The sequence below is a fragment of the Moraxella cuniculi DSM 21768 genome (genome assembly GCF_900156515.1).
Lineage (GTDB): Bacteria > Pseudomonadota > Gammaproteobacteria > Pseudomonadales > Moraxellaceae > Moraxella > Moraxella cuniculi.
In genome coordinates, this window is the sequence record NZ_FTNU01000018.1 from 1 (window position 1) to 46,778 (window position 46,778).

37 protein-coding genes and 4 tRNA genes are annotated in these 46,778 nt (G+C 42.3%); 25 read left to right on the forward strand and 16 right to left on the reverse strand.

The window, feature by feature from the left end; all coding sequences use genetic code 11:
- Positions 1 to 562 precede the first annotated feature (562 nt).
- From BW928_RS11330 to BW928_RS11685, 6 genes are all read left to right on the forward strand, one after another.
- On the forward strand, positions 563 to 1,159 hold the full coding sequence (locus BW928_RS11330) for a hypothetical protein (RefSeq protein ID WP_143821529.1): 597 nt from the start codon (positions 563 to 565) through the stop codon (positions 1,157 to 1,159).
- Complete coding sequence (locus BW928_RS09215; protein WP_076555941.1) at positions 1,152 to 3,065, forward strand: AMP-binding protein; 1,914 nt, start codon at positions 1,152 to 1,154, stop codon at positions 3,063 to 3,065. The genes BW928_RS11330 and BW928_RS09215 overlap by 8 nt, the downstream gene beginning before the upstream one ends.
- Positions 3,032 to 4,081: a condensation domain-containing protein gene (locus tag BW928_RS09220; protein WP_158078456.1), complete on the forward strand. Its 1,050-nt coding sequence runs from the start codon at positions 3,032 to 3,034 to the stop codon at positions 4,079 to 4,081. Before BW928_RS09215 ends, BW928_RS09220 begins: the two co-directional genes overlap by 34 nt.
- Positions 4,082 to 4,374: 293 nt before the next feature.
- Positions 4,375 to 5,220 (forward strand): ATP-grasp domain-containing protein, encoded by an 846-nt coding sequence (locus tag BW928_RS09225; protein ID WP_158078455.1) that lies wholly within the window; start codon positions 4,375 to 4,377, stop codon positions 5,218 to 5,220.
- A gap of 6 nt (positions 5,221 to 5,226) precedes the next feature.
- Positions 5,227 to 6,477 carry an ATP-grasp domain-containing protein gene (locus BW928_RS09230; protein WP_143821528.1) on the forward strand — a complete coding sequence of 417 codons (1,251 nt, stop codon included), beginning with the start codon at positions 5,227 to 5,229 and terminating at the stop codon, positions 6,475 to 6,477.
- Between the two features lie 517 nt (positions 6,478 to 6,994).
- Positions 6,995 to 7,156 carry a hypothetical protein gene (locus BW928_RS11685; RefSeq protein WP_158078454.1) on the forward strand — a complete coding sequence of 54 codons (162 nt, stop codon included), beginning with the start codon at positions 6,995 to 6,997 and terminating at the stop codon, positions 7,154 to 7,156.
- A gap of 157 nt (positions 7,157 to 7,313) precedes the next feature.
- Here BW928_RS11685 and BW928_RS09240 read toward each other — a convergent pair.
- Positions 7,314 to 7,398 (reverse strand) — tRNA-Leu (locus tag BW928_RS09240).
- Between the two features lie 314 nt (positions 7,399 to 7,712).
- Entirely contained in the window at positions 7,713 to 8,765 is a 1,053-nt protein-coding gene (locus tag BW928_RS09245; protein ID WP_076555946.1) for an Lnb N-terminal periplasmic domain-containing protein, read from the reverse strand.
- A gap of 142 nt (positions 8,766 to 8,907) precedes the next feature.
- Here BW928_RS09245 and BW928_RS09250 point away from each other — a divergent pair, with 142 nt between their 5' ends.
- From BW928_RS09250 to BW928_RS09275, 6 genes are all read left to right on the forward strand, one after another.
- Positions 8,908 to 9,243: a rhodanese-like domain-containing protein gene (locus BW928_RS09250; RefSeq protein WP_076555947.1), complete on the forward strand. Its 336-nt coding sequence runs from the start codon at positions 8,908 to 8,910 to the stop codon at positions 9,241 to 9,243.
- Positions 9,244 to 9,378: 135 nt separating this feature from the next.
- Positions 9,379 to 9,455: transfer RNA gene (locus BW928_RS09255), tRNA-Pro, on the forward strand.
- Positions 9,456 to 9,502: 47 nt separating this feature from the next.
- Positions 9,503 to 9,579, forward strand: a tRNA-Arg gene (locus tag BW928_RS09260).
- A 19-nt stretch (positions 9,580 to 9,598) separates the two neighbouring features.
- Positions 9,599 to 9,674 (forward strand) — tRNA-His (locus BW928_RS09265).
- A 685-nt stretch (positions 9,675 to 10,359) separates the two neighbouring features.
- A complete protein-coding gene (locus BW928_RS09270) occupies positions 10,360 to 11,145 on the forward strand; it encodes a thiazole synthase (protein ID WP_076555948.1) in 786 nt (261 codons plus the stop codon).
- A gap of 121 nt (positions 11,146 to 11,266) precedes the next feature.
- Positions 11,267 to 12,655: a wax ester/triacylglycerol synthase family O-acyltransferase gene (locus tag BW928_RS09275; RefSeq protein ID WP_227516589.1), complete on the forward strand. Its 1,389-nt coding sequence runs from the start codon at positions 11,267 to 11,269 to the stop codon at positions 12,653 to 12,655.
- A gap of 67 nt (positions 12,656 to 12,722) precedes the next feature.
- Here BW928_RS09275 and BW928_RS09280 read toward each other — a convergent pair whose 3' ends face one another.
- The 7 genes from BW928_RS09280 to ampD all read right to left on the reverse strand — a co-directional run bounded on the left by BW928_RS09280 (position 12,723) and on the right by ampD (position 19,449).
- On the reverse strand, positions 12,723 to 13,865 hold the full coding sequence (locus BW928_RS09280) for a 5-methyltetrahydropteroyltriglutamate--homocysteine S-methyltransferase (RefSeq protein WP_076555950.1): 1,143 nt from the start codon (positions 13,863 to 13,865) through the stop codon (positions 12,723 to 12,725).
- A 58-nt stretch (positions 13,866 to 13,923) separates the two neighbouring features.
- A complete protein-coding gene (locus BW928_RS09285; RefSeq protein WP_076555951.1) occupies positions 13,924 to 15,249 on the reverse strand; it encodes an MFS transporter in 1,326 nt (441 codons plus the stop codon).
- A gap of 199 nt (positions 15,250 to 15,448) precedes the next feature.
- On the reverse strand, positions 15,449 to 15,817 hold the full coding sequence (locus BW928_RS09290; RefSeq protein ID WP_076555952.1) for a DUF1304 domain-containing protein: 369 nt from the start codon (positions 15,815 to 15,817) through the stop codon (positions 15,449 to 15,451).
- A 31-nt stretch (positions 15,818 to 15,848) separates the two neighbouring features.
- Positions 15,849 to 16,172: a ferredoxin FdxA gene (fdxA, locus tag BW928_RS09295; RefSeq protein ID WP_076555953.1), complete on the reverse strand. Its 324-nt coding sequence runs from the start codon at positions 16,170 to 16,172 to the stop codon at positions 15,849 to 15,851.
- Between the two features lie 287 nt (positions 16,173 to 16,459).
- On the reverse strand, positions 16,460 to 16,966 hold the full coding sequence (locus tag BW928_RS09300) for a hypothetical protein (protein WP_076555954.1): 507 nt from the start codon (positions 16,964 to 16,966) through the stop codon (positions 16,460 to 16,462).
- 140 nt (positions 16,967 to 17,106) lie between these two features.
- Entirely contained in the window at positions 17,107 to 18,657 is a 1,551-nt protein-coding gene (gene murJ, locus BW928_RS09305) for a murein biosynthesis integral membrane protein MurJ (protein WP_076555955.1), read from the reverse strand.
- Between the two features lie 192 nt (positions 18,658 to 18,849).
- Complete coding sequence (ampD, locus tag BW928_RS09315) at positions 18,850 to 19,449, reverse strand: 1,6-anhydro-N-acetylmuramyl-L-alanine amidase AmpD (RefSeq protein ID WP_076555972.1); 600 nt, start codon at positions 19,447 to 19,449, stop codon at positions 18,850 to 18,852.
- A gap of 164 nt (positions 19,450 to 19,613) precedes the next feature.
- Here ampD and BW928_RS09320 point away from each other — a divergent pair, with 164 nt between their 5' ends.
- From BW928_RS09320 to BW928_RS09330, 3 genes are all read left to right on the forward strand, one after another.
- Positions 19,614 to 21,398 (forward strand): Lnb N-terminal periplasmic domain-containing protein, encoded by a 1,785-nt coding sequence (locus BW928_RS09320; RefSeq protein WP_158078453.1) that lies wholly within the window; start codon positions 19,614 to 19,616, stop codon positions 21,396 to 21,398.
- Between the two features lie 16 nt (positions 21,399 to 21,414).
- Positions 21,415 to 22,281 carry an NAD-dependent epimerase/dehydratase family protein gene (locus tag BW928_RS09325; protein ID WP_076555973.1) on the forward strand — a complete coding sequence of 289 codons (867 nt, stop codon included), beginning with the start codon at positions 21,415 to 21,417 and terminating at the stop codon, positions 22,279 to 22,281.
- Positions 22,282 to 22,656: 375 nt separating this feature from the next.
- Positions 22,657 to 25,497, forward strand: coding sequence for a valine--tRNA ligase (locus BW928_RS09330; RefSeq protein WP_076555958.1), 2,841 nt, complete (start codon positions 22,657 to 22,659; stop codon positions 25,495 to 25,497).
- Between the two features lie 233 nt (positions 25,498 to 25,730).
- On the opposite strand, the gene dinB is transcribed toward BW928_RS09330, so the two are convergent.
- Entirely contained in the window at positions 25,731 to 26,795 is a 1,065-nt protein-coding gene (dinB, locus tag BW928_RS09335; protein WP_076555959.1) for a DNA polymerase IV, read from the reverse strand.
- Between the two features lie 146 nt (positions 26,796 to 26,941).
- Between dinB and BW928_RS09340 the strand changes: the two genes are divergently transcribed.
- Positions 26,942 to 27,340, forward strand: coding sequence for an MmcQ/YjbR family DNA-binding protein (locus tag BW928_RS09340; RefSeq protein WP_076555960.1), 399 nt, complete (start codon positions 26,942 to 26,944; stop codon positions 27,338 to 27,340).
- Between the two features lie 200 nt (positions 27,341 to 27,540).
- Here the strand turns inward: BW928_RS09340 and metG are convergent, their stop codons facing one another.
- Positions 27,541 to 29,589 (reverse strand): methionine--tRNA ligase, encoded by a 2,049-nt coding sequence (gene metG, locus BW928_RS09345; RefSeq protein ID WP_076555961.1) that lies wholly within the window; start codon positions 29,587 to 29,589, stop codon positions 27,541 to 27,543.
- 255 nt (positions 29,590 to 29,844) lie between these two features.
- Here metG and cysS point away from each other — a divergent pair, with 255 nt between their 5' ends.
- The gene (gene cysS, locus BW928_RS09350) at positions 29,845 to 31,251 is read left to right on the forward strand and encodes a cysteine--tRNA ligase (protein WP_446030802.1); all 1,407 of its coding nucleotides are present in this window, start codon (positions 29,845 to 29,847) and stop codon (positions 31,249 to 31,251) included.
- Positions 31,252 to 31,460: 209 nt separating this feature from the next.
- Here the strand turns inward: cysS and BW928_RS09355 are convergent, their stop codons facing one another.
- The 3 genes from BW928_RS09355 to BW928_RS09365 all read right to left on the reverse strand — a co-directional run bounded on the left by BW928_RS09355 (position 31,461) and on the right by BW928_RS09365 (position 34,612).
- Positions 31,461 to 32,762, reverse strand: coding sequence for a homoserine dehydrogenase (locus BW928_RS09355; RefSeq protein WP_076555963.1), 1,302 nt, complete (start codon positions 32,760 to 32,762; stop codon positions 31,461 to 31,463).
- A 401-nt stretch (positions 32,763 to 33,163) separates the two neighbouring features.
- On the reverse strand, positions 33,164 to 33,955 hold the full coding sequence (locus BW928_RS09360) for a DsbC family protein (protein WP_076555974.1): 792 nt from the start codon (positions 33,953 to 33,955) through the stop codon (positions 33,164 to 33,166).
- 87 nt (positions 33,956 to 34,042) lie between these two features.
- Complete coding sequence (locus tag BW928_RS09365) at positions 34,043 to 34,612, reverse strand: hypothetical protein (protein WP_076555964.1); 570 nt, start codon at positions 34,610 to 34,612, stop codon at positions 34,043 to 34,045.
- A gap of 252 nt (positions 34,613 to 34,864) precedes the next feature.
- On the opposite strand from BW928_RS09365, the gene guaB reads away from it, so the two are divergent.
- Positions 34,865 to 36,337, forward strand: coding sequence for an IMP dehydrogenase (guaB, locus tag BW928_RS09370; RefSeq protein WP_076555975.1), 1,473 nt, complete (start codon positions 34,865 to 34,867; stop codon positions 36,335 to 36,337).
- A 362-nt stretch (positions 36,338 to 36,699) separates the two neighbouring features.
- Complete coding sequence (locus tag BW928_RS09375; protein ID WP_076555965.1) at positions 36,700 to 38,790, forward strand: TonB-dependent receptor domain-containing protein; 2,091 nt, start codon at positions 36,700 to 36,702, stop codon at positions 38,788 to 38,790.
- Between the two features lie 572 nt (positions 38,791 to 39,362).
- Here BW928_RS09375 and lspA read toward each other — a convergent pair.
- Together lspA and ileS are read right to left on the reverse strand one after the other, a co-directional pair.
- Positions 39,363 to 39,884, reverse strand: a complete 522-nt coding sequence (gene lspA, locus BW928_RS09385; RefSeq protein WP_076555967.1) for a signal peptidase II — start codon at positions 39,882 to 39,884, stop codon at positions 39,363 to 39,365.
- Positions 39,877 to 43,191 carry an isoleucine--tRNA ligase, N-acetyltransferase domain-containing gene (gene ileS, locus BW928_RS09390; protein WP_076555968.1) on the reverse strand — a complete coding sequence of 1,105 codons (3,315 nt, stop codon included), beginning with the start codon at positions 43,189 to 43,191 and terminating at the stop codon, positions 39,877 to 39,879. The genes lspA and ileS overlap by 8 nt, the downstream gene beginning before the upstream one ends.
- 123 nt (positions 43,192 to 43,314) lie before the next feature.
- On the opposite strand from ileS, the gene BW928_RS11975 reads away from it, so the two are divergent.
- From BW928_RS11975 to BW928_RS09415, 6 genes are all read left to right on the forward strand, one after another.
- Positions 43,315 to 44,148 (forward strand): VENN motif pre-toxin domain-containing protein, encoded by an 834-nt coding sequence (locus BW928_RS11975; RefSeq protein WP_227516587.1) that lies wholly within the window; start codon positions 43,315 to 43,317, stop codon positions 44,146 to 44,148.
- Between the two features lie 118 nt (positions 44,149 to 44,266).
- A complete protein-coding gene (locus BW928_RS09400) occupies positions 44,267 to 44,602 on the forward strand; it encodes a hypothetical protein (RefSeq protein WP_227516588.1) in 336 nt (111 codons plus the stop codon).
- Between the two features lie 155 nt (positions 44,603 to 44,757).
- Positions 44,758 to 44,916, forward strand: coding sequence for a hypothetical protein (locus BW928_RS11690; RefSeq protein ID WP_158078452.1), 159 nt, complete (start codon positions 44,758 to 44,760; stop codon positions 44,914 to 44,916).
- Between the two features lie 249 nt (positions 44,917 to 45,165).
- Entirely contained in the window at positions 45,166 to 45,687 is a 522-nt protein-coding gene (locus tag BW928_RS09405) for an ankyrin repeat domain-containing protein (protein ID WP_076555969.1), read from the forward strand.
- 176 nt (positions 45,688 to 45,863) lie between these two features.
- Complete coding sequence (locus BW928_RS09410) at positions 45,864 to 46,175, forward strand: hypothetical protein (RefSeq protein WP_076555970.1); 312 nt, start codon at positions 45,864 to 45,866, stop codon at positions 46,173 to 46,175.
- Complete coding sequence (locus tag BW928_RS09415; protein WP_076555971.1) at positions 46,172 to 46,669, forward strand: hypothetical protein; 498 nt, start codon at positions 46,172 to 46,174, stop codon at positions 46,667 to 46,669. Before BW928_RS09410 ends, BW928_RS09415 begins: the two co-directional genes overlap by 4 nt.
- Positions 46,670 to 46,778: the final 109 nt, after the last annotated feature.

Below are 46,778 nucleotides of genomic sequence, written 5' to 3' on the forward strand. Positions count from 1 at the left end.
GCCGATGGTAGTGTGGTTCGCCCATGTGAGAGTAGGTCATCGTCAGCATCCCTTTTAAGCCCCCTTCATCGAGTGATGGAGGGGGTTTGTTGTTATTTGTATTGGTTAGAGATTATTTAGTTGCGCTTATTCGTATGAAATGCTAGAATGGTTAGATATTTTTAGGAAAAACCATGATTAAGTATCGAGTGGCTCTGGATGAAAGTTTGGAATTGCAAACGATATTGTTAAATCTTCATAATCCTTATTATGACTATAAAGCTTTTAAAAATTGCATTAGCAAGTTAATTGAAGGCAATAGAGTTCCATGAGGCTTGTATGAATTTATTTTAGAAACAACCAACATAGACCAAGCAAGAGAGCCGTTTATTTTCATTGAGGGTCTTCCTGTGGATCCTGTGCTACCAGTATTTGATAATCAAAATCCAGTGGAACAAAAAAGAATTAATAAGAAAACTTTTGTGGTGGAAGGAGTTTTGGAAATTTTTGCTCAGCTCAGGAATGAAAATCCGATCGGATATTTAAATGTCAATCAAGGTGATGTTTTCAAGACATTTTTCCAGTGGAAGAATTATTTAATAGTCAATCTCAAAAAGCATTACATGATATTTATTTTCATAAAGATTTGGCTAATCACTTTGTAAGGCCAGATTGGGTAAATATTTTTTGTATTAGAAATGATATTGAAAACATGATCACCACTTGTTTTGTAAAAAATTGTGATATTCTACAACATTTTAGTTTAAAAGAAAAGCAAGAGTTGGCAAAAGCACAGTTCTATACACCGTATGATGATTTGAGTACATATAAAAGCCTAGTAAGATTGGGTGAGGCAAATTTACATCCAATATTAAGTGATATTGATGGTGTGGATTTGCGTTTTTTTGAAAATCGTACAAAAGCAACCACAGATGTTGGTCTAGCGTTGATTGAAAAACTAATCGCTTTATTGCATAAAAATAAAATTTGTGTTCATTTAAGAACGGGTGATTTAATTGCTTCACAAAATAATTATTCCATACATTGTAAGAAAATTATGGCAATGAATCATATTGAATCTGCCAAACAAAGATGGATGATCAAAACTGTCAATGTTAATGATTATGATAGAATAAAAAAATATACTGTTGAAAATAAAGGATATTTGGTAAATGGATAATTTATTTGGCTTATTTGTAAAAGTCGCTCAGAATAATCGCGATGTTGCAATCGAAAGTCCAATGCAACATATTTCTTATGAAAAATTATTGCAATTATCTCATATCTATTATCAATATCTAACTACAATTCCCACTCAAAGAATCGCCATACATTGTGATGCTCTGCTCACTGTTGAAATGATTGCAATGATGTTTGCCATTTTTGCACATAAAAAAAGCTGTGTACTATTGGATGCAGCGAGAAGTGAAGAGTTTAATCAAAAGATTCTCTCCCAAATAGATTGTAAAAAAGTAGTTAATCAAAAAGATTTATTAGACATTAAGAAAAATCAATCAACTATCTCGTTGTGTGCCAATATTGAGCAACCAATCAATCCAAAGGATGAGGGCTATGTGGTTACAACCTCAGGATCGACAGGTGAGCCAAAGATTATTTTAGGTTCTCACGCGGGGTTGGTGCATTTTATTTGCTGGCAAAAGAAGCGTTATTTTAATGAGGTCAAATATCGTGTTGCACATACGACAAATTGTGCCTTTGATGTGATTTATCGAGAAATTTTTACAACTTTAATCTCGGGATCAACATTGGTTATTCCTAATATTGATTTGAAGTATCAATCGGGTGAGTGTCTAACAAAATGGCTTAAAACCAAACAAATCAATGTGTTGTATGGCGTGCCTTCAGTTTTTGATTTTTGGTTGAACACAATGAGGTTGGGGCAATCTAAACTGCCACTGGCAAAGGTATTTTTTGCAGGAGAAAAATTACAAAAAAGCACTGTGTATCACTTACAACAGTATTTTGTGGTTGATTGCTTGGTTAATTTGTATGGTCCATCAGAAACTACGCTGGCAAAATTTTATTATGACAGCGATTTGGCACAAATAGAAAATTATGATGCCATTCCTGTGGGTAGGGCATTGCCTGATACAGAATTTGTATTAGATGATCAAAATCAGATTCTCATACATACCAAATACCCAAGTTTGGGCTATCTGGGGTATGATAATTTTGTATGGCAAGATGGAAAGCAATGGTATCCAACAGGTGATATCGGTGAGATAAAAGATGGGTTACTGTTTGTGCAAGGGCGTGTTGATGATCAAATAAAAGTCAATGGTGTGCGAGTGCATTTAAGTGATGTTAATACTCATCTTGCGGCCATTGAGGGTGTTACTCAAAGTGTTGTTTTGCAAGATTGCAGGTCCAAAATCATCGGATTTTATACCGGATCTTTACAAAAATCTTTGGTGTATGATCAACTTAAAAACAAGCTATACCAGCCCATTTTGCCAAATCAAATTTATCATTTGGAACAAATGCCACGCACAGCAAGTGGCAAAATTGACCGGCAAGCTTTATTGAGTTATGCCAATCAGCAGACCATTGACGTCCAAGATGATGATATACTGTATCAGATTTGGCGTAAAGTAACAGGTTATCAGGGTGCGATTACCCGAAATGACAGCTTTTTTGAGCTTGGTGGCGATTCTTTGGACATTGCTTATTTTGCAATTGAGCTTGAGCGTGCTACTGGCAAAAAAATTGATTATTGGTCTGTTTATGAGCATCCAGTAATTCAAGATTTTTGTCATTGGCTAAATCAGCAGCCAAAGCATACATCTGAAGATGCCCAGCTCTTTCAGGATGCTCAAAGCTTTGATGTGCCAATTGTTAGCTATCCTTTCACCCCTCAACAAAAACGCTACAAAAATATTTATATGCCAATGTACAATCGTAATTGGTGCAATATGTTGGTGCTATGGGATTTTTCAAGGGTGGATATTCAACAATTACAAGACGCTTTGATTGCTGTGATTGCGCGCCATGATGCATTGCAATCTATTGTCTTGATGAAAAAATGCATTTGGTGCCAGAGGATGTATATCAAAATCATAAAATAACGCAAGTTGTATGTAGTGATGGTGATTTTGAAAATACACTCAATCAAGTCAGATTGATGCAGGCATCAAGAGTAATTGACATACAAACATGGCCATTATTTTCTATGACGCTTGTACAGAGCCCAAGCTATCAAATGGTTGTATGGAATATCCATCACTTAATTTGTGATGGATATTCTCAAGGACTAATTAAACAAGAATTGATAGAGTGCTTAAACGGCAAAACGCCATCTATCAAGCCTTTGCAGTATAGTAGATATTCACTCAATCATTGCGGTACAAGCGATTCTTCTTTGCAATATTGGCAAAATCTGTATCAAAGACCCTATAAAAAAATTAATGTTGCCACCCAATATCCTGATTTTAATGCAAAAGGTTTTCAGAGTATTTTATTGCTTGATGTTGATTTATCCAAAAAACTTAAATTATTTGCTCAAAAAATGCAATGCACGCCATTTACGGTAATTTTAGCAAGTTATTTTTTGTGTTTGCACGAGCAGTATCAAGTGAATGATGTTGTGGTAGGGACACCCGCATTGGGCAGAATGACTATATACGAAGAAGAGGTAATTGGGAATTTTATTTCATTAGTTACGGTGCGTAGTTTTTTAAATGGTGTTTTGGAGCGTAATATCAAATGCTATTTAGAGTATGTTCATAATGGCTTATATCAAGCAATGAAGTACCAAGATTTGCAATATGATGAGTTGGTTAAAATGCAAAATTGTCATTTTGATCAAGACAGATTTCCTTTGACAACATTCTTTATTAGCTTATTAAATAAAAAATCAGAAAAACTATCAATGAAGACGGATGGCATCTTGCATCAGGATTTGGGTTTTGATGTGAAATTTGACATGATGCTTTATATCGATGCTTATCAGGACGAATTTTTATTGAGAATGCAATATAGGCGTTCGTTGTTTGATGCCAATGATGTGCAATACTTTATGAAAAACATAGTCTTAAAAATAACACAAATGATTAATGGAGAGCGTGTATGTGGGTTGTTATAATTGGTGCAAACGAAGCGATTTTACGCAGAGCTCCTAGGGGCTTAAAAATTATTGATATTCGCCAAACAAAAGAACATTTCGTTTTTCGTGATGATTATATTCAAATTGGTTTAAATGCAATCACATACGATGCAATCACACATGTGTTAGGTGCTTATTGCTCCAAGCTCACAATTTGCAAGTTTGTTTCTTTTACCGAAGGGTATTTGTTATTGGCAGCCAAGTTGAATGAATGCTATCATCTTCGGGCAAATAGCGTATCTTGTGTACAAAGATTGTGTGATAAAGAAGCAATGAGACATTGTTTGGCAGAGCATTTTATCATGTGGTCAAAATTAACAAAAGTATCGCATTTGCAATCGTTATTGAACAGTATTAATTTTGATGTGATTGTTAAGCCAGTAGATGGTTTCGGCAGCCGTTTGATTGGGCGTTATTTTGTTGGAAAAACAGACACTGAACTTTTTGTTCGGAAATATCAAGAACTTGAATATGTGCTGGTGGAAGAATACATTCATGGTGATGAATATAGTGTAGAGGCTTTGAGCGATAATGGGCAACATAAGATTATCGCCATTACCAAAAAATTCATTGATGCAGATTTTATTGAAACTGGTCATATCATGCCACCCAAATTAGATGATGCCAGCTACAGTTTGATAATACAAAAAGTTAAAGAGTTTTTGGATTTGGTGGAATTGCAAGAAGGGCCTTCGCACACCGAAATTATTATCAACCAAACGGGTGTGCATATTGTAGAGGGGCATTCTCGCACAGGTGGCGATCGCATTGTAAGCCTAGTGCGTTTGACCACTGGCGTTGATTTAATCGAAGCCTATTTGCACCAGCTTGCACATATTGCATATACACCTGCAGCCATTAAGGCCAAATTTGCCCATGTGATTTTTACCAACTTTGTAGAAGGTGCCACTTATGTGAAGATGCCTGATTTGCAAGATTATGGCGATTATATTGATGAAATTGAGATAAATATCAGCCCAGGAGAGTGTGTTATTCGCCCAGAGTGTTCGGCAATGCGTCATACCATGGCAGTGGTTTATGCTAATGATTTTGATGAATGTGTGATGATTGCCCATAAAATTCGTAATCAATTTTTAACCCAAGCGATAGTTGAGTAAATTTCAGTGATTATTCTTTTGCACAGAGGCAATTTATATGCTTTATATACAGTATTAAAAAAGTTTGCCTCAAAAGACAAGGTGGTTGTACTGGCTTCTAAGGAAAAAATGACAGCAACTTGTGCAAAATATGCCCAGATGATTGAAGGGATGGTGTGTAGTTTTGTCTTGGTGAGCAATTATGATAAAAGTGGACAGCTTGAAAATTATGTGTACCATTTTCATTTAACTGCCAAAATTAAGCTTGTTTTTGCTGTAGCTGAGTTTGATTTGTATAGGGCGCACAGAATGAATCAGTGGCTTGGCCTTGACCATATTCCTGAAAACATATTGCGTATCTTTAGAAATAAAATAGCGATGAAACATTATTTTTCATCTAAAGGTGTTAAGACCCCTTGTTTTGCAGAGGTAAAATCTGTGTTAGATATTCATGATTTTATCCAAAAAAATGGCTTTCCTGTAGTGGTGAAGCAACAGGAGGGTGGCGGAGGTGTTGGTACGCAAATTTTAAGATCGGTTGCAGATATAGAGGCGTTTGCTCAATCAGATTTTCGTAGCAATGGATTTACCGAACCTAGTTTAATGATTGAAAGTTATGTTGAGGGAAAATTATATCATGTTGATGGTTTTTGTTATAACAATCAAATACAATATTTGTCTTGTGGCGAATACATTCACGGTTTGATTGATGATTTCTATCATAATTTTTCATTGGGGTCAATTTTATTGCCCAATCAATCAGCGACGTATCAAAAATTAAAAAAGGCTCATGAAGAGGTGTTGAGTGTCATTGATGTTCCTATGGCTTTTACATTTCATGCCGAATATTTTATTGATCAAGATGATACCGTTGTTCTGTGCGAAATTGCTTGCAGAACAGGTGGAGCAGGAATCAATCAAACCAATGATTTGGTGCGCGGTGTCGATTTAAATGCTTGGTTGCTAGATACTTTATATCATCAAAGACCAGCAAAGGTTGAACAAAAAAACAACACAACAAGTGGTGGTTGGGTGGTGTTTAGCTTGGGACGAGTCCGTGCCAAAATAAAACATATTGCAAAAACTTGCGATTTAACCCATGTTGTAGACTACCATTGTGATGTTTTGGCTGAACAAACCATTCATCCTACTGTCTCTAATGTGCAAGGAATTTGTACTGCAATTTTTGCAAGCGAAGACGAGCCACAAGCAGCACTCTGTTATGATGATTTTATACAATGGGCAAATGAGTATATTTTATGGCAAGAATATTCATAGCAGAGCTATTGTTGAATGTGATTAAGGCATTGCTGTTGGTCACATCAGCCGTTCATTTGTTGCAAATGACACAAAGTATCGCTTTTTTGGTCTGGTAATGGTATTAGAGGTGGTATCTTCTATTTTTGCACCAATGTATATCGGCACTTTGATTGATAAATATGGTGCTATTTTCTATTATTACAAAACATTATTGATTGTTTTCATACTTGCTGTTTTTTAAAGAAGTTAGCCAACCATTTTAAAGCGTTTGATTTATTGTTTCACTATATCAATTATGGCTGGGTTTGGTCAGTATACTTTTTGAACCACAGCCAATGCAACTTATGAATGAACTTACAGATTTTGATAAATCTTATGATAATGAGAGCTATATAAGTAAGGGTAAATTTTCTCATCGCTCTTTGACTAGATCATTTTTGGAAGATAAAAGTGACAAGGTTAAAAAAAATATAAATAAGAAAAAATCACACCTGTTAAAACTCCAGAGGGGTATATATACTGTAAAGAGGAAACTGTGATTAAATTTGGTATGGATTTTAGCTTCCGAGATCAAAAAGAAAAATTTTTTATTAATGTTTCATGGGCAGCCGATAGCAAATGCCGCAAATACTGGTGGGGTGGCAAAAATCCACGGGCATTACAAGCTAATCAAAACTTTGATTTAAAAAAGAATTAAGAGAAAATAGCAAGAAGGCGACATCTACCGAATAGCACTGCACACCCTAACAGGTTTCTTGCTACAGTACGGTGCAAGGAATGGCGTTGGCAAGTGCAATTGCTCATTGAGCAAAAATTTGCCAATAAAAAAACCAGTGAATATCACTGGTTGAATATGGTGGGGACGGAGAGACTCGAACTCTCACACCTCGCGGCGCTGGAACCTAAATCCAGTGCGTCTACCAATTTCGCCACGTCCCCAATTTGTTGCTTAAGAAAACTTGCGTTGTCTTGATGATGGGTATTATATATGATTTTTGTATTTTGGCAAGGGTTTTTTTATTTACTTGAGAAAATTTTTATAAGATTTTGATTTTAAATGATTTATTTTTTTACAACTGATAGGATTTAACAATTGCACACTTGGGGGAGTGGCTTAATCGCAGTGCTTTATTGTAGATAAAGCACTGATTGTTAAATCTGACAAATGATGCGGCGGTTTGTGGTGAATTTGGAGAGGTGGGTGCAGTATTTTGGTTTAACTCATTGAAAAATATTATTTTATTCGCTTGGGTTTAATTTTTTGCTGGCTTAGGCTCGGTGGCAGGAGGTAAATTTTCACGGATTTTTTGTGAAAATTGTTGTGAGGAAATGGGATTTTTTGCCGAATAAGCAGCAACTTTTGGATTGATAAACGCCATTTCTTTCCAGTTTTGCAATGAGTATTGTTGATTTATCACACCAAGTTCGTGCAGGTATGCTGGCAGTCTGCCCGATACCAAAATCCGATAATCGCGAGGGTAGGGCGTGATGTCTTTGATAAGCCTAAAAATCTCTGTGGTGCAGTTGGCGGTTAGGGTGTTGTACCAAGCAGGAGTGTCTTTTAGTGCTTCGGCAGCTTGTAAATAGCTCATGAATAGCTTACGAATATAAGGCTTGGGGTAGTTTAGCGGATATAGATACACTCGCTCATTACGAACATTGGAGCGTGTATAGATGATGTCTTTTTCGTCAGCGGCAACAATGGTCAGTTCATATTGACGGAAAAATCCCCCAATTGATGAAAAGTCTTCACCAATTTCTTTGCGTATCTCAATAGAAAATACCAATCGCTGACCGTCTGAAAAGCCAAACGATAACAGCGTGTGAGCGATATTTTCGTTATCCCAAATAGAAACAAACAAATCCAGTGTCTGCAGCTTGGATAGATCGTAGCGGCGAGTTTGCCAGTTTGCAATGTAGTCGTTTTCGCTTAGCCAATCAAAGTTGCGTACATTGTTAATGGTGATGATATCGCCTTGCTGCTCATAGCTTAATTGCTGAAGCACCTCATCTTGCCACGGCCGATTGTTGCTGGGCTGCATGGCGACAAACCACAGAGTAATGATAATCAAGCTGATGAGCAAAAGAGCTTTGGCGTATTTTGGTTTTTTGTAAAAAGTTGCCAAAAAGATAATGGGCAATAGGGCAATGATTGCATAACTGCCAGCACCGATGGGCTTGTGTAGCCATACAGCGGTCAGACCCCATGCTGTCCACAGAGCGACAAGGCTTTTGCCAGCTACGCTTGCTGGGGTGGTTTGCCGCTTACTGCGAAAAAATGAGCGATGTTTGCGGAGTGCTGACATATAAATGCAACTTGATGAATGATAAAAATAACAAAAAGCGTAACTGCACAGATAATATCATAAAATGGCAAGGTTGTGTTGTAAATAACCGTCCGTGTTGGTATGATATTTGCAGATGATTTGGCTATTTTGGAGATAAGTGATGATTAAGACGCTGGATATTACCCAATTTACACCGACAGCGGATAAGATTATTTGGGATGTGCGTGATGCTGACAAATATCAACAGGGGCATATTGAATATGCGACCAATCAACCATTGGCAACGATTAATCGGCAGCTGATTGACGAAACGCAGGGTGATATTTATGTTTTGTGCGGTGGTGGCACAAAAGCACAAAAAGCAGTGGAGCTTATTGAGCAGTTAGATGGTGGACGCACCGTTATTCATTTGACAGGCGGTACCAGAGCGGCGGTGGCACATGGCATGACTATCGTTCGTAATGCTGATGGCAACCAGTCAAGCACGAAAGATTAAAATATATAAAAATCAATAAGTTATAAATTTTCTGAACTTTTTTGAAATTTATTTCTTGACAGTAAGCCGACTTGGTTGTATCATACGCACCACAACGACAAGCTGATTAGCAAATCAAGACTTGAAGTTTGAAATCGGAGTGTAGCGCAGCTTGGTAGCGCATCTGGTTTGGGACCAGAGGGTCGGGGGTTCGAATCCCTCCACTCCGACCATTTTAAAGCCGAACAGGCTTTTTTTGTTGGCGAAAGCCATATCATGAGCGCCTGTAGCTCAGTTGGATAGAGCATCTGCCTTCTAAGCAGGTGGTCGCAGGTTCGAATCCTGCCAGGCGTGCCATTTGCCTGTTATGTTTATGGCGGCTATAGCTCAGTTGGTAGAGCCCCGGGTTGTGATCTCGGTTGTCGTGGGTTCGAGTCCCATTAGTCGCCCCATTTTCTTGTAAAATTTCAGTATTATGAAGCCCAAAGCCAGTAGCTTGGGCTTTTTTGCTTTTTAACCATTGGTCATAACATTCCATCAATAATGCTGCATGGGTCATACATTTTTTGTTGCTTTATTTTTCCCTGTGTAGCCAGCAGTTGCCACAACGCAAATTAATCATACCAAGCTAAAGATAATTTATCGCTAAGATAAAACGATGGGCTGTATGCAAAATCTATGCTTGCACCATTTTAAACTTATCGCATCTTGAAACTATGGAGAGTTTGAATGGATAGTGGCTGTGGAATTTGCCAAATGGGCTGCTTGTGATGCCAAAAATCAGCTGGTTAATTTATAATATATTTAATAATTATTTATAAAAATTTACCAAAAATCTAACAAAAAGCAACCAACAAATTGACAATCAACGCAATAAGCTGAGCAAAACTTTGGCGTAGCAACAAAAGCTGTTACTGTCATCGGGCTGCTTTGGTGGTGTATTGGTGAGCAAGAGAATTGCTGGCGATGCGTATTATTTATCAATTATTATAAATTATAATTTAACAGATTGCTTAATGATTGTCGGTAGGCTTTGCTTTTGTGGTGTGATTTGTTGATTTTGTCCTTGATTGGCATTGTTATCTTGGTAGCTTTGCGATACAATGCAGCTGATGACTTTTATTGGGGCAAAGGATGATGAATGCAGACAAATTGGTAATCGGCAGCAGAGAGTTTGATTCTCGCTTATTGGTGGGTACAGGCAAATATCAAGACTTGCACGCCACTCATCAGGCAATCAAGGCAAGTGGTGCAGAAATTGTTACCGTCGCCATTCGCCGCACCAATATCGGACAAAATCCCAATGAGCCAAATCTGCTCGATATTATTCCACCAACGGAATATACAATTTTGCCAAATACGGCAGGCTGTTTTGATGCACCCAGTGCGGTGCGTACCTGTTTGTTGGCAAGGGAGTTGCTTGATGGGCATAATTTGGTCAAGCTTGAGGTGCTGGGCGATGAAAAAAACCTGTATCCCAATGTCATTGAGACGGTCAAAGCAGCCAAGCAGCTGGTTGATGATGGATTTGAGGTCATGGTGTACACTTCTGACGATCCAATCGTGGCAAATGAGCTGGCGAGCATGGGCTGTGTGGCGATTATGCCGCTGGGGAGTTTGATTGGCTCTGGCTTGGGTCTGCTCAATCGCCATACGCTTAGTTTGATTATCGAACAAAGCACAGTGCCTGTGCTGGTTGATGCTGGAGTTGGTACGGCTTCTGATGCTGCTATTGCCATGGAACTTGGCTGTGATGGCGTGCTGATGAATACGGCAATTGCTCATGCAAAAAATCCCACTTTGATGGCAACGGCGATGCAATATGCAATCAAGGCTGGGCGTGCAGCGTTTTTGGCAGGGCGAATGTCGCCACGCTACATGGCACAGGCAAGCTCGCCACAGACGGGGTATTTTTTCACTTAGATTAACAGGCTGATGTTAATAACTGTTTGTTAAATATTAAAAAATAATCATGAAAGACTTATCAAATGCCACAAAGTTTGCTATCATAGGCACAGTTTTTTAAGGACGGTAGATTGTGCGTATGCTTGGCATTGTTGATTTATTGTTTTTATTGTTAGAAAATGCCAAGCAGCCGATGCATGTGGCAGGGATTTGTGTATTTGAATTGCCAAAGCACAGCACCAGTCAAGACGAAGCACAGTATTTTGCCCAACTGCTTGGACAGGCGGATGTTGATAGTTTGCCGAATTTCCCATTTAATCAACAGCTTGCAGGGCTTTTTTGGCAAAAAGCCAGCCGCTTTGATTGGCACAAGCATTGTTACCATCATCGCCTACAAACTGGCGAAATGTCCGAATTGCTAGAAAAAGTTTCTAATTTGCACGAAGAGCGTTTGTTAAAAGACAGACCGCTGTGGCAGCTGCACTTATTTAGCAACTTGCAGCCAGAGCATGAAAACGCCCCCAAGCGATTTGCTTTATACCTTAAGATTCATCATGCGGTGCTTGATGGCGTGGCAGCGATGCGATTATTCCAACGCTTGCTTTCTAGGCGAGCTGACGAGATTTTGCCACAGCCGCTTTGGTCAAGGCAAATTCGCCAGCGTCAGAGCAGTTTTGTGCGGCAGAATAAGTCATTTTTGGGGCATTTAACAGAGCAGCTTGGCAGCATTACGCCTGTACTGGCTGAGCTAAAGCAAGATTATAAGCTGTATCGTCAAGGGCAGACAGAGGCGTTTATTGGCAGTTTGCAAGCACCGCCATCGCTATTTAATCAAAAAATCACCACACGGCGAGATTTTTTGGCAATTGCACTACAAAAATCACGCTTTGTGGAGATTGCCAAAACCCTTGGGCTGACAACCAATGATGTGATTTTGGCGGTGTGTGCTTATGCACTGCGAGCTTATCTTTGTCAGCAAAATGCTCTGCCGAGCAAATCGCTGATTGCTTTTGTGCCAATTTCGCTACGCAATAATGATACAGCACTGGGTAATCAGATTTCTTTTATCCCAACAAATCTGGGAACGGCTGAAGAGGATTTGTTAGTTAGAATTAACAAAATAAGTCAAAGCATTCAAGCTGGAAAAGCACGAATGCAGCGTATGACGCAGGCACAATTTATCAATTATACAGCTGCACATTATGCGTGGGCGGGGGTGAATTTGGCACTGCGATTGTATCCAAAAAAACAAGCGTTTAATTTGGTAATCTCCAATATCCCTGGTGATGACAATACGCCATTATACCTAAATGGTGCAAGATTATCAGCTGTTTATCCTGCTTCTGTGCTGTTTGATGGGCAGGCGTTGAATATCAGCTTTGCCAATTATCAAGACCGCATTGACTTTGGGCTGATTGCTTGTGGCGAAGTACTGCCAAATATTCATCATTTGCCAGAGTTAATCAAACAAGGGCTTGAGGCGTACGAAAATTTGCTCTTTTATAACAAAACACCTATCAAAGATTAAATAAGCATTGTTTATTAATACTAATAAATAAAGCACCCAATTGTTTATCGGGTGCTTTTTGGTGAGCCTACGCACCCCAAACTTCATCGGCAATTTCACGAATGAGTGCGACTTTTGCCCACTGGGCTTCCTCGGTGAGAATGTTGCCTTCTTCGGTACTGGCAAAACCACATTGCGGACTTAGGCACAGCTGATTAATGTCCACATATTGGGTTGCCTCTTGAATGCGTGCGATGATTTCATTTTTGTCTTCAAGCTCGCCTGTTTTTGAGGTAATCAGTCCAAGCACGACTTGCTGGTCTTTGATGTGCTTTAATGGCTCAAAATCGCCAGCCCGATCGCTGTCATATTCTAAGAAAAATCCATCAACACGGCAGCTGCCAAACAGCACTTCGGCAACAGGGGCATAACTGCCTTCTGAGAACCATGTGGAGCGAAAATTGCCACGGCAAATGTGCATGGTGATGGTCATGTCGGCAGGCTTGGCATCAACGATGCGATTAATCATAGCAACATAATCTTTGGCAAGTTTGTCAAAATCCCAGCCACGAGCGGCAAATTCGGCACGCTTATCCACCGCACAAAATTGACCCCAGCTGGTGTCATCAAGTTGCAGATTTCTTAGCCCCATTGCATAAAATTTTTGCATTGCCTTGATATAAGCATCGCCAATATCACGATACAGCACTGCTTCATCTTGGTAGCGATCAATTGGTTGATAGTTTGGATCACGCACACAGGCAACCAAATGCAGCATTGAGGGTGAGGGAATGGTAAATTTGGTCGGCGTCTCGCCTGCAGCATCGGCAAGAAGCTGATAGGTATTGATGAATGAATGCTTGTCCGAAAAATCAATCTTGTCGGTGATGGTTACACTGTGGCTTTTTGGCTTGGCATCTTTAAACTGTACGGAAAAATTCTCGGTCTCTACCCATTGCACTCCTTCTAAGTCCGCCAAAAAATCCAAATGCCACCATACACGGCTAAATTCACCATCGCTGACGGCATTAAGACCGTGCTGTTTTTGTTTTTCGACCAATTTGCTGATTTCTTGCTTAAGTATCACTTGATAATCATCGCTGCTTATTGTGCCTGCGTTGAGTTTTTCTTTGGCAGTCATTAAGGCTTGGGTGCGTAAAAATGAGCCAACGACATCATTGCGATAAGGGGCTTGATGACGCACGGTGGCGGTTGCAAATAGTTTTGACATGGCTAAATCCTCATCTGGTTGGTTTGATAAAAGTGTTAATTGTTATCGAATTATGCTTTTAGTCAGTTTGCTTGGGAATGTGCAAAAAATACACAGCGACACAGGCAAGCAAAATAACGCCACTGGCACCTAAGTACAAATCATCTTTGCCAATATCCAAATCAAGCAGCTTGCCTGCCAAAATTGGCGAGGCTATTGAGCCAAGTCGCCCGATGCCGATTGCTGTACCAACGCCTGTGCTGCGAAAACTTGGCTTGTATAGCGTTGGGTTGATGGCATACAGGCCTGTGATACAACCATTTATCAAAGCACCGATAAGCACAGCAAAAACAAGTGCGATGGCAAGATTGGGGCTAAAAACAAAAGCAATGATGGCAAGCGATGATAATGCGATAAATGTCATCAGGGTAAATCTTGGGCTAAGATGGCTCACTAGGAAGCCAAAAATCAACGAGCCGACCGCACCGCCGATGCTGATCGCCATACCGACTGTTTGGCTTTGTTGTTTTGCCAATCCTGAGGATTCTAGCAATGCAGGCGTCCAAGAGCTGACAAAGTAAAAAGACGACATAACAGCAATGAACGCAAGCCAAATCAGTAGGGTGGTTTTGTATTGTTGGCTAGTAAACAGCTGGCTGATGGCGGTGGTTTGTTTTGATTGCTTGCTAAGAGGTGGCAGTCGCCAGTCGCCTGTTTTGCCGATTTTGTTGGCTATCTTGGTTAGTCTGTTGGCGGCGTTTCTTGGTTGTTGTTGGTTTAAAAATGACACAGACTCTGGCAAGAGAGCGATGATGGCAACAAGTGCCAAGCCTGTCAAAACAGCACCTGTCATAAATACCGAACGAAAGCCGAACTCATCTTGCAAAATGACTGCCGACAGACCGCCAAGCATTGCACCGATACCAAAGCCACTGGCATAGATGGCGATTGCCAGACCACGCCATTTTTGATTGGCGTATTCGCTGACAATGACATTGGTGCAGGGCAAAATCCCACCCACGCCCACGCCTGTAATCAGTCTTGACAGTGCGATGTCCTCGACCGTGATGGCAAAATAAGTCATCAGCATACCAAGTGCTGATAGGGCGGTTGCGATGATTAATAAGGGACGGCGACCAAATTTATCGGCAAATGGAGCAAGTCCCATAGAGCCTATCGCCATACCAATAAAGCCTGCACTCATCAGACTGCCGATTTGCGTGCCAGTCAGTCCCAGCTCGTTTTGGATACTTTTGGCGGTAAAGGCGATTGCCAGTACATCAAAGCCATCAAGCATATTTAGGACAACTGCCAAAGCAACAATCAGCCATTGGTAGCGGTGCATGGGGGTGTGATTGATGGCATAAGCCAGATTATGCTGTGCAAGATGAGAGCTGTTATTCATAACCGATATTTTGCTATTATTTATGATTAATAAAAATTGTGCATTATAACGGACTTTTATGATGAATAAGTATCAATATTTTCAAAGAAACATGAAAAAATATCATGATAAACTTGTGCTGGCGACAAGGTAATAAAAAACACCCATCAGCAGATGGGTGAATGCATTAAGGGGGATTGAATTAATCGTGTATGCCAAATTAGATGAGTAGCACCGCCAACAGTGCCAATACTGCTGGCAGACCTTGTTTGATTAAGATGGCTGGATTTGAGGTGATGGCACCCCAAATGGCAGCGAGAATAACAAAGCCAAGAAACAAAATACTGGCATCAGTGCGAGCAACTTGTGGGGCGAAAAAATACGCCCACGCAAGCCCTGTCGCCAAAAAGCCATTATACAGCCCTTGGTTGCTAAACAAAACTTGCACGCTTTTTTGTTGCAAAAACTCAATCGGCAGACCAAAAATGCGGGCAGCTTGTGAGCTTGGAATCTTGCATATTTCAAGGTACATGATAAAAAAATGCTCAATAATAACAATCAAGACCAAGCAAGTTGCCAGCGTTTGCATAACGATTCCAAGCGTGTTTATTGGTGTGAATTTAGCGTTCTAGGTACTGAATCTTGCCCTCAACGCCGTCCCATTTTTCGTAGTCAGGCAGCGGGTCTTTTTTCTCGGTGATGTTTGTCCATACGCCTGACAGCTCTTCGTTGAGTGCCAAAAACTCTTCTTGACCTGCAGGCAGTTCATCTTCAGAAAAAATCGCATTGGCTGGACATTCAGGCTCGCATAAGGCACAGTCAATACACTCATCAGGGTTGATGACCAAAAAATTTGGGCCTTCGTAGAAACAGTCTACAGGGCATACTTCCACACAGTCGGTGTATTTGCACAAAATACAGTTATCAGTTACAACAAAAGTCATGTTTTTACCTTATGCTAGCGGTTGGCTGGGGCATTTTGCCCAAAAGAATAACTAATAAGAAAGGGCAATGCCCAAAACTGGCTTATTGTAGCGTGTTTGGGCAATTTTCTCAAATAAAACCTGTTATTTTGTTATGCCAAAAGTGAAAAAATATACCAAAAATTCGCAAAAGCCTCAAAGCAAGTGAAAATGAGAATTGCTCAAGGCTTATTGCTGAGATTTTTGTGCAAATTTTGGTGTTTTTTAATTATTTATTTAAAAATACCAATAAATTGACAGTGGTTATTTTATTGAGTTGCTGCCAAAGCCTCTCTTTGGGCTTTTTTGGCGATGGCATAGCATTCTTCGATGTGGTCAAAGCTGATTTTCTTAAAAATCATATAACCTAAAGTTGCTGCAACCATTGAGCCACCCAGCGGAATATATTTGCTGACTTGCTTGCCAATAAAGCGACCGCCAAAGCCTTGCACGGTTTTATTTACCACGCCACGAGCGGCAATCAAGCCACCAACAGCGATGATGCGGTCTTTGAGATTTTGTTCACGGAGCGTTTCATTGCCTGCAAGTTGTGCTTCGTCTTTTAGTCCAAAGCGAGCGGTAATTTCAGGCAATAATTTGCTTAGCATGGCAACATCAACCGCAACATCCAAAAATGGCAATGGAATCACTGCCACGCCAGCAGATATTTTGGCTCGGGATTTTGCCAGTGCTTGGCATTCGGCACGGATTTGCTCAAGATTCAGCGTTGTATCAATATTGGTAGCAACAGGCTGACTGATAGAAGTGTTTAGCATAGAATTTCCTTAATCAATTGTTGGTTTGGGCATGATGCCATACTTGGTAATTTCACCACAATAGCTATTTTACGATGATTATCATAAGTTACAAGTATTTTTGTGTAATATTTGTATGGCTTGTGTCTTTTGTTTGGCATCTAATGATGACGCAACTGACTGGGGCGAAATCCTGTGGCAAGCAGTGCCACACCATACACGGCAGCACCAGCCAAACAAATGATTAATAACCACAGTAACTTATACCACTGAGTTTGTTGTGCTGGATAAAATGGCAACAGCAGATACAGGGCAATCACCATGACGGTGCTGGCGATGATAAATTGGGCAAAGCGTTTTCGCCATGGTTTGCCAAAGCGATAAATGCCTCTTTGGTGCAAGATAAAGTACAAAAGTGCAGCATTGACAAAACTTGCAGCGGTGGTTGCCAGTGCCAAGCCGCCATGCAACGGCAGGCGTGCCAAATAAAATATCCCAATAAACAGGACGCTAAACAGCATATTGGCAAATACCGAAATAATGCCAACTTTAACAGGGGTTTTGGTGTCTTGATCGGCAAAAAACGCAGGGGCAAAAATTTTAATGAGCATAAAGCCCAAGATACCCCCAGAGAGTGCTTTTAGTGCCACACCGCTCATCAAGGCATCGTTGGCGTCAAATTCGCCACGCACAAACAAAGCGTCCATTAGTACATTAGACAGCACAAACATGGCAAGGCTTGCAGGCAGTCCCACCAGAATAATCAGCCGTGCTGCCCAGTCAAGCGTCTTGACAAAAGTTTCTTGGTCAGCTTTGGCACGACTTGCAGAAAGGCTTGGCAAAATCACCGTGCCAATTGCCACGCCAATCAGCCCAAGTGGTAGTTCGCTTAGGCGTTCGGCAGCATACATCCAAGAGACTGACCCTGCCATCATCAGTGAGGCAAATACCGTACTTAATAGCAGGTTAATCTGAGTAACAGAAACGCCAAAAATTGCTGGCAGCATGAGCTTTAGAATTTTTTTGACGCCATCGTCATGAAAATTGATACTGGGAGCAACAAGCAGTTTTTGTTGCCACAACTGCGGCAGCTGAATAACCAGCTGCAATATGCCAGAGACAGCAACGGCATAGCCCAATGCCATGATGGGTGTATCCATCATTGGTGCAAGAATCAAAGTACCGCCAATCATCGCAAGGTTGAGCAGTACAGGAGCAAAAGCAGGGGCGGCAAAACGACCATAGCTTTGTAAAATACTGCCAAAAAAAGCCGTCATTGAGATAAACAGCAAATACGGAAAAGTCAAACGCAATAAATCGGCTGCGGTGTCAAATTTTTGGGCATCACCAATAAATCCGGGGGCAAACAGGGTAATAACTTGCGGTGCCAATATAATCACCACCACAGTCAGCACGAGCAAAATCAGCGATAACACCCCAGAGGTGCGAGCAATCAGCAGCTGCACTTCGTTAAAACTTCGCTTTTCTTTGTATTCGGTCAAAACAGGCACAAAGGCTTGGCTAAATGCCCCTTCGGCAAATAAACGACGCAAAAAATTGGGGATTTTAAAGGCCACCAAAAATGCGTCCATCAAGCCGCCTGCACCAAAAACGCTCATTAGCACCATGTCTCTTAACAAGCCCAAAATGCGAGACAGCATTGTCATTGAGCTGACAATCATGGTTGAGCGAAAAAGCCGAGATTTTGCCATAATAAAATCAACATTGCCAAAAGGTAGTATTTTACTTGGTTTTGATGATTTTTGCTTGGATTTTGTGCTTAGGCAGGGCGGTTTTGCTGGGCAATTTGTAAGTTTGTGTAAATTTACCGCCAAAATTTTGGGCAATTATCAAGCGGTTGCTTGACAGCTGCCCAAGGGGTTATGCGTGGCAAATTAGCACGATTACTTGCTGGTAGATAGGTATAATTGTGCAACCCTGCTGCGTAATTTTTGCCAATCAAAATGCTTGCCGGGGTCGGTTTTGCGGCTGGGGGCGATGTCGCTATGACCTGCCAGCTGACGGCGAGTGGCAGGATAGGCATGATAAATGGCAACGATGATTTGGCTTAATACTTCGTATTGAATTTCTTCATAATCCTGATGGTCTGTGCCTTCAAGCTCAATGCCAATGCTAAAATCATTGCAGTTGGCTCGCCCAAGATAGCTTGAGATGCCAGCGTGCCATGCTCGGTCATTAAAATTAACAAATTGCGTAACCGTACCGTCTCGCTCAATAAATAAATGTGCAGATACTTGCAGTGTGCAAATTTCGGCAAAATATGGGTGGTCGGTGGCGATGAGCTTGTTTTGAAAAAAAGCCTTGACATAGTGCGTGCCTGTGTCATCGCTTTGGTTGAATTGTGCAGGGGGTAGGCTGATGTTGTGAATGATGATTGCTGAGATTTCACCAAAGTCAGCTGGGCGTGCGTTGAAATTCGGCGAGGCAACAAAAGTGCTGCCTTGCAAGATACCGTCTTTAATAAAAAATGATGAAGGGTTCATGAGTTGATATTGACCAAAATTTCTTGTATTGTAACACAATTGACGCATGATTTTTGTGATAAATTTTGGCATAATGCCTTGATTGAACAAAGGCTGATACTAAGCTTAGCGATGGGTATCATTGATTGCTCCATCTGGGTGATGATATGAATAAATGGCAAGTTATGATAAGGTTAAAAGCGATTGTTGCTATTTGTATGGCATTGTCTGCACAGGTACAGGCTGGATTGTCCAAGCAGGCTGACATTGGGGCAATGACAACAGTTGCAAAGAAGCAGCTGGGTAATCCGTTTGGGCTTGATGATGCTACAGTGGCTCAATTGGCAAAGACAACCACATGGCGGCGATTGCTGTTATTTGCTGATACGCCAACCAAAAACGATCAAAGTCGTGTACAAAATCCCAAGTTCTTTTTGAGCGATGAGGGTGAGAAAAATCCGCAAGCTGAGCTTGTCGCCATGCTAACCGCCATGCAAAACCGTGATAATCAGGCGATTTGTCAGTTTGTGGCACGGGTGTATTTTTTGAATCAATCGCTGGCAGAGCGTGGGATTAACACGAGGGTCGATGACTCGTCATGTCAGGCGTTTTGGCAGTTTGCCGATACAATCAATGCCAAGCGGTTGTCGCTGATATTTGCCGAAGAAAATCCCAATAATATAGCCTCGGCATTTGGCCATGTCTGGTTGCGTGCTGATGCAGACACGATTGATGACTCCGAGGCTGTGGCGATAAATTATACCGTGGCAACCGACAGGGCGGATAATGCCATCAAATCCACCACCAAGTCCATCTTTGGTGGCTATGCAGGCGTGATGGAGATGATGAGCTATGAGCAAAAAGCACAGGATTATCTGGTTAAAGATGGGCGGGATTTGTGGCAGTTTGAGCTGGACTTGACTGCCGATGAGGTCATGCAAATCGTTCGGCATATTTGGGAAATTAAAGACATGGCACGGCCGTATTTTTTTACCCATGATAATTGTGCCACCGAAATTGTGCGATTGCTTGATGTTGTCAGGGACAAAGCACAACTAAGCAAAGCAGTTGGTAAGGTGGTGATACCAGCACGCATGGCTTTTGTGCTAAAGCAACAAAATATGCTGGCAGATGAGCGGTTTATTCCTTCGCAAGCAACCATTCGTCAAGCTCGGCTGAATCGTGGTGGTGATTTGTCCGAGTTGCTGCCAAATCATAACAACCCAACCCAAGCTAATGCTGTGTATCGCTTTGGTGTTGGCGGTGGCTTTGATAAGCAAGCCGATGACGCAGTCTATGGCGTGCAATTGACGGCAGCTTATCAGGATTTGCTTGACAATCCAAATGGCACTCGTCAGCTGCTTGATTTGCAGTTATTATCATTGACGGTCAGGGCTGATAATCACAGACTCAGACTTGATGATTTTACCTTGTTTGCAACGCGTAGCCTAAACCCTGTCAATACTGCCAAAAATAATGCCAGCGATGACAAGGCGGCTTATGCAACAGGCATGGGCATTCGGCTGCATCGTGTGATTGACGCATCATCACCTGCCAATGATGATGCCTTGGTGTTTGATGTTGGTGTGCAGCGGGGAAAATCATGGGCATTTGGCAAGACAGATGACAATCGTGGTGAGTTTGCCGATACCGTCTGCTATGCACTGCTTGATGGCAAAATGCAACTTGGGCGTATCAATCAAGGCTATCGGCTAGCTCTGGGGCCATCGCTTGGCTGTGTGTCTTATTTGACAAAGTCTGTGCGTATGATGACACAGCTTGATATGCCTTATTATTATCATCCTGACCGTGGTTCGTCAAATCGCTCTGGCTATATGCAGCCAACAGTGAGCTTTGCTGTGCAAAAAGATTTGTCAGCAAACCATGCCCTGCGACTGACTGCCAAAGCCGAGCGGCTAAATGATGCAAGCAACAAGCAGGCAATGCTGTATCTATACAGATATTTTTAAGGAATTAAAACAAATTATGGTAGAAAAATTTCTCATCATCGGTCAAGGCCGCATAGGCAAGCCCCTATCGCTCAAACTGGCTGATACTTATGCGGTACATACAGTCGCTCGCAGCCATCACCAATATGACAACCCTGCCATTTGTTTGCACCAAAAAGACGCTGCCACCTTGCACGCAGATGAACTGATGGGGGTAACGCATCTTGTCATCATCATCGCACCAAACAAAGCCAGAGCCACCGCCAACCATCGCCAAGCCTACCAAGAAAGCTACTGGCGGATATGCCGTCATCTTGCCGATTTGGCGGCGGACAGTCGCTGGCGGTATCGACTAAAGCAGGTGCTGTTTGTCTCATCAACCGCAGTTTATGGCGAAAATGCAGGCGAGACAATCAACGAAAATACGCCAGCTGTACCAACCACTCCCACTGCTCAAATACTGTTAGATAGCGAGAAGGTGCTGCAACAAGCCTTTGGCAAAAAAGCAGTTATCGTCCGTGCTGCAGGTATCTATCATCATGCCAGCACACGGCTTATTGATCAGGCAAGGCAAGCGTATCAGCACGGCGTGCCAAGCCATCATTATACCAATCGGATTTTTGCCGATGATTTGGTAAATGTGCTTTATCAGATTGTATTGACCGACCAGCCCAAGCCAATTTATCTTGCCTGTGATGGGGTGAGCGTGAGCAGTTTTGAACTGTTGGCATTTTTGGCAACAAGGCTTGGGTTTTTGCCACCTGCGTGCATGATAAGCCCACCAACGGGCAAAAAAATCGTACCAAACATTGATACTGGACTGCTGCAATTTGCCAATTATCAGGCAGGCTATGATGAAATTATTAAAAATCTTACCGTGCAGCACAACAAAAAAGTACCTTGAAATACTTTGGCATGATATTGATTTTATGATGATTATGTACTATTCTTGCATGGGCTTGATGATGATGCTACACCGTTTGGCTGATAAAGATTGGCAAATACCTATTAAGGCTTATTGACTTATTTACTTGCTGGAGGCGTGCAGTGTCGGCAAAGGTCTTTTGCGGAGCGTTGTGCATTTATCATTAAGCGAAGGCTTTGTTATAATTTGCTGTGATTTATGCAGTTTTATTCAATGAAAAATTGACAGCGTTTCAGATGGTTGCTATAGTTGTTGTTTTGCTTGGCTGATTTGTCGGTAGGCTTGATAATGCCAATTTAAACTGATTAAAAACTTATCAGATGAATGCACTTGAAAATTTAAGGTTAAAAATTTATGTCTAGTCAGATGTCTTTGGTCTACAACCCTTCATCTTTTGAAAGCAAATGGTATAAAACTTGGGAGGAGAATGGTTATTTTCGCCCAAGTTTCGACAAACAGCAGTCATTTTCTATCGTGTTGCCACCGCCAAATGTAACAGGCAGTCTGCACATGGGGCATGGCTTTAATAATACCATCATGGACGCTTTGACTCGTTATCATCGCATGAAAGGGTGCAATACGCTTTGGCAGGGCGGTACAGATCATGCTGGTATCGCAACCCAAATGGTGGTTGAGCGTCAGCTGGGGCTACAGGGCATTTCTCGCCATGACTTGGGACGAGAAAAATTCCTAGAAAAAGTTTGGCAATGGAAAGAGCAATCAGGCAGCACGATGACCAATCAGATTCGCAGGCTTGGCTCAAGCATTGACTGGTCGCGTGAACGCTTTACGATGGACGAGGATTTGTCGCAAGTTGTCAAAGAGGTTTTTGTGCGTCTACACGAACAGGGACTGATTTATCGTGGCAAACGCTTGGTAAACTGGGACATTAAGCTACAGACTGCCATCAGTGATTTGGAAGTAGAAAACCGTGATGAAAAAGGCTTTATGTATCATGTTCGCTATCCTTTTGTGGCAGGACAAACAGATGCCAATGGGCTAAGCCTTGATGGTAAATATATGCACATTGCCACTACTCGTCCAGAGACCATTTTGGCAGACGGCTGTTTGGCGGTACACCCTGATGATGAACGCTATACGGCTGTCGTGGGCAAGATGGTGCATGTGCCGCTTACCGATCGTGTGATTCCTGTGCTTGCAGATGAATATCCTGATCCAGAGTTTGGCACAGGCTGTGTGAAGATTACCCCTGCACATGATTTTAATGATTATGAAGTTGGTCAGCGTCATGATATTGAAATCATTAATCTGATGAATCTTGATGGTACGATGAACAACAATGCACCAGCTGCCTATCGTGGGCTGGATCGTTTTGATGCTCGCACCAAGATTATTGAGGATTTGACAACACATGAATTTTTGGAAAAAATTGAGCCGCATGAGTTAAAACGCCCTTATGGCGACAGATCTGGCGTGGTGATTGAGCCGCTATTGACCGATCAATGGTATGTAAAAATCGCACCGCTTGCCAAAACTGCCATCGAAGCGGTGCAAGATGGACGCATTAAATTTGTACCAGAGCAGTACACCAATATGTACATGGCATGGATGCGTGATATTCAAGACTGGTGCATTAGCCGTCAGCTGTGGTGGGGGCATCGCATTCCTGCGTGGTATGATGAGGTGGGTAATGTCTATGTCGGTCGCGATGAAAAGGAAGTCCGCCAAAAATATCAGTTGGGCGATGTGGCGTTACGCCAAGATGAAGATGTGCTTGATACTTGGTTTAGCTCTGCATTGTGGACTTTTTCAACGCTGGGCTGGACGGGCACCGATGCTGATTTTGACAATGAAATTTTGCAAAATTTCCACCCAACCAGCGTGCTGGTAACAGGTTTTGATATTATTTTCTTTTGGGTAGCTCGCATGATTATGATGACCATGCACTTTGTCAAAGACAAAGATGGCACACCACAAGTACCATTTAAGACCGTCTATGTGCATGGTTTGGTGCGTGATGCTGAAGGTCAAAAAATGAGCAAATCCAAAGGCAATGTGCTAGATCCGCTGGATTTGATTGATGGTATTGACCTTGAGAGTTTGGTTGCCAAACGCACCACAGGGCTGATGAATCCCAAAGATGCCAGCAAGATCGAAAAAGCAACTCGCAAAGAATTTGCCGAAGGGATTGCAGCCTTTGGCACAGATGCGGTGCGATTTACCTTTTGTGCATTGGCAAATACGGGGCGTGATATTAGATTTGACCTAAAACGCGTTGAAGGCTACCGTAATTTTTGTAATAAGATTTGGAATGCGACACGCTTTGTGCTGATGAATGTTGAGGGTAAAACCATTGCCAAAGAGGCTCGTGCTGATTTGTGGGAATTGCCTGAGCGATGGATTGTCAGCCGACTACAAAAATGCGAACAGGCGGTGAATTTGGCATTTGACACCTATCGCTTGGATTTGGCAGCACAGGCGATTTATGACTTTATTTGGAATGAGTATTGTGATTGGTATTTGGAATTAACCAAGCCTGTGCTGGCTGATGAGCAAGTATCCGAGGAGAGAAAGGCAGAGGTTCGCCGTGTGTTGCTGTCCGTGCTGGAGGTGGCATTGCGATTGGCTCACCCATTGATGCCGTTTATCACGGAGGAGATTTGGCAGGTGATTGCACCAATGATTGACCGAGGTGGCAAGAGCATCATGCTAAGCCAGTTCCCTGTGGCTGATGAGCAAAAAATCAGCGAACAGGCTGAGTCAGACATGGCATGGTTGCAGGGTCTGATTGGTGCGGTGCGAAATATCCGTGGCGAGATGAAGTTGGGTAATGGTGTCAAACTCCCCGTTCTGCTACAAAATATCAACCAAAATGAGCATGATACCATTGTCCGTATTGAGCCATTATTTAAAGCATTGGCAAAAGTTGAAAGCCTTGATTATCTTGCCTCTGGCGAAAAAGCACCGTTATCATCATCGGCGGTGGTTGGCAGTGCAGTGGTGTTGGTACCGATGAAGGGCTTGATTGATCCTACTGCCGAGCTTGGTCGTCTGCAAAAAGAGCTGGATAAATTAACCAAGCAGCACGACCAAATCGCAGGTAAGCTTGCCAATGAAGGCTTTGTAGCAAAAGCACCGCCTGCGGTGGTGGAGGTAGAAAAAGCCAAACTTGCTGAGTTAATTGGGCAGATTGATAAGGTAAGGGCAAATATGCAAGAGATTGATAATCTATAATGCAGCTCGGCGGACAACTTTGTTCGCCGATTTTTGTTCTTGTTGGTAATATGGGTGGCCATACTGCATAAAAATGCGATGTTCGATATTATAAGATTTATTTTGATTTAAGTTATTAATTTAATTATTTTAAGATTAAAATTTTTAATAAAATTAATGATGTTATTTATTTTAATTATCTTATTGGACATTTAACCAATTTCATTAAACGAAAATACAATAACCAGCCCAGGCTATAGCCCATCGAGCAGTAGCTGGGCGGATTGTTGTTGGCTTTGTAGGTTGGAAAAAGTAACGCCAACAAGACGAATTGGCTGGGTGCGTGGAATTTGCCGAAACAGCTCGCTAAGCCATTTATACGCATCATCGGCGGATTGATAAGGGGACTTTAGCGAGTGGCTGCGAGTGATTTGGCTAAAATCAGCATAACGAACCTTTAAAGTGATGGTGTGGGCTTGTAGATTGCGGTCGGAGAGCCTGCCAAATGCTTGACGAGTTTGCTCTTGTAGTTTGGCAAGCAAGATGTCATCACGATAAATATTCTCACCAAAAGTAATCTCGGTGCCGACAGATTTGCGTACACGCTCGGCTTTGACTTGACGAGTGTCAATGCCATGTGCGATATCATGATAGAATTTGCCCCGTTTGTTGCCAAATAACTGCACCAAAGTCTCAAGCGGTGTCAGTCGTAATTGTCTGCCTGTATGTACGCCGATTGCGTGCAATTTTTCGCTGCTGGCATGACCGATGCCATGAAATTTCTCAATCGGCAGAGAGTCAATCAAGGATTGTGCATGCTCGGGCATGATGACTGTGATGCCATTGGGCTTGTTAAGATCGGAGGCGATTTTTGCAAGCATTTTGGTATGCGAAACGCCTGCTGATGCGGTCAATCCCGTCTGCTGATAAATTTTGGCACGCAGTTCATTGGCAAGGGCGGTTGCCGAACCATACGCCTGCCAGACCTCACTGACATCAAGATACGCCTCGTCCAAAGACAGCGGTTCAACCAGTGGCGTGATGGCATACATCAGTGATAAAATCTGCTGGCTGACGGCACGATATGCCTCGAATCTGGGTCGAACAAAAATCGCATCAGGGCAGCGTTTTTTGGCATCACGGCAGCTCATCGCCGAGCGAATGCCAAACTGTCTTGCCTCATAGCTGGCAGCAGCAACCACACCACGCCCATCGGGGTCGCCACCGACAATCAAAGGCTTGCCACGATATTGTGGACAATCCCGCTGTTCGACACTGGCAAAAAATGCGTCCATGTCAATATGAATGATTTTGTGCATGGGTTGTGGTACTATGGCGATTGGTAAATTGATAAAATATCACAGTCATGCACAATGTACAAGATAAATGGTTAATAAAATCATCAGTACGCAGATTTGGCTGTGCTGATTTGGGCATGAACATGGTGCTACGATAGGTATAGTAGATGAATCAGCGTCAAGAAATTTTTGCATATGCACTTACGCAGTATGGTGTATCAGCCGAGTATTTATGGGCAAATTTGCCCGATTATGCCGTGCTTAGACACCCAAGTAGCGGTGGGAAAAAGGGCAAATGGTTTGCCTTGATTGGTCATATTGAATATCATAAATTGGGGGTTGCTAGGCTGGGCAGCAGTGATTTTTTGAATATAAAATGCCGACCTGATATGGCGATGATTTTGCAGCAGCAACAGGGCATATTGCCTGCTTATCACATGAATAAACAGCATTGGCTGACGATACTGCTTGATGGCTCTGTGGCGTTTGATGAGCTGGTGCTGCTGATTGATGGCAGTTATGATTTGACCAAGCCAAAGAAATTATTAAGAAAAACAAAAATATAAATCAATTTTTGACTTATTATCAAGTGGCTACTTGTGTTTTAATGATAATATCGCAGGTTTGATTGAGTTTGCTTTGACAAAAACACCCATCAAGCAGCAAAGCATGATGGGCGGATTGCCAGTGATGGCAGTGCATTTTCTCTTGCACACTTAAGCACGGTCAAATGATGCAAGCAGCCAAAACTGGCAGGCTGGCAATTTTAGGCAAGCGTTGCACCGATGGGCATGGTATCAGGCAGTAGCACAACGCTGAGTTTGCCTTCTTTTTCGGCGGATAAAATCATGCCTTCAGAGATGCCAAATTTCATCTTGCGAGGAGCAAGATTGGTAACACAAATCACCTTTTTACCAACCAGTGTTTCGGGTTCATAAAATTTGGCAATACCGCTAAAGACATTGCGTGGGCTATCCTCACCAATATCCAAAGAAAACTGCAACAGCTTATCAGCTCCCTGAACACGGCTACAGCTTAGCACATGGGCTACTTTCATCTCAACTTTGGCAAAATCATCAATGCCGATGTGGGCTGCGGTCGCTTGGGGTGTTGCTTGTTTGTTGTCATTGCTGGCAGTGGTTGCAGCTAGGCTGTCTTTGGATTCGTCAATCATGGCGTTGATTTTGTCTTTTTCTACACGGCTCATCAAGGGGTTAAATGGATTGATTTGATGGTCAAGCAATAGCTGATGGCGTGTCGCAAATTGCAGTGTCTCAACATTAAGAAAGCGTCGTGCATTTTCTGCCAATTGTGGTAATATCGGTGATAGATAAATCATCAGCTTGTGGAAAATGTTCAGAGCAACGGTGCATACTGCCTGCACTTCATCTGTTTTGCCTTCTTTGTTCAATGCCCATGGTTTGTTGGCATCGATGTATCCGTTGGCCTTGTCGGCACACGCCATAATTAGGCGAGTTGCTCGTGAAAACTCTCTGTCTTGATAGGCTTGGGCAATGTCATCACCACAAGCGATAATCTTCTCAAGCAGTGCAGGCTCTGCTAGGTGCTGAGCGAGTTTGCCAGCGTTATTTTTGTGGATAAATCCTGCCGAGCGTGAAGCGATGTTTACCACTTTGCCCACCAAGTCAGAATTAACCTTTTGCATAAAATCATCAAGATCTAGGTTAATATCCTCAACGCTGGCTGATAATTTGCTGGCAAAATAATAACGCAGATATTCAGGGTTTAGGTGGTTAAGATAAGTCGCCGCTTGGATAAAAGTGCCACGAGATTTGCTCATTTTTTCACCATTTACGGTCAAAAATCCATGAGCATTGATGGCTGTTGGCGTGCGAAACCCTGCACCTTCAAGCATGGCAGGCCAAAACAGTGCGTGAAAATAGACAATGTCTTTGCCGATAAAGTGGTACAGCTCAGTACTGCTGTCTTTTTGCCAATATTCATCAAAATCAAGACCTGTGCGACTGCATAGGTTTTTAAAACTCGCCATGTAGCCAACAGGGGCATCAAGCCAGACATAAAAATATTTATCAGGCTCACCTGCAGGCGTGTTGGGAATTTTAAAGCCAAAATAAGGAGCATCTCGGCTGATATCCCAAGGGGCAAGCCCTGCTTGAAACCATTCGCTAAGTTTGTTGTAGATTGCTGATTGCAATCTGCCTTCTGATTTTGTCCATGATTGCAAAAAAGTGTCAAATTTTGGCAAATCAAAAAAATAATGCTTGGACGATTTTATGACAGGCGTGCTGTCGCTTAGCGTAGAGTAGGGGTTTTTTAGCTCGGTGGCGTTATAAGTGCTTGAGCAAACCTCGCAGTTGTCGCCGTATTGGTCTTTTGCCCCGCATTCTGGGCATTCACCTTTGACAAAGCGATCTGCCAAAAATAACCCTTTTTTGGTGTCGAATAATTGTTCAACATCTTTGGTAAAAATATAACCTGCGGCTTCAAGTTTGGTATAAATTTCTTGGCTTAATTGCTCGTTTTCTGGGCTGTGCGTTGAATAATAATTGTCAAAATCAATAAAAAACCCTGCAAAATCTTGCTCATGAGCGGCTTTGACGGTGGCAATTTGCTCCTCTGGGCTTATGCCGTTGGCCTCTGCTTTTAGCATGATGGCGGTGCCATGAGCGTCATCGGCACACACATAAGTAACGGTATGCCCCATGGCTTTCATGGCACGCACCCAGATGTCAGTTTGGATATATTCAACCAAATGTCCCAGATGAATCGGGCCGTTGGCATAAGGCAAGGCACTGGTTACTAAAATCTTGCGGTTGGCGGTGCTGGCAGTCATGGTAAAATCAAACCCTTGTACAAATCATTATTTTAAATAGCTAAACTGCTTATCATACCTGATATCGCGATGAAAATCATCAAAAATCTATGCCTGTGCGGCAATTTTGCAGGCTTTCTGGAGTTTTGTGTGCAGACCTTTTATTTTTTGGCAAAATTTTGATATGATAGTTGCTGATATCGCATTGTTTTGGAAAATAATATGACAGACGCAACCATTTGCAGCACTTCTTTGGCAGCTGCTCAAAATTCGCTTATGCTTTATGATACGCTGACAGCAAGCAAGCGTAGATTTGTGCCGATGCAGGCGGGTCGAGTGGGTATTTATGTGTGTGGCATGACGGTGTATGATTATTGCCACATGGGTCATGCACGAGTGATGGTTGGCTTTGATGTGATTGTACGATGGTTGCGACAGCTGGGTTATAAGGTCAATTATGTGCGTAATATCACCGATATTGATGACAAAATCATCAATCGTGCCAATGAAAATGGCGAAACCATCTCGCAGCTGACCGAAAGATTTATTCAGGCAATGCACGCAGATGAACAAAAACTTGGCTGTGCCTCACCTGATGCCGAGCCAAAAGCCACGCTTCATATCAATGCTATGCAGCAGATGATTCAAACCTTGATTGACAAAAATCTCGCCTATCAAGGTGCAGGTGGTGATGTGTATTACGCAGTGGAGCGTTTTGCTGATTATGGCAAGCTCTCCAAGCGAAAACTGGCACAAATGCAAGCAGGTGCATCAGAGCGAGTTGGGGTAAGTGATGACAAGCAAAATCCTTTTGATTTTGTTTTGTGGAAATCTGCCAAGCCGTCTGAGCCACATTGGGCAAGCCCGTGGGGGGCAGGCCGTCCAGGTTGGCATATTGAATGCAGTGCGATGAGTACCTGCTGCTTGGGTGAAACTTTTGATATTCATGGCGGTGGTCATGATTTGCAGTTTCCTCATCATGAAAATGAAATTGCCCAAAGCGAGGGTGCAACTGGCAAGACCTATGCCAACAATTGGATGCACATGGGTTTTATTAATATCGATGGCGAAAAAATGAGCAAATCTTTGGGTAATTTTTTCACCATTGGCGAAGTTTTGGAAAAATTCCACCCAGAAACGGTGCGTTTTTTCTTGTTATCCAGCCATTATCGCAGCCCTGTGAACTTTTCTGATACCGCCTTAAAAGAAAGCCACACGGCATTAAGCCGCTTGTACCAATCGCTCAAATCTGCCGAAGCCATTGGCAAGGTTGTTATTGACAATGCAGCATGGGCAAGCCAAGCGGGACAGGCTTTTATTGAGGCGATGAATGATGATTTTAACACCGCAAAAGCAACCAGCGTATTGTTTGGCTTGGCGGCAAGTATCAACCGTGCAATTAAGGCGGAACAAACGGCAGAGGCTCTTCATCTTGCTTGCACCCTAAAGACTTTGGCAAGTGTGCTAAATATCGCTCAAGCAACACCGAGTGAATTTTTGCAGGCAAAAATCGGCAACGAAGCAGGGCTAAGCGATGAGCAGATTGAACAAAAAATCACTCAGCGTGCCACTGCCAAATCACAAAAGAATTTTGCCTTGGCGGACAGTATTCGTGATGAGCTAAAGCGGCTGGGGGTTGAGCTGGAGGATAGCCGTGCAGGCACCAGCTGGCGTAGAATTTGATTTGTTGTAAGTTTGGTTATTAAAATTACCAACAAAACACAACACAATGCACAATAAAAGACAAATACCAAAACCAACAGTGCTTTATTCTTTGGCAAAGTGGTTTTGGTATTTTTTATTTATCCATAAATCCAAGCAAGGCTTGATGCTAGGCTTGTTCATTGAATGAAACAAAAAAGATGGTTGTGATAACCATCTTTTTGGGAGCATTAATCCAGACTTTCAAGGCGTATGCGTACCACAGGCTCGGTTACGGCAGCAAGTGCTTCAATTTGAGCGATGGCGGCATTCATTTGCTTTTCGACAACGGGCAGTGTCAAGATGATGATTGGCACAAGCCCTGATTTGTGTGCATCACGCTGCAAGATGGCATCAATATTAATGCCATTATCACTCAAGATACGCGTGGCACTTGCCAACACGCCCAGCTCGTCTTTGACAGTCAGTCGCAGATAATAGCCGCAGGTCATCTCATCGCTGCTTAAAATACGCGTATCTGACAGCTCTTCTGGTATGAATGCCAAATGTGGCACATCGCTTGGGGTGGCTGCTTTGATGACATAAATCAAATCCATCACATCTGCCATCACTGCCGATGCAGTTGCACCAGCACCAGCACCATCGCCATAATACAAAGACTGTCCCAGTGGATGAGCGTCAATCATGACGGCATTTTTTACGCCATTGACATTAGCAAGCAGGGCATCAGCAGGGATTAGGGCAGGGTGAACACGCAGTTCGATGCCTTCATCACGGCGAATGGCAAAACCCAAATGCTTGATGGTGTAGCCAAGATCTTTGGCATAGATGACATCTTGCAGGTTGATTTTGGTAATGCCTTCACAGTACACTTTGTCAAACTGCACAGGGATACCAAAGGCAATTGAGGCAAGTAATGACAGCTTGTGAGCGGCATCAATGCCCTCAACATCAAAAGTAGGGTCAGCTTCGGCATAACCTAGGGCTTGTGCTTCGGCAAGCACTTCATCAAATTTGCGATTTTTTTGTTGCATTTCGCTCATGATAAAATTGCCCGTGCCGTTGATGATGCCAGTCAGCCAGTCAATTTTATTTGCCGCCAAAGCCTCTCGCACAACCTTGATGATAGGAATGCCACCAGCAACTGCTGCCTCATAACGCACTTGCACGCCATGCTCTTCGGCAAGGCGGAAAATCTCGTTGCCGTGCTTGGCAAGCAGGGCTTTGTTGGCGGTAACAATATGTTTTTTGTGGCGAATGGCGTGCGTGATGACTTCATAGGCGATGTCTGTACCGCCAATAACCTCAATGATGATATCCACATCACTTGCTGCGGCAATCGCCATCAAATCATCAGTTTGGCGAATGGTTGGGTCAATATCATCACGCTGACGGCGTGTGCCAGCATAAGTTACCTTGAGATGATGACCGCTTCTACGAGCCAATTCTTTGGCATTGTCCTTAATAAGATTTAGCACGCCTGTACCGACAGTGCCAAGACCCAGCACGGCAAGATTGATGGTGTTTTTCACAAAATGCTCCGTTGTGTCGGAAAGTCTTTAAGATTAATCAGCCCAACAGCAAAAATTTGCCTTGATTGGCATAATCAAATACCGTCATTAACATACCAATAAGCCATCGCGACAAACAAATGATGAGCAGGCACTTTTTCGTCCAGCCAAGAAGGGCTTTGGTGCTTGGGTGCGTTTTGTTTGGTGATGGTTTGTTAAGCTGTGTTTGAAGTTTAAATGCTCTAATCTACCACAACTTTGTGTTTTATGCCAGAGATTTTTTGGGTTTGTTGCCAAATTTTCAGGGTGTGATTAAGTGGTCTGGAATTGCCGTGTCGCTAGGTGCTTTGCTTTTAAATTATTACTGGCAGGACTTGGGCATAAAAGGCAAGGCTGGCGTTTTTAGCCAACCTTGCCAGATGTTAGTTGCTTGTGGCGGCTTTGATAAGCTCACTGGCTGGCAGATAGCCACCAATTTGCCGACCTGATTCGGTAAATATCGCAGGCGTGCCACTGACTCCAAGTTGTAGGCCTAATGATTTGTGGCGTTTGACAGGATTATCGCAAGTGGTGCTGTTGATGGTTTGACCTTGCTTGGCAGCGGTTAGGGCAGCTTTGCGGTCTGTGCTACACCAAATCGATTCAACCAACGGAATATCGCGTTCGGCTCGTGGCCATGCCAAATAGCGTACCTCAATACCACCTGCGGTAATTTGCTCAATTTCTTTGTGAAGTTTTTGGCAATATGAGCAAGTTGGGTCGGTGAAAACATAAACAGCAGCTTGTTTTTTGCCTTTGGCAGGGTAGATAATCATCTCACTGCTGTCAATGCTTGCCAAGGATTGTTTGGCAATATTGGCAATGGCATCAGCACCGATATCTTGGATATCAGGCTGACCTAATTTGACGATTTGCCCTTGAATCAGATAGCTGCCTGTCTTGTCGGTAAACATGGCGGGTGCATCATCAAAATTTACCCAAAAAATATCAGGCATGGCGGTGGCATAGGCGGCAATGGGCTTAATACCAACCTCGGATTTTACAAGGTTGTTTTGTAGGGCTGCGACCACTTCACTGTTGCTTTGCTGCTCGGTGGTTGGGGTGCTTTGGGTGGCTGCGGTGGCTTTTGTGGCACTTTGGGCGGTATTTTGACCACAGGCGGTCAGCAGTATGGTGGCGATGAGTATTGTTAAGCGTGATTTGATGGTTGTCATGTCATCTCTCAATAAAATAGCTAAAGTTGGGTGATGGGTATGATTATTATGCCAAAAATCATCATTTTGTGCAAAATTAGCCAAAATTTAGCAGCCAATATTTAAAGATAAATGAACTCTTCCATTGCGTTGCTCAAAACTTGCCAAAGGTTGATTTTCACCCAGACATCCATCTTCTTCTTCGTTTTTAAACTTGATTGTCTTTTGTAAGTTTAGGTATTGTTGTTTGCTCATTGGTTTAAATGTTGCATAAAATCCAACATAGTCGCATTCGTCACAACCAAGATAATAGCTAAAACTTTGCAAAGGTAGTCCATACAGCGTGGCATTTTTTAAAGGATATACAGCCATCAGATAGGTATCATCTTTATTATAATACACTTTAGCTGGTAGCATATCATTGCGATAAGCTATGCTGATATTGTTAAATTTACCTGTCCTTGCCATCTTGCTAAGTTTATAAATAGGCTGAGTATCTGGATTTTGATTCTTGGTATTGGTGATTTGCTCAAAGGTATTTTTCATAATACTATCAAGTAATTTGCCATCATCGCCTTTCTTGCCTTGCTCAAGATAACTAAATGCAGCTGTCCAATCTGCTGCATAAAGATTATTGGTCAGACCAATGCCAATTATAAACAAAATACAACTCTTCATTTATGATCTCCATTATCTTGGTATATTTTTAAGGTTTGATGATTTCAAAATTAAAACAATCGTCTGATTTTTGATATACTTAACGACCAACATTGGGATTTTATCATTGATATAAAGGAGAATGAAGAAAATTTTGCAAAAAATCACCATTTTATGATACAATACGGCGTTATTTTACAGCTGTCTTTTGTAATTATTTTGCCGATTGGCGGTAAATTGATTATGATTTGGCACTTATATAGGAAAATAACCATGCTACGCATTGCCTACGACGCCTTGACTTTTGATGATGTCTTGCTGTTGCCTGCCTATTCTGAAATCCTACCCAAGCAAACCAATTTGACCACACGCCTAACCACGGATATTCAGCTAAATTTGCCGATTATCTCAGCGGCGATGGATACAGTTACCGAATCAAAAATGGCAATCACGATGGCACAGCTTGGTGGTATGGGGATTATCCATAAAAACATGGACATTGCTCATCAGGCACGCCGTGTTCGCCATGTTAAAAAGTTCGAGGCTGGTACAGTGGCAGACCCCATTACGGTTACACCTGATGTCAGCGTTGGCGAGCTGCTTGCCCTGACTCGTGAGCATAAAATCAGCGGTGTGCCTGTGGTGGAAGCTGGCACAAATAAAGTGGTGGGCATTGTTACCCATCGCGATTTGCGATTTGAGACCAATTTGGATCAGCCAGTTGCCAATGTCATGACCCCAAAAGACAAGCTGGTTACGGTCAAAGAGGGCGAAACCCAAGAACGCATTAAAGAATTATTACACAAGCATCGCATCGAAAAAGTTGTGGTGATTGATGATGAATATCGCCTAAAAGGCTTGATTACTGTCAATGATTTTGCCAAAGCCGAAAACAATCCCAATGCTGCCAAAGACAGTCAGGGACGCTTGCGTGTCGGTGCGGCTGTGGGGACAGGGGCGGATACTGAAGCTCGTGTTGAGGCATTGCTTGAGGCTCAGGTTGATGTCATCATCGTTGATACCGCACACGGACACTCAAAAGGGGTGATTGACCGTGTTGCATGGATTAAGAAAAACTACCCCAATACCCAAGTCATCGGTGGTAATATCGCAACAGGTGATGCAGCATTGGCATTGATGGATGCAGGAGCAAATGCTGTTAAGGTTGGTATCGGACCGGGTTCTATTTGTACAACTCGTATTATCGCAGGCATTGGCGTGCCACAAATCAGTGCCATTGATAATGTAGCCACTGCATTAAAAGACCGCATTCCACTGATTGCCGATGGCGGTATCCGCTTTAGTGGCGATATGGCAAAAGCCATCGCTGCAGGTGCATCTTGTATCATGGTGGGCAGTTTGTTGGCTGGTACCGAAGAGGCACCAGGCGAGGTTGAGCTATTCCAAGGCCGTTACTACAAAGCATATCGTGGCATGGGTAGTCTGGGGGCGATGAGCGGACAAAATGGCTCATCAGATCGCTATTTTCAGGATGCCAAAGACGGTGTTGAAAAGCTCGTGCCAGAAGGTATTGAGGGTCGTGTACCATACAAAGGCCCTGTGTCGGGCATTATTGGGCAGTTGGCAGGTGGCTTGCGTTCAAGCATGGGCTATACAGGCTGTGCAACCATTGAGCAGATGCGTAAAAATACCACTTTTGTCAAAGTTACCTCAGCAGGCATGAAAGAATCCCATGTTCATGATGTGCAGATTACCAAAGAAGCACCGAACTATCGCCAAAACTAAGCCTGTCAATCCAAAAAGCCAAATCATTGCATTTGGCTTTTTTTGTGCCTTTGGTTTGCCCTATGGGATTTTGGCGTTGATTTATTCATAATATTTATCGGCAGGACAGTCATGCTTGCATGAACTGAACGGTTGTTGTATTTACCATATTACAAATACAAGTCATTTGCATTTATTTTATTAAATAGTACAAATTATCATTTACAAACAAAAAATATTCTGCTAGAATTCTTGCTTGTACCTTACCAGCTTGTTGTGTTGATTGTATTATTGTATAATTTCTTGCCATAATATCGCTGGTGTTGGGTAATTGTTGCTATAACCAAAAAACTAAGTTTTGTCCAAAAATCATTGGAGAATTTATGAAAAAATTGCAATTATTGCCGTTGAGCGTTGCTGTTGCTACCGTTTGCTATGGCACTGCTTTTGCAGCAACCAAAACAACTCCCCCTGCAACTGCTAATGTCGTGTTGGCAACCGATTATGTTACTGCCGACAGACAAGGCGCTAAAGTAAAAACCAATGTTGTAACCACAGCACAAAAGAACGAAAGCACCGAGACGGATTTGCGTGGCTTACTGAACCAAGAGCCAGCCATTGAGTTTGCAGGTGGTAATGGCACATCGCAATATGTTGCCATTCGTGGTATGGGTCAAAACTCTATCGATATCAAGGTGGATAATGGCTACAGCGATGCACAAGTACTATATCATCAAAGCAGATTTATCCTAGATCCAAGTTTGGTAAAAATTGTCAGTGTCCAAAAAGGGGCAGGTTCGGCATCGGCAGGTATTGGTGCAACCAATGGGGCAATCATCGCAAAAACACTGGATGCTGCTGATTTATTAAAGGGCAGTGATAAAAATTATGGTGTAAAGCTCAATGCAGGCTATGCCAGCAATGGTAAAACTGCCAGCTACGGCGTAACCGCTTTTGGTAAGGCGGACAATTTTGATTTGTTATTATCTGCCAATCGTGCCGATGATGACGAAAATTATAAAGCAGGTAAGGATTACAAAAACCCTGTTGATGGCTCATCTGTCATCACCTACAGTGCGTTGGACAAGCAAGCATTTTTGGCAAAAGCAGGTCTGAACTTGGGCAATCATCGCTTGGTATTAAGCCAAACTCGTGAGATTACCAAAGGTATGCGTACGGTGCGTGAGGAATTTCCTGCCTTTGGGGGTACAGATACTCGCCAAAGTCCAAGCTATCGTGAGATGAGCAAAGACCAGACAAACCTTGAATGGACAACCAAAAACCTAGGTTTTGCTGATATTACTGCCAATGCTTATTTGATTAAAAATGAACGCTATTCGGCAGATGACAGTGGCTGTGGCTATTGCGGCAACATTCAAGGCCCAACCACGACAACCATCACCACAAAAGGTGCGAACATTAACTTTGACAGTCAGGTTGGTGAATCAACTTTGGTAAAATACGGGGTGAATTACCGCTATCAAGAAGCACAACCACCATTTTATGCCAAAGCCACAGACCTTGTTAGAGGTCGTCCACTTGGTGCCGATGTTCGAAATGCCGAAAAAACGGACACAGGTGCTTACTTTGAGGCAATCAGTGATGTCGGTCCAGTTACTGTAACTGCAGGCGTGCGTTATGACCACTTCACCTACAAGGCAATGGACGGCAAAACCGTATCTGATGGGGCAATTAACCCAAGCCTTGGTCTGATTTGGCAAGCGACACCATCGCTTAGCTTAAATGCCAACCACAACTACGCTACTCGTAGCCCACGCCTATATGATGCGGTGATGTCGCATGGCAGACGCGGTATTATTTCAATCGCTGATGGCACCAAGGCAGAGCGAGCACGCAATACCGAAGTTGGCTTTAACCTAAATCATACTTTTGCCAATGAAGGTAAATTGACGCTTGATGGTAGCTATTTCTGGCAAAAAATTGACGATGCGGTAGTAAATCCACAAAACCGCCATGATGCCGTCCCGACCTATCGTTATATCGCCAATGTTGGCTATATCACCAATCAGGGCTATGAAGTGGGTGTTGGTTATCGCCAAGGTGGATTGACAGCTCGTGTTAGTGTCTCTGATAACAATCCAAAATTCCGCGGTCTACCAGAAACCACGGGCGATCTAAATCCAGATTTTGCCTTTAATATCGGTCGCACAGTAACCAGTTCTTTGTCTTACCGCTTTAAAAATCCAAACCTAGAAGTAGGTGTGCGTAACCGTGATGTAACCACCACTGTGGGTGCGGTTAATGATAACTCGGTTGCTAACCCAATTCGCCCAAGTTATAACAAAACTGACCTATTTGCCAACTGGAAGCCTTATGGTACAGACAAGCTGAATGTTAATTTTGCAATTAATAATGTGGCTGATAAATACTACCTGCCACATTCACAGCGTGCCAATTCTGGCGTACCTGCACAAGGGCGTGATTATCGTGTCGGTGTGAATTTTACTTTCTAAGCAGTCAATCACTGCTTTCTCCACGAACACCCAAGATGACAAACTTGGGTGTTTTTTTGACCATAAATGCAGCATATAACAATAGGGCTGGCTTATCAGAGGCATTGTCTGAATAATCATACGCTTACAATGGGAAGGTTTGGCTTGTTAAACTTTCAGCCAGAATTTGTATTTTGCTTGCAATATATATTTTATTATTACAAAATAATGATGGTCTGTTTTGTGTTGGATATTTTATAGTTATTTATCTTGCTGGGCAAAAATCAATAAGGCAGAATACACGCCTGTGGCAGGCAGCCTTGCTGAATATACACAGTGTTGGTGCGATTGATATTTTTGCGTATCGGAGTTTGCTTGGGTTAATTGGTCAAATTGCACAATTGAGCAGTTGTGGCTTGGGGTGTATGGCTTTGACAAAGTCAAGTGTGGCAGGACTACGGTTGATTTGTTGGTACGATATTTGCTGGGCTTTGGTGATTTGGGTTTTGCTTGTTGATGTTATGCGGTAGGGCAACTCGTTGTGTTTTGGTCGGCAGGAATACCGCCAAAACACAACAAGCATTGGCGTGGATTTAGCCAGTTGGTAGGCGTTTTTTTTCCAAAAACAGCATGTCATAAATCACCAAAGCCATACCAACACAAATCCCAATATCGGCGGTATTAAAAATGGGATAATTCCATACATTGGCATAATGTACATGCATAAAATCAATAACATAGCCATGTACCGCCCGATCAATCACATTGCCCAAAGCACCGCCCAGCACGCCAGCCAAACCAAGGCTTAGTACTTTGGCGGTTTTTGGGATTTGGCGTAAATAGATGACGATATAAGCAGTTACCACAATGCCCAAAATGATAAAAAACCATTTTTGCCAACCGCCAGCGTCTGCCAAAAAGCTAAAAGCAGCACCGTAGTTATAAGCCAAAGTCCAATTCAGCACAGGCTCGATGACACTGATGCTCTCGCCCAGTGCCAATTTGTTGTCAAAATAATGCTTGATGAATTGGTCAAATGCCAGCACCAATAAACCAATACCATAATAAATAAAGGCGGTATTGCCATTTGGTGCAAGTGGGTGCGTCTTAGGCATAATTTCTTACCTCGCCTGTGTGTAAATTGGTAATGCAGCGACCACAAAGCTCGGGGTGGTTGCTGTCTGTGCCAACATCGGTACGAATGTGCCAACAACGCACGCACTTGCTACCATTTGCAGCTAGGATGGTGATTTGTGGCGTGTCGCTGATAGCAACGGTGGCATCGGAGGTGATGAATACAAAACGCAACTCATCGGCAAGTTTTGCCAGAGTTTCGGCGGTTTGTTTGTTGGTGTTGATAATGGCTTGGGCGGTTAGGTTGCTGCTGACGATTTTGTCGCTGCGAGCTTGTTCGATGGCTTTATTGACCATTTCTTTCATTTGCAAAATGCCGTCCCAGTCCACCACGCTGATATCTGCCATCTGTGGTGTGGGTAGCTGATACCAAGTTTGGGTAAAGATATAGCCATCTGTATTTTTTAGCACCTGCCAAGCCTCTTGAGCGGTAAAGGATAAAATCGGTGCAATCCAGCGAAGCAGGGCGTGTGCAATATGATACAGTGTTGTCTGTGCCGAGCGGCGAGGCAGACCGCAGGCTTTGGTGGTGTAGGTGCGGTCTTTGATGATGTCTAAATAAAACCCACCCAAATCCTGCGAACAAAATGCCATCACTGCTTGACAAACTTGGTGAAAATCCATGTTGTCATAAGCGGCAATGATGTTTTTTTGTACCGCATGGGTACGGTGCAGGATATATCTGTCAAGACTGATGAGCGTATCGTCTGCAACCATATCTGTGGCAGGGTTGAAGTCATCGGTGTTGGCAAGTAAGAAACGAATGGTATTGCGAATGCGGCGATACATATCGCTAACACGGTCAAAGCCTTCTTTTGAAACTGCCATCTCGTAGCGATAATCGGATGATGCCACCCATAGACGCACAATGTCAATGCCGTATTTGTCAGCAAGTTCAGCAGGCTCAAAGCCTTTGGTGTTGCCTTTGGATTTGGACAGTTTATAGCCCTTAGCATCAACAGTAAAGCCATGTGTCAGCACTTGCTTAAATGGCGGACGCTTATAAATCGCCTCAGAGACCAGTAGTGATGACTGGAACCAGCCACGGTGCTGATCTGAACCTTCTAAATACAGGTCGGCAGGATTGGCAAGAACCTCACGACTGCCCAATACGGCAAAATTGGTCGCTCCAGAATCAAACCACACATCAAGCGTATCTGTGCATTTTTGATATTCTTTGGCATCATCACCGATAAAATGTTCGTTCGGTGTATCAAACCATGCTTCAATGCCGCCATTTTCGATAGCTTGGGCGACTTTTTCGAGCAACTGCTCGGTATCGGGGTGTAGTTCTTGGGTGTCTTTGTGCATGAAAAATGCAATTGGCACGCCCCAAGTGCGTTGGCGACTGATGCACCAATCAGGGCGAGTGCCCATCATGGATTCGATGCGGTTTTGACCCCATGCAGGTGTCCAAACAACCTTGTCAATATCGGTCAGTGCTTGTTGCTTAAGCCCTTGCTTTTCCATGCTGATGAACCATTGGGCGGTCGCACGAAAGATAATCGGTGTCTTGTGTCGCCAGCAATGTGGATAGCTGTGCGTGATTTTATTATGCTTTAACAGATGTCCAGAAGCTTGTAGGGTATTGATGATTTGTGGCTGTGCTTTGTAGATATGCTCACCAACAAAGACCGTTGCTTCGGGCAGATACACGCCATTGCCACCGACTGGATTTTCGGTGGGTAGGTTGTACTGGCGTCCAACATTATAATCGTCCACCCCGTGTGCAGGAGCGGTATGCACAAGCCCTGTACCACTGTCTGCAGTAACATGATCGCCTGTAATCAGTGGTACTTGACGGCTATCAATTAATGGGTGCTGTGCTGTTAGGGCGGTCAGTGCCTCACCTTTGATGGTTGTGATGCTGTGATAATCAACCAAGCCCACCTCTTTGGCAAAGGTTTCTACCAAATCAGCCGCCACAATAAAACTGGCTTGGCGAGTGATTGGCTTTGGATTTGCAATGGTATAATGCCACATTTTGCCAAATTTATTTTCTACATCTTGCTGATAAATACCGCCGATGTTTTTGATGGCTTTGGCAGAGCGTTCATTGCCTTCATGAATGTAGAAATCAACGGTGTTTCGATAGCTAAAGGCGTAGTTTAGCAATGCTTGTTTGATTTCGCCATTTGCCCCCGTCCCCCAGTAGTCGGCGGTGATAAATGTAAAGCCAATGGCAATGCTGTCATTGTTTGGCTGGTCATCATAAAAACGGGTCGTGCCAATGATTTCGTTGGTTTTTTTGTCAATGATGGCAAAGGCTCGATCTTTGAGTGCTTGTTCAAAAAATGGATCAAACACCTCTGGCAGATGACGCTTGGTTGGCGTCAATGCCCAGATTTCAGGATTGCTTGCCTGTTTTTGTAGCTGGGCTTTATCATTTTTGGTCAATCGTCTTAATAAAAAATTCTCGCTGCTGATTTCATTAGGGATAATAAAATCTGTTGTTTTTCTGCCTTGAATGATGGCATAATCAAGCTCGCTATGAGCTGAGATGGCTTGGTTGGCAGGCAGCGTCCAAGGGGTTGTTGTCCAAATTACCGCTTGTAGTACACCGTCAATATTAGCAGTTGCGGTCAGTTGCTCGCGGTTGGTGATATCAAAGCCAACATAAATCGCATCGGATTGCTTATCTTCGTATTCAACTTCCGCTTCAGCAAGGGCAGATCCACAGTCTAGGCACCAATTGACAGGTTTTAGCCCACGCACGATATGTCCATTGGCATAGATGCGAGCTAGGGCACGCACCGTGTCAGCTTCTTGCTGAAAATTCATTGTCAGGTATGGGTTTTGCCACTCTGCCAGCACACCAAGTCGCTTAAAATCAGCCATCTGCAACTCAACTTGGCTTTTGGCATAGGCTCGGCACGCCCCTCGAAACTCGGTGGCATTGACAATTTCGCCGTTTTTGCTTTTGTCTTTATGGGGCTGACCAACTTTGCCGATAATGCCTTCAACTTTTTGTTCAATGGGCAGGCCATGACAGTCCCAACCCGGTACATAGGGTGCATCATAGCCATCAAGAGTCTTATATTTTATGATAATATCTTTTAAGACTTTATTAACAACATGACCTAGGTGAATCTGACCATTGGCATAAGGAGGGCCGTCGTGCAAGATGTATTTTTTGGCACCTTGTCGAGCCTTACGAATCTGACCATAGACATCGTCTTTTTGCCACTGTTCCAGCCAAATCGGCTCACGCTTGGCAAGATCGCCCCGCATGGCAAAGGCAGTATCAGCAAGGTTTAGGGTGTTTTTGTAGTCAATCGGCTCGCTCATTGTTAGCTCACAAAATTTGATAAAAATTGACTAATTATACTGCAAAAGCAAGATTTTATAAAGACCAAATTGTGCCGATGTTGATAGCTGATTGACCAATATAAGCATGGGTGGTTGGTTTTTGTGGGTGTCAATGATACTGGTATCATCAATAACAGCATGCATAAAATCTCTGCTGGTTTAACAGGCTGTGTAGCAGCCAAAGCTAAAAACGAGACTTGCAAGGCAGGTGCTTTGGGTGCTATGATAGGTGAGATGGTAGGCGATTGGATGACAAATCGTTATCCAGCAGTCATGATTGATGGTAAAACTGCCTACATCTTATCAGATCAAGACAAACAAAAAATCATCAACACCGCCAAACTCCTGTCAGCATCAGCTGCCTTATTATACGAGTTTGATGTAAATACAGCTTCAGCAAGTGCTGAAGAGGCGGTTAGGTGGAATGCTATTTATATCAATAAAGGTAAAGTGCCCGAAGCGGATCAGAATAAAGCAAATGAGATGGCTCGGCATATTAGTAGTGACAGAAATGCTGGATGGAAATTTCTAAGAAGTAAAAGGCAGGCTGATCTCTTATATCAACTAAATACTAATGAAAATTTGGAAATACAAGTTGATGTTAATGATCTGGGTGAGCTGAAAATAACTGGAAGTTCGTGGGAATCTAAACCTGATGGTCGACAGGTAATTGTTGTCAGACCAACTACTTATAATGTATGGGCGGTTACAGGAAGTCTGACATTGGTCAGAAGAACCAATGGAACCTATGGCGTGTTTAATGACACCTATAATTTTGAAATGCATAACTCAGGCATTCTGGCAGTCCCTAGAAATATTGAAACAGTTATAGGCTCTCCACGATGCACAGCAACGAGTGGATGTACATCATATAACATTAAATTCAATGGTAATTTTGATGCAAATAAAATAAAAAATCTTAGGGATTTCCAATGAGAAAATATGTAGTATTTTTTATATTTTTTCTGTTAATGTGCACAACTATTATTTATTTATATAAACAAATCTTTTTTTAAGAGAGATTCGGCTTAATGGTGATTATTATGCTATTGAGATGGATAATGCATTTTTTGAGTATCTGTCGCTGAAAAATAAAACAGTTGGAGCAATCATAAACCGCACAGAGTATAACAACACTCATTTTATAATTTATACTGAAGGAAAAATATGCGATAGCTCACAAGGTGGTATATTTGAATATTTTCCAAATAATATTATGTATGCTATTTTGGACAATGCTGGAAATCTACTGGTATTTAATAATATAGATGACTATCACTCTTACATATCCTTAAAAAATCTAAATATTGCAAATTTACATATTAATATCAAGGATTTATTTAAAATAAAACAAGCAAATAAATTAGCAAGAGATTCTGGCTGTCTTTAGTAAATTAAACATGGCAAAACAGCAAAAGACAGCTCCAAAATCCAAACTGCTATTCTGCATTAAATTTGTTATCCAACAAGGTAAATTATTATGCCAAGCCAAGAAATTCACCCGACATTCTTTGATTAAGTCTCAGATGAAGCAATTGGAAGAAGATGGAAAATGAATTGGTTTGTCATCTTAAAGCAGGAAAATCTGTTTCTATTAGGATTGAGATAAGTTATCCAAATGATAAAACAGTGCAACCAAATCAATTTAAGGTTGTTCCAATAATTGATGGTCGTATATTAAATCCTTACGAATTCAACCAGTGAGCAAAACTATGAATATAACCTGTGAAAACCAAGCTTATGAGGCAATTTCAGAAGCTCTTGTTGTTTATATACAAACGACTCATGGGAACAGTGCTCTGTAAAAATTGAGATTTACGACTTGATGATAAGAGCGTACGAAAAACTCATTAAAGATGGTGAGATTATTGATGAATATCGAGAATTCCTTTTGAATTTAGCATACCACGATGAATGCTGCTTTCTTTTTAAACGAAAACAAGGTATCAAATAATGACTTATGATATGAGCGGTGTGGAAATTTTAGAAGCTTTATGCGAGGGAAATCTTGCCCTTGCAGAAGATTTATTAAAACTACATCCACAAAATAACTTATTGGAAATTAATAGCGACAAAAAAACTTGGCTTCATATAACAACAAGCTCATTGGATCCTAACGAGCCTCCTGCAATTACCATTAAATACCTTATCAACCTAGGTATTGATATCAACGCCCAAGACATCTATGGTATGACACCACTGCATTATGCTTTGCGTAGTGGCAATGCAGAAGCTGCTATTGAATTATTGAATGCAGGGGCTGATCCTAATATTCCTAATATTGATAATGTCATACCATTGGCAATGATTGGTAGAATGCCAAAGCGACTGGATGTACTAAAACTCATGCTTGAAAAAGGCGGTAATGTCCATTTTTATAATGGACATTATGAAGTGTTGCAGTCTTTGGAATTATTTCGGAGTGATGAAGAGGATTTTATGCCAGTGATTGAGATGATGAGACAGTATGCCTAGAGCTATTAATATAACCCAAGGCTTAGTAACACTCTAAGCCAACAACAGTCTTAAAAAACTATTGATGCGTGATATTTCTTTAGAATCATTTGCTTTTTGGCGAATAAGTTGCCATACATCAGGATCGATTAAATCCAGCTGTTGCTAAAATTGATCTAAATCTTAACTTAAAAGAAATGGCAAGATCTATTAGCTCATCTGATGGCAAAATAACACGCCCTGTCGGATTTTCTGCTTCTATCAATTTTGGTAGTGTGATTGGCGGGGAAAAAGATGCTACAGCAATTGATGAAGTCATCAAAGGCAGTTCCATTGGAGTTCAAGCCTGTCACGGTGTATGCCTTGGTGGCATCAGAACGAAAGGCAAAGAAAATGTTTTAACCTATGGTGTAGGCACAAGCCAAATCAGTATGAGTGGTGGTAATATGGTTCAGCTGTCTGAAGAACGAAAACAACAGCTTTTTACACTATTGGGTATTAAACCATGAAATTTCCCAATAAAGAAAAAATGAACACTACCATTACCATAATCTCTTTTGTTGTTTTGGTATTTTTAGCTTGGCGAGTGTATTCAACAGAGCTTCTTTCTTTTTGTATAGATATGCCGGATTACAAAATAGATCAACCTAAAATAGAGCAGGTAGAACAGCTACTTAAGCCAATCATCAAAAACTTGCCAGAAAAACCTGACCGCATTAATATTTACGATAAGTCAGGTGTAGCGTCTTATCACCTGTATTATTTTAATACAACACCTGAACAAACAAGGCAATTGATAGATAATATTACTGGTCAAACACAATGGCTTTGGCTTAAAGAAGATGAGAGCGGAGTGATTTACTGCTATAATCAGTTTTATTTGGTTATGAAAGAAGGTGGTCAATATGGATTGTCGGATGATATTAAAAGCTATTTATACATTGCAGTAGGCTGGAATTCGTTTAGTGACTGCCGTAAACAGTATTATCAATCCAGTGGATAAAAACCTGTATACAATAAGTATGGATACCAACTCGGCTTACAAAGAATTGAGTGCAACATCAGCGGTAATAATAATATTAACTGCATTTATAAATAAGCAATATTACAGT

What these genes read in the sequence shown, in the direction of transcription:
- BW928_RS09325 (WP_076555973.1), top strand. Translation starts at nt 21,415, where the DNA reads ATGGTAGAAAAATTTCTCATCATCGGTCAAGGCCGCATAGGCAAGCCC.
- BW928_RS09285 (WP_076555951.1), bottom strand. Translation starts at nt 15,249, where the DNA reads ATGAATAACAGCTCTCATCTTGCACAGCATAATCTGGCTTATGCCATC.
- BW928_RS09415 (WP_076555971.1), top strand. Translation starts at nt 46,172, where the DNA reads ATGAAATTTCCCAATAAAGAAAAAATGAACACTACCATTACCATAATC.
- dinB (WP_076555959.1), bottom strand. Translation starts at nt 26,795, where the DNA reads ATGCACAAAATCATTCATATTGACATGGACGCATTTTTTGCCAGTGTC.
- BW928_RS09405 (WP_076555969.1), top strand. Translation starts at nt 45,166, where the DNA reads ATGACTTATGATATGAGCGGTGTGGAAATTTTAGAAGCTTTATGCGAG.
- BW928_RS09400 (WP_227516588.1), top strand. Translation starts at nt 44,267, where the DNA reads ATGGATAATGCATTTTTTGAGTATCTGTCGCTGAAAAATAAAACAGTT.
- ampD (WP_076555972.1), bottom strand. Translation starts at nt 19,449, where the DNA reads ATGAACCCTTCATCATTTTTTATTAAAGACGGTATCTTGCAAGGCAGC.
- BW928_RS09330 (WP_076555958.1), top strand. Translation starts at nt 22,657, where the DNA reads ATGTCTAGTCAGATGTCTTTGGTCTACAACCCTTCATCTTTTGAAAGC.
- fdxA (WP_076555953.1), bottom strand. Translation starts at nt 16,172, where the DNA reads ATGACTTTTGTTGTAACTGATAACTGTATTTTGTGCAAATACACCGAC.
- BW928_RS09225 (WP_158078455.1), top strand. Translation starts at nt 4,375, where the DNA reads ATGAGACATTGTTTGGCAGAGCATTTTATCATGTGGTCAAAATTAACA.
- BW928_RS09300 (WP_076555954.1), bottom strand. Translation starts at nt 16,966, where the DNA reads ATGCTAAACACTTCTATCAGTCAGCCTGTTGCTACCAATATTGATACA.
- BW928_RS09270 (WP_076555948.1), top strand. Translation starts at nt 10,360, where the DNA reads ATGAATGCAGACAAATTGGTAATCGGCAGCAGAGAGTTTGATTCTCGC.
- lspA (WP_076555967.1), bottom strand. Translation starts at nt 39,884, where the DNA reads ATGCCTAAGACGCACCCACTTGCACCAAATGGCAATACCGCCTTTATT.
- BW928_RS09275 (WP_227516589.1), top strand. Translation starts at nt 11,267, where the DNA reads ATGCTTGGCATTGTTGATTTATTGTTTTTATTGTTAGAAAATGCCAAG.
- BW928_RS09320 (WP_158078453.1), top strand. Translation starts at nt 19,614, where the DNA reads ATGATAAGGTTAAAAGCGATTGTTGCTATTTGTATGGCATTGTCTGCA.
- metG (WP_076555961.1), bottom strand. Translation starts at nt 29,589, where the DNA reads ATGACTGCCAGCACCGCCAACCGCAAGATTTTAGTAACCAGTGCCTTG.
- BW928_RS09250 (WP_076555947.1), top strand. Translation starts at nt 8,908, where the DNA reads ATGATTAAGACGCTGGATATTACCCAATTTACACCGACAGCGGATAAG.
- BW928_RS09245 (WP_076555946.1), bottom strand. Translation starts at nt 8,765, where the DNA reads ATGTCAGCACTCCGCAAACATCGCTCATTTTTTCGCAGTAAGCGGCAA.
- BW928_RS09280 (WP_076555950.1), bottom strand. Translation starts at nt 13,865, where the DNA reads ATGTCAAAACTATTTGCAACCGCCACCGTGCGTCATCAAGCCCCTTAT.
- BW928_RS09340 (WP_076555960.1), top strand. Translation starts at nt 26,942, where the DNA reads ATGAATCAGCGTCAAGAAATTTTTGCATATGCACTTACGCAGTATGGT.
- BW928_RS09375 (WP_076555965.1), top strand. Translation starts at nt 36,700, where the DNA reads ATGAAAAAATTGCAATTATTGCCGTTGAGCGTTGCTGTTGCTACCGTT.
- cysS (WP_446030802.1), top strand. Translation starts at nt 29,845, where the DNA reads ATGCTTTATGATACGCTGACAGCAAGCAAGCGTAGATTTGTGCCGATG.
- BW928_RS09215 (WP_076555941.1), top strand. Translation starts at nt 1,152, where the DNA reads ATGGATAATTTATTTGGCTTATTTGTAAAAGTCGCTCAGAATAATCGC.
- ileS (WP_076555968.1), bottom strand. Translation starts at nt 43,191, where the DNA reads ATGAGCGAGCCGATTGACTACAAAAACACCCTAAACCTTGCTGATACT.
- BW928_RS09360 (WP_076555974.1), bottom strand. Translation starts at nt 33,955, where the DNA reads ATGACAACCATCAAATCACGCTTAACAATACTCATCGCCACCATACTG.
- guaB (WP_076555975.1), top strand. Translation starts at nt 34,865, where the DNA reads ATGCTACGCATTGCCTACGACGCCTTGACTTTTGATGATGTCTTGCTG.
- BW928_RS09290 (WP_076555952.1), bottom strand. Translation starts at nt 15,817, where the DNA reads ATGCAAACGCTGGCAACTTGCTTGGTCTTGATTGTTATTATTGAGCAT.
- murJ (WP_076555955.1), bottom strand. Translation starts at nt 18,657, where the DNA reads ATGGCAAAATCTCGGCTTTTTCGCTCAACCATGATTGTCAGCTCAATG.
- BW928_RS09410 (WP_076555970.1), top strand. Translation starts at nt 45,864, where the DNA reads ATGGCAAGATCTATTAGCTCATCTGATGGCAAAATAACACGCCCTGTC.
- BW928_RS11690 (WP_158078452.1), top strand. Translation starts at nt 44,758, where the DNA reads ATGGAAAATGAATTGGTTTGTCATCTTAAAGCAGGAAAATCTGTTTCT.
- BW928_RS09365 (WP_076555964.1), bottom strand. Translation starts at nt 34,612, where the DNA reads ATGAAGAGTTGTATTTTGTTTATAATTGGCATTGGTCTGACCAATAAT.